The following is a 57,671-nucleotide window of genomic DNA, read 5'->3' on the forward strand; positions in this document are numbered from 1 at the left end:
TTGAATTCACTTGCTTTTTGAGTTATTTTCTCTCCGGCTTTTTTAGCGCTTTCTTTAGCATCGCCAATCATATCGTTAAGCTCGTCGCTTAAATCTTTATTATCGTCTGACATGGTTATGATTAATTTAAGTTAAGTTATAAAGTTAATAAAAATGTGATTATTTTTTCCCGAAAAGCTTACCAAAAAACCCTTTAGTTTTCTCCTTAGCCTCTGAAAACGATTCCTTTGCATCTTCAGCTAGGTCTTCGAGTTTGTCTTCCGCTACATCCGCAAATTCACTAAGTTTTTCACCAGCTTCAGTTGCAAATTCTTTGGCTTTAACCTTGGCCTCAGCATAAACTTCTTTGGCGTCTTCAGAAAATTCTTTTGCAGATGCCTTAGCATCCTCAGCAAATTCAGCCGCTTTTTCCTTGGTTTTATTATATATCTCCTTACCGTCTTCATTAATGAATTCAGTAGCCTTATCCTTAACGTTACCCAAAATTTCTTTGGCATCATCAAGGAGTTCGCCGGCTTTTTCTTTGGCCGTATCAAAAGCTTCAGAAGCATTTTCTTTGAATGTATTGATTTGCTCTTCAGCTGTATGTTCTGTTTCGTTCGAAACGTTTTCTACCTGATCCAGGTTGTCTCCTAAGTTATTGTTGTTTTCTTCTGTCATCACAATTGGGATTTAATAGTAATTATATGTAGAAGAAATCTTAAAATCGTTACACTTTTATTTGAAGGCCTGATCAACGGGTTCCCAGAGTTCTATTTTGTTACCGTCATTGTCGAGGATCCAGCCAAACTTTCCGTAATCGTATTCCTCCATTTCTCCTACTATTGTGACACCCTCTTCTTTTAAAGTCACTAATAATTCCTTTAAATTTTCAACTCTGTAATTGAACATAAAATCCTTTTTTGAAGGCTCATAGTACTTGGTGTCTTCAGCAAAAGGACTCCATTGTGTTGAGCAATCGTTGCCATCCTTATCCTTCCACCAGAATGTACATCCGTAAGCATCTGTATTGAAACCAAGATGTTTTTTATACCAATCCTTTGACGCCTGAGGATCTTTACTTTTGAAAAATAATCCTCCTATACCCGTTACTCGTTTTTTCATGTTATTTCTTATTTAAGGCGGTTTCATAAATATCGATCCATTCTTCGACAGTCATTTTTCCAAGTAGTTCTTTGATCAGATCATAAGGAATATCATCTACTTTTTTAAAGCGAACACAACTCTTCCCCATATCTAGTTTAAATTTTGAATGTTTAGGATATTCTGCCACAAACCAATCGTAAAGTTCCTTTTTTGCATATAATCCTGAATGATACAATGCGATAAAATTCTTTTGCGATGCGATATTTATAAAAGGTAAAGGCGGAAAAGGTTTGCAATGGTATCCCGGAGGATAAATGGATTTAGGAACAAAATAGGCCGGCATTCCATAGCCCATTCCAGATTCTAGGCCTTCTGGCATATTATCTTTTATAAGCTTATGAAGCTTTGTCATTGGTGCCTTGCGATCGTCAGGAAGTTGACTTATATATTCTTCGGGTGAATCTGCTTTATATTGCATGGTGTGATTGATTTAATTATTATTTGCGTTGTAAAATTAATGCTGAAATTATTGAGATTATGAGTCCTATAAGAAGAACCGTAAAAAACATTAGTGCAGCCATAAATCCAGAACCTCCGTAATCTTCCATTTGCTGTGTTAATTCGGCTTTTTTAGCAGCTAATTCTTCACCTGAATATAAACTCTCATAGGTTTCTAAAGTTTTAGCTAAATATTCATCTGCAAAATCTGGATTGATAACAGTTGTGTAGAGATAATCCATGATGCCTACGCCCAAACCAACAAAGGCCGAAATTAGTAATCCTATCAAAAGGGCTTTACCAAAAGAAACTTTACCGGCATTAACCTTATCTCTGTAATGTTTTATTCCGAAGAAGACAAAAGACAAGGAGGCAATCATAGACCCATAGCCAATGATTTCTTGAGCCGAATAACTTAGACTGCTTCCAAAAGTTAAGGCTAATCCAAAAATAACGGCTCCTAATATTAAACCGTAGGCTCCAAATTTTAATACTGTGTTTTTCATAATATTTGATGTTTTAGTTCACAGCAAAAGTAGTTTTAGAGGTAGTTTTAGGGGTCATACTAAAGTACCAACGGCATGGTACTTTAGTCTAAAAGTACTTATTTTTAGATGATTTTTAAGCTTTTCGCAATTTGAAGTGCTTGGGTTCTACGTTTCGCGTTTAGCTTTAATAATAAATTTGAAACATGAGTTTTTATGGTACTCTCAGATAAGAATAAACGCTCACCAATTTCTTTATTAGATAACCCTTCAGAAATACATTGCAGCACTTCATATTCTCTCGAAGTAATTTCAAGGTCTTTAATTTTATCGTGGTCAATTTCAACCGTTTCCGAAGGTAATTTATTCAGGCTTTTCTTATTGATGTAAATTCCAACAAAAAAGAATACGATGGCTATTACTGAAACTACAATTTCTGTGCTTACATCGCCCGAAGTGATGGTGTACTTACTAAACTGAAAAAGCAATATTAGTGCTAGAATGAGCAATCCAAAAACAAGGATGGTTTTCTTCATAATTTAAATTTAGCAAAATTTTGCTTTGATTTTATCAACCATGGTTTGTGCTAATTTCACATGACTTTCTATCGTCCAACCAGCAACATGAGGTGTTAATATCACATTGTCGGCATTGATAAGATACTCGAAAGCCTCGGGGAGATTCGATTTTTTGCCTTTACGCATCCATCTGAATTTAGGTTCTTCTTGTTTGAATAAATTCTCGAAAGATGATTTTTCATACTCTAAAACGTCTAAGCCAGCGCCAAGAATTTTGCCAGCTTCAAGTGCTTCAACCAGATCTTCGGTCACTACACTTTTACCACGTGCTGTATTTATTAACCAAAACGGGTTTTTAAAAGCATTGATGAATTCAGTATTCACCATATTGGTGGTTAAAGGTGTCTGTGGCGTATGTAAGCTCAATACATCTGCTCTCTCTTGGAGCTCTTCTAATTCTACTTGCTTACAATTGGTGTCTCCTACATGGGCTTTTATATCATGGCAAATGACATCAACATCAAATCCTTTGAGTTTCTTAGCAAATGCCTTACCCATATTTCCGTATCCTATTAGCCCAACGGTTTTTCCGTCGAGTTCTAAACCGCGATTAGCTTCACGTAGCCATTTGCCTTGTCGAACTTCACGATCGGCTTTGTTCAGTTTATTAAACAGTGATAATAATAGTCCAAGACTGTGTTCGCCTACAGCATTTCTGTTGCCTTCGGGAACAGATATAAGGTGAACGCCTTTATCTTCGGCATAGGCGCAATCTATGTTTTCTAGTCCGGCGCCAACACGACCAATAAATTTTAGGTTGGAAGCGGCATCTAAGAATTGTTGATCGATCGTAAATCGACTACGGATAATGATACCATCATAATCAGCGATTTTAGTTTCAATTTCTGATTTAGAAGACGAATAGTCTTCATGATTCTCAAATCCTAAGTCATTGAGTTGATTTAGGAGTAATGGGTGATTGCTATCTAAATGAAGGACCTTCAAATCTTTGGGTATTCAGTTTGTGTACGCTCGTGTTGCACATTACCGGTATGGGCTGTGTTTAGTTTTTCAAAAAGAAGCACATGTACTTCTTCATCATTTTTAGTACATGGATTGTGTTCTACACCTTTGGGAACTACGATGAATTCACCTTCGTTTATAACTTCAGTTCTGATGCCATCATCGCTTTCAGAGTCCTTTAATTGCATGTAGAGCGTTCCTTTAATTACTTGAAATAATTCGTCTTCATCATCATGACTATGCCATACGAATTCGCCTTTCAATTTAGCAAGAATCACTTGCATGTCGTCTACTACAGCAATTTGATGAGGATGCCAATTTTTGCTGAATTTTGAAAACTTGTCTTTGATGTTTATGGGTTTCATTGATCTAATTACTACGTTCAGTTATTATGCTTATTTCTAGAGGTCAACATCACAATCTACTTTAATACTACCCTTTTGATATTTTTTATATATCCTTCTTTTTGATTCAATTGTCATTCCTGCGTCCTCGTGTCGCTGAAGCTTTGGCGGAGGAACAAGGCAGGAATCCACTTTTTATCTCTACCTATAAAATTTACCAATGTTTTGATAAATCGCTCCAGTTTTTGTTTTCTTCTTCAATCAAATTTATTTTCCATTGCCTTTTCCATTTCTTCATATTCTTCTCTCTTCTTATTGCGTCAGTAATGTATTGAAAAGTTTCAAAATAAACCAATCTATTTAGTTTATACTTTTTAGAAAATCCGTCAATTAATTGATTTTTATGTTCGAACATTCTTCGTTCTAAATTGTTGGTAATGCCGATATAAAGTGTGCCGTTGTATTTGTTTGAAAGTATGTAAAGGTAATATTGGTGTGTTGTTTTGTACATGGTATTTATGACTTATTAGTGGATTCCTGCCTTCGCAGAAATGACAGCCGTTATTGTTTTGTGCATGGTATTTGTTACTTATTAGTGGATTCCTGCCTTGTTCCTCCGCCAAAGCTTCAGCGACACGAGGACGCAGGAATGACAACCGTTATTATTTTGTACATGGTATTTGTGACTTATTTGTGGATTCCTGCCTGCGCAGGAATGACAATACGCATTTTGATTTAGTTTTAATAGCTACTCCGCAAAAGCTCCAGCGACACAAGGGCGCAGGAATGACAAATATTCGAAATTAGTGTAGTGGGATTCTGATTTTTGGGGAAGGGAATGATCTAAATCCCCAAAATCAATTTGGCGATCAATAAATAGATCACAATACCAAAAATATCATTACTGGTTGTAATGAACGGACCAGTAGCAATCGCAGGATCTATGCCGCGTTTATCTAAAAATAGAGGGACAAAGGTGCCTATTAACCCGGCGACAATAATTACTACGATCAACGAAATGGAAATCGCTAAGGCGAGTTCGAAATTTTGAGTCCAGATCCAGACAAATAGAAATAAAAATACAGATAAAATTACTCCGTTTAAAGCTGCCAAAAGCATCTCTTTTATCAGGCGATTATTGATACTGCCCTTTACATCATCATTGGCCAAACCTTGTACAATAATTGCACTAGACTGCACACCAACATTACCAGCCATTGCCGCAATTAGTGGTGTAAATAAGAATAAGATTACAGCTTGTTCAGGAAGAAATCCTTCAAAATAATACATGATAATGAAGGCACCAACACCACCGATCAATCCGAGGAATAACCAAGGTAAGCGTGCTTTGGTGAGTTCGATAATACTGTCATCAGAATCGACATCTTGGGTAATACCAGCTGCTAGTTGGTAATCTTTGTCAGCTTCTTCTTTTAAGACATCAACAATATCATCGATAGTAATTCTCCCTAAAAGTGTCTGGTTATCATCAACGACAGGAATAGCTTCCAAATCGTATTTCGCCATAACTTTTGCAACATCTTCTGCATCATCCTTTACGTTAACATAATCTACATTATCTTTCGAAATATCTGCTATTTTCTGATCACTACGCGCTACAATGAGGTCTTTGAGTGATAATCGTCCGATCAGCTTTTCAGTCTTGTCAACAACATAAATAGAATGAACGCGGGTAACCTCTTTAGCTTGTCCTCTAATACGTCGAAGGCAACCAGCAACCGTCCAGGTTTCATAAACCTTAACAAGTTCCTTGGCCATTAATCCACCGGCGGAATTGTCATCATAAGCAAGAAGTTCTTGTATCTCGGCTTTGTGTTCCTCGTCTTCAATTTGAGAAATAACCGCTTCTTGTCTTGCTTCTGGAAGTTCAGCAATAATATCGGCAGCATCATCGGTATCTAATTCTTCAACCTCTTCGGCAATTTCTTTTGCTGATAGATTTTTGAGGACTTTCTCCCTGGTATCCTCATCCATCTCCGTTATAACATCAGAGGTGGTTTCAGAGTCTAGAAGTTTAATGACATAAATGGCATCATCGAGGTCGAGTTCGTCAAGAATTTCGGCAATATCAGCATAGTGAAACTCATTAAAAAGTTTTTTGAGTTCTTTGTCGTTTTGATTTTCGACAAGAATCTCCACCTTTTCAATAAGCTCATCGGTTAATTGAAATTGTATGTTATCTTGAAGTTCTTCCACCTTAGTTTTTGTCGCCCTCGATAAGTTTGGTTAGTTCAATAAATTCTGATACACTTAGTTGCTCTGGTCGCTGCCCAAAGATAGTATTTGCTTTTAAATTATCAGAAAGATTGAAGGCTTTTAAACTATTTCGTAATGTTTTTCGTCGTTGCTGAAATCCGGTTTTAACTACTTTAAAAAACAAGTTCTCGTTGCAAGGTAAAGTATAGTTAGATTTTCGTTTGAGTAACAACACTCCAGAATCTACCTTTGGCGGTGGATTAAATACCGTAGGTGGTACGGTAAAAAGATAGTCTGCATCATAGAAGGCCTGAGTTAAAACTGAAAGAATTCCGTATACTTTTGAGCCTTCTTTAGAACAAATGCGCTGTGCTACTTCCTTTTGAAACATACCAGAGAACTCAGGAATTTGTTGACGCATTTCGAGCGTTTTAAAGATAATCTGCGACGAAATATTATACGGAAAATTACCTATAATGGCGAAAGGCTGGTCCTTAAATATTTCAGTGAGATCGTATTTTAGAAAGTCCTTTTCATAAATTCTATCAGCAAGATTCAGGTAGTTATTTTTTAGATAGTCTACAGATTCTGTGTCGATCTCAATGACATGAGTTGTGATGTCCTTTTTGAGAAGATACTTCGTAAGAACTCCCATACCAGGGCCAATTTCTAAGACGTCATTATAGCCTTCAAGAGACAGCGTATCTGCTATCTTTTTGGCAATATTTTCATCCTTTAGAAAATGCTGTCCTAAATGTTTTTTAGCCCGAACTTGATTCTGGTTTGGCACTTGGAGATCGTTTTGATGACAAACTTAATTGAAATTCACCGAATACTCATCAATAACTTCTAATTCAGTTCTAAAGGCTAGCATTTTATCAGCGAAGCGTTTGGCACCATCACCTCTTAAACGTTCGGCATCTTCAGCATAGTAGGCATCTAGTGCTTCTCTAGAATGCGCTTTGTATTGTATAGAATAGGTGGTGCCGCCCATTTCTTCCTCAACTAAGACTTTAGTGAGTCTGGCATCGATAAACTTTCCTGTAGCTAAAACTTGAGGGATATGAACTCTGATCCAGTTTAGCCATTCGTCGTGTGCTGAGTCGTCGATGTTTACTGTGACGTTGTATATGATCATTGATTAGTAATTAGTGTAAAGTAAATAGTAATTAGTAGCAAAAATATGGAATTGAAAACAAGTTCGTCTTTTTCAATATAGCACCATTAGTTTATACTATCACCGCGCAGCATCCTAAATTTCTTTCGGGCCTCAATAAAATAGATACTGTCTTCAAAATCGAAAATGATCTTTTCATAAAGCTGTTTGGCTTCTTCTGGTTTTGCCAAATGTGTATTGTAGAGTTCAGCTAAATGATAGTGCGCATCATCAGCAAGTATATCTTCTTTCCAGTCGGTTATAATTTTCTGGTAATTGGCCTCCGCTTTATCGTATTGTTTTTTCTTTTCAAACAGCTTCGCTTGCTTAAAAAGGGTTTGGTCGATTATACTTTCGCCCTTATGTTCAACCAATATTTTATCTAATAAGGAAATAGCATCATCTGTTTTATTCTGAAAAGCAAATAAGTCGGCTTTTGCATAATGCTTAAGAGCGGTCTGCGTGCTGTCTTCATATTTGTTGTCTGAAATCAGTAATTTCAGATCTAAGGCGTCATTGGCAATGAGCTGCGAAGTTGAAGATTTTAATATTTTGAGTTGCGATTCGGCCCAATCAAAATCACCTTTGTAATAACTAGTTTTAGCCACTTTGAACCGTGCCTCTTGTGAAATCGTGCTATTCTTTAGACTTAATTGAATCTGAGAATAGAAAATTAAGGCTTCGTTAAAACGTTCTTGCAATACAAGGATATCGGCCAATAACAGTTTTACTCTAGCTTCTTGAAATTCTGAAATATTAAGCTTCATACTTTGTCTCAAAAAGGAGGTAGCACCTTCCGTGTCTTGCCTATAGAAGGCTAAAAACTCACCATAGGCAATTTGTAAGGACAACGTGAGATCTGATTTCCCGAACTGATCAAATAAAGCATTGTAAGCTTCGTCGATACGGTTGAGTTCTTTCTCAGTATCTGCATTATTAGAATCTATTTCCAAAATATACTGATGTGCAACTAAGGCTGTACTTGCATCTTGGGTAGTTTCTAATATATAATTGAAGATGGTCTTCGAAGTTTCGTCGTCATTATCATTTAGAGCCGTAATTGCTAATTCTATAATGCGGTCTAAACTTTCCGGATTTCGTTTGTAGAGGGCCTTTTCTTGTATAAAGGATTTGTTATAAGCTTTCTCTTGTACATACAGCCAACTCAATAATTCATACCAATACGGGCTGGGTTGTTGCTGTATTTTCTTCAGAAGTAGTCGTCGTAAATATATGTTGTTTTCGTTGGAATTATTTTCAGAAATAAAGTCGCTGACGGCTCTTTTGATGTTGTTTAGATAGTTTGGACGGTAAGCCACATATTCGATATAGTTCTCGAACATTTTTTCAATATTCCCCTGATCGCCATAAATACGCGCTAATTGAATGCTATAGTTTTTGTCTGGTGTTAAAATTTTACCCTTATTATAAACTTCAATGGCCTGATCTAAAAGTGAATGGTCTTCAAATTTTTTAGCGACACTATAAATGTAATTTGGATTTTCATCGATATAAGAAAGGGCTTCCTTATACAGTATATCTGCACGTTCCAAACTGTCTTTAAGTTGAAAGTTGTAGCCCAATTCTACAATTAAACTAGGATTTTCGCGTATCGCAAGGCGTTGAATGAGGATGTTTTCGGCCTCATCGAACTGCTCTAATTGTTGATGTGTATCAACTAATTTATAAAGGTATTTAAGGCTATATGGTTTTTCTCTGTTGAGGTTTTGATAGATGACCAAGGCTTTCTTGAACTCTCCTTTTTTATAATAGCTATCTGCAAGAACCTCGCTATTTTGAGCAAAGCCAAAACTGAGGCCTATAAAGAGAACTAGTATCGAAAGCGTTGTTTTCACTTGAGCATTTTTTGTAAATATAACAAATGCGCTATCTAGATATTGTAAATGTTTTTATAAAAAAATGCCTAAACGATTCGTTTAGGCATTTTAACCAGCAAAATAAATGTGCTATTAACCATTATTTGTTCTAAATATGATTCAATTACTTTGTCTTGGCGTTTTACTATTTATTATTTTTCTAATTATAGTTTAAAAAAACACTTTGCTTACCATAACTACAAGTGCAACAAGAAGTACAATGCGTTTAATATTTTTCATAATTAGGTTTTGTTCTAGATTGGGACTACTAACATCTCAAAAATAAATAAAAAAACCGAAGAAATACACGAAAAATCGATAAAAAACATATTTTTTTAACAAATATGTCAGAATTCAGCAAGAAGAATACATCTATGAGATCATATCAAAACCAGTGTATGGCACTAATACTTCAGGGATTTTAATACCATTTTCAGTTTGATAGTTTTCTAAGATACCAGCTAAAACACGAGGTAATGCCAAGGAGCTGCCATTTAGTGTGTGGCACAGTTCGTTTTTGCCCTCACTATTTTTGAAACGCAATTTTAGTCGATTGGCTTGAAAGGTTTCAAAATTAGATACCGAAGAAATCTCTAACCAACGGTCTTGTGCCGTAGAAAACACCTCAAAATCATAGGTCAATGCCGATGCAAAAGTGACATCGCCACCGCATAGCTTTAAAATACGGTAAGGAAGTTTAAGTTCGTTAAGAATATCTTTCACATGGTCGATCATACCCTCAAATGCATTATATGAATTGTTAGGATGTTCAACGCGTATGATTTCAACTTTATCAAATTGATGAAGGCGGTTAAGGCCTCTTACATGCGCACCATAACTTCCGGCTTCTCGTCTAAAACAAGGCGTATATCCTGTGACACTTATAGGAAAATCACTTTCGTTTAGGAGCGTATCTCTAAACAAATTGGTTCCTGGCACTTCAGCCGTGGGGATGAGGTATAAATTATCGGCAGTAACATGATACATTTGACCTTCTTTATCTGGTAACTGCCCTGTACCAAAACCAGAAGCCTCATTAACTAAGTGTGGTAACTGATATTCAGTGTAGCCGGCCGCAGTATTCTTATCTAAGAAATAGGTAATTAAAGCGCGTTGCAATTTGGCACCTTTGCCTTTATATACCGGAAAACCCGCCCCTGTGATTTTATTACCGAGTTCAAAATCGATAATGTCGTATTTCTTGGCCAATTCCCAATGAGGTAATGCGCCATCTGCGAGTTGAGGGATGTCACCAGCTCTAAAAATCTCTTCATTATCTTCGTCTGAATTTCCTTCAGGAACCGATTCATGTGGTACATTCGGAATTTTATAAAGTAATTCCTTTAATGCATCAGCCTTTTCATTAAGCTCTTGCTCGAGAGTCTTAGTGGTCTCCTTTAAAGTTGAAGTCTTTTCTTTAAGCGCATTCGCTTTCTGAACTTCGCCAGATTTAAACAAGTTGCCAATCTCCTTAGACAGAGTATTAGATTCAGCCTTTGTGCTATCTAATTTAGTCTGAAGTTGTCTTCGTTCTTCATCTAAACTGATGGCTTCATTAACCATTGTAGTAGCATCTATATTGCGCTTTGCCAAACCTTTGATAACGGCTTCTTTATGTTCTCTTATGTAAGCAACTTGTAACATATCTGTAATTTTGAAAATACACCGTTTAGGTGCTTTAAATCAAGCCACAAAAGTAAAAAGAATTTAGGCGTATAAAAACTATTTTGAAGGCAATATCCAATCGTGGTGTTTAAAATGATACCATTCTTCATTGGCCAAATCCACCTTTGAGTCGATCAGTGGTTTTGAAGGTTTACCATTTACACTAACATAGGCTCTTACATAGACCTTAACTGAGATGCCTTTTTCTGCAAAATGTTGTTTTAAATGCTGTGCAAATTGCCAGATAAAATCGGGTTTAGTGCTTGCCGATCGTTGTTGTTTCTTGGTTAGAAAATCTGAAAGTTTAATTGGGATGGCATTGTTTGTAGCTTCGTCAATAACCGTGTAAGTAGCACTACCATTTTTTGCACGAAGCATCATTCTCCATGATAATCGGTGTCCTTCCTCAGTCCATAAAACATTATCCTCAAAGTAATGAATACGCAATGGAAGGGCAATATGAATTAAAAAGTAGATCGAAAAAACGGCTATCAATAGTTTATTGTAAGTCGGTACTTTAACCTCGTTGGCGGTATACAATTTCTTTTTCTTCAGGAAAATATTTCGAACGGTTTTAGGTGAAAAGAAGAACAAGCTAAAAGCGAGTGATAAATACGGAAAAATTCCAATTTGAAAAACGATCGAATTGAACAGATGAAAAAATATCGATGCAAAGAATGCATATTTTCTCGTTGGTTTGAAAAGCAATAAAGGAATAATGAGTCCATCAAATAAAATGCCGCCGTAGGCGATAAAATAATGGATCCATTCTTGTTGTAATAAGTCGCCTATGATTGGGTAATAAGCTCTTCCTTTCATAAGTAATGCAACCACAGAAGTATCTAACCAATCAGGATATATTTTTGCAATGGAAGCATAGGTGTATAGAATAAATAATTGAATCACAAATATCCACTTGCACCAACTTGGCATTGAAATACGTTTCAATGATGGATTGAATTTTACATCTAAGGACGCATATCTGTTTGCGGGTAAAAACACCATTAAATAGCTCAAAATAAATAAGAGATAATAATGATTGTTATAAGATGATTTCTGCATTAAATAGGTGGCGGTCCACATGGTAGCAAACATAAACATGCTGAATCTGTATTTGTAACCCACCATTACGAGCAATCCAAATATTCCCATAAGGATATAGTAAGCATACATCCAATTTCCGGGAAGGGGTTGTAGCCATTCAAACCCAATAAAAGAGAAGGTAAATTCGGGTTCTATTAGTGTTCGCCTTACCCAACCCGTAAATACAGCGCCAACAGATTCTAAGAAACATAGCAATCCAAAGACGATCCTAAAAACGATAAGACCCGAATTGTCTATATGTTTGAATAGAAACTTATTCATTTAAATTTTTAATAACATTCTTGGCGGTTTTCATATCGGAATTTAGCTGGGATTTTAGAGCGTCGAGATTTTCAAATTTTTGTTCGCTTCTTATCCATTTCAGAAACTCAATTCGAAGCGTTTCTCCATAAATATCCTTATTAAAGTTGAAAAAATTCACTTCAATCGAACGCTTTTTACCATCTACTGTTGGATTAGTGCCAATATTCATCATGCCATAAATAATGGAACTTTCGAAGGTTGACTTCACCACATAAACACCATCAGCCGGAATGAGTTTATAAGTTTCTTTAATTTGAATATTTGCTGTTGGAAAATCTAATGTTCTTCCGAGGCCTCTGCCTTTTACAACTTCTCCGTTGATAAAATAGTTATACCCTAAATAGGAATTTGCAATACTCACTTTACCTGAATTTAAGGCGTTTCTAATTTTAGTTGAACTAACAGTTACATCTTCAATATCTTGCGCTGAAATTTCTTCAACCTTAAAATCGTATTTCTCTGCAAACCTTTTTAGATCCTTAATGTTGGCACTTCTGTTTTTGCCAAAATGGTGATCATAGCCAATAACGATCTGTTTAGTATTGAGCTCATCAACTAAAACTTTTTTCACATAGTCTTCTGCTGAAAGGTTTGCAAAATCCTTATTGAACTCTTTAACAATAACATCCTCAATGCCGCAATTCTTTAAAATTTCAATGCGTTCTTGAATTGTATTCAGTAACTTAATATCATCCGCCTTTTGAAGTACCATTCTCGGGTGTGGAAATAGCGTTAACACTGTTGGCGTAAGCTTATTCTTTTTAGCAAGACTAACCACACGATTAAGTATTTTTTTATGGCCGATATGAACGCCATCAAAAGTGCCTACAGTTATGGTTTTTGCTAAATTCTCAATCAATGACTCGTTATTTTGCGGATCCAATATTTTATGTGTAAAAAAAACTTATTTTTGTGAATTCTTAAAAAAAAACACCCATCGCTATGAAAACAAAATTACAGTTTGTTTTGTCAATTACCATGTTCTTTACCTTATTTTCTGCTGTAGCTCAACAGGGCTATTGGAGATCAACGGATGTAGACTTAACGAGTAACGACGGCAATTCAACATTAAATGAAAAGTTTTATGTAACGCACAATTTAGATTTAGATGCGTTTAAAGCTCAATTAGTAAATGCACCGTTGCGTTCTGCTGACACAAAAATTTCAAATACAAAGATCTACCTTCCTAATCACAAGGGTGAAATGGAGCAATTTTCTGTAGTTGAAGCACCTGTTCTGTCAGAAGAACTTTCACAGCAATATCCCAACATAAAAACGTATTTGGGTTATAGTTTAGACAAACCTGGAACAAGAGCTCGTTTTAGTGTTACACCTCAAGGGCTTCAAACCATGATCACTTCTGCTGATGAGCCTCTAACATTCACGGTTCCTACAAGTAGAACAGATAATACGTCTTATATTACTTACACTAGAGAGGTAAGAACGCAGAATTTTAAGGATTATTCATGTTTAACAGAGGACGAAATGATGCCTATGGATATGAATCGTTTTTCTAACAGAGATGCAGACGACCAACTCTTAAGAAATTTCAGAATTGCAATTTCAACCACGGCTGAGTATACTAACTTTTGGGATGATGGTAATGCCGGAAATGGAAATGCACAACAAGATGCTTTAGCACAGTTGGTGTCGACATTAAATAGAAACAACGAAGTTTTTGAAGTTGATATGGCGGTGACGTTTACATTAATTTCGGGGACGTCAATAATTTATACCAACCCAGCAACAGATCCCTATTCTGGGGCATTCAATTCGCAATTACAAACTACATTAACTGCAAATATTGGCGAGGCTAACTATGATATTGGGCATTTATTTCATTTTGGCGGTAATAATGGAAACGCAGGTTGTATAGGTTGTGTTTGCGTCAATAATCAAAAAGGAAGTGGTTTTTCGTCGCACTCATTTCAAGATAATGATGGCGGTCCTTACATGTCCGATTTCTTCGATATTGATTATGTACCTCACGAAATTGGTCACCAAATGGGCGCCAACCATACTTGGTCATTCAGTAGTGAAGGTACGGGTGTAAATGCAGAACCAGGAAGTGGTACAACCATCATGGGATATGCAGGTATTACAGGAGGTAATGATGTTCAAGATCATTCAGATCCATACTTCCATTACTACAGTATACTGCAAATTCTGAATAATTTACAGTCGCGTACTTGCTGGACAAGCACGCCAATCTCAAACAATCCTCCAAGCTCAGATGCTGGTCCAAATTATGTAATTCCTAATGGTACGGCCTTTGTTTTAAAGGGCGCTGCTACAGACACTGATGGTGGTGATGTTTTATATTACAACTGGGAACAGATAGATAATGGAGTAACGACAACGGGTAATTTTAATCCAGGAAAAACCTCTGGTGCTTTATGGAGATCTAGACCTCCGACCACATCACCAGATCGTTATATGCCTATAGTTGAACGCGTAATTTCTGGTCAGTTATTAGAGACAAGCCCAACGGAAACCATAGATAATTCATCTTGGGAAACGGTTTCAACCGTAAGTAGAAATTTAAACTTCGCTTTAATAGTTAGAGATCGTAGTGAAGCCAATGGCGTAGGGCAAACCCCTCAGAGTAGTTATGATACAATGACGGTAACTGTTGATGGTAGTATTGGACCATTTGAAGTAACCTCTCAGAGTACGAACGAAACCTGGGAAGAAGGTTCTATAGAAACGGTATCGTGGAATGTTGCCGGAACCGATGCAGGAGCTGTAAATACTCCAACTGTAAATATTCTACTCTCCATTGATGGTGGATTTACATATCCTTTTGTTTTAGCTTCAGATGTTCCTAATGATGGAACTCATGATATTGTTGTGCCTTCAACAGGAGCAGTAACTACTGCACGAGTTAAAGTAGAAGGTAATAACAACATATTCTATGCAATTAATGACACAAACTTTACAATTAATGCTTCAGAGTTTCTCTTGTCTGTTTCTGACCCAGAAATTGATGTTTGTTCACCAGATAACGCTGTGTTTAATTTTACTTACAATACCTTTTTAGGATTTACTGGCACGACAACATTTGGAGCTACTGGCTTGCCAGCCGGAACTTCAATAGTTTTTTCACCAGCGTCGGCAAGTGCTGATGGAACAAATGTTACGGCAACAATTTCTGGAATTGGAAGTTTAGCCTTAGGAAATTATCCTGTGACCTTAGAAGGAACTTCAGGCGGAACAGTAAAAGTGGCTAATGTTGAGTTTAATGTCTTTGATGCAAATTTAAGTACGCCAAGTATTTTATTACCGTTTAATGGTCAAACAGGAGTATCTACAGAAGACGCTCAGTTAGCGTGGACAGGAGAGGTTAATGCCAATGCCTACGAATTAGATGTTGCAACTGACGCGGCTTTTACAAATATCGTGTTGTCTGATGTGGTAACTGTTACTGATTATACCTTAAGTTCATTAGGTATATTGACACAATATTTTTGGAGAGTTAGAGGTGTTAATGATTGTGGTAACGGTAATTATGCCCAAGGAAATTTTACCACTGGCAATGTTTCATGTGCATTTTATACATCATCCGATACGCCGATAAATATTCCTGATGCAAATGCATCGGGTGTAAATTCTGTAATCAATGTACCAAGTTCAGAAGAAATAACGGATATCAATGTTACGGTAAATATTACCCATACTTTCAATGGTGATTTAAGATTAACCTTAATTGCACCAGACGGAACACCAATTTTATTATCGAATCGAAATGGTGGAAACGGTGATAATTTTGTAGATACTGTATTTGATCAGGAAGGGTCAAATTTAATAAGTAGTGGTACGGCACCATTTACTGGAACCTTTGTACCTGATGGAGATTTAAGCACGCTGTATGGAGGTTTCTCTGATGGTGATTGGACCTTAAACGTATCGGACAATGCAGGCTTAGATACTGGAACGATTGATGACTGGACCTTAGAGTTATGTACTATTGGAACATTATCTACCTCAGAATTTTCAGGAAACGATGGCTTTAGCATTTATCCAAATCCAAATAATGGTGAGTTTACAGTGAGTTTAAACAACCCATTATCTGATAAGATTGCTATTGAATTATTTGATATTAACGGCAGACGAATTTTTGAAAGAAGCTTTAATGCCATTCAAAATTTTAGAGGCATTATTAAGTTAGATAGTGTTCAATCTGGAGTTTACCTCGTTAGAGTAATTGATGGTACTAATAGTTCTGTTAAACGACTTATTATCAATTAATCTATAGAATTTATAAATGAAAAGAGGTGCAATAAGGACCTCTTTTTTATTTGCCGTTAAATTGGTTCATGGTATTATTTACACCAGCTAGCGCGAAAGATTTAATAACTTCAGCTGCCGTTTTTAAACGCTCATCTAGTTGAGACGTCTCTTCTTCATTCCATTCGCTCAACACATAATCCACTTGCTTTCCTTTGCTAAAGGCATCGCTAATACCAAACCTAAATCGGTTGTATTTTGTGGTCTGTAATTTATCTTGAATATCCTTCAAACCATTATGACCGCCATCGCTTCCTTTGGTTTTCAGGCGAAGTGTTCCGAAGGGAAGATTAAGATCATCGGTGATCACCAGTAAGTTCTCTAAAGGAATTTTCTCCTTGTCTAGCCAGTATTTCACAGCCTTACCGCTAAGATTCATGTAGGTGCTTGGCTTGATAAGCACAAGGGTTCGTCCTTTCACCTTTAAGGTAGACCGATCACCAAGTTTTACAGTTTCAAAAGAAACCTCTGCCTCGCTTGCCAAATGATCTAAGATCTTAAAGCCAATATTATGTCTGGTGTTGTGATATTTTTCACCAATATTTCCTAAGCCAACAATTAAAAATTTTTTCATGAGATCTTCTTCATTTTGTTCTGTAGTTATACCAAAACCGAGCCATTTTTTTAAACGTTCAAACATGCCATTCGCTTTGCGTAAAAATAAAAAAAGCATTCTGATATAGAATGCTTTTATAGTTCTGTAACGTGTTTTTGTTATTCCTGAGCTGCTTCAGCTGCTGGTGCTTCAGCTGCACCTTCAGTTGCTTCTGCTGCATCATCATCTTCTTCCTCTTCGTCTTCAACAGACATAGATGCTCTAGAACGTCTAACCTGACAAACAACAGTGTTATCTGGATGTAAGAATTTGTAATCTTCGTTTTCTAACTCTGTAATGTAAAGCTTGTTACCAATTTTAAGCGGCGTAATATCTACTTCGATAAAATCTGGTAATTTAGAAGGAATAGCCTTCACTCTTAGCTTACGGTAAGGTCTTCTAAGAACACCACCATTTAAAACACCCTTAGAAGTTCCTACAACTTGAACAGGAATTTCCATAGTGATTTCTTTGTTTTCGAAAATTTGATAGAAATCGATGTGTAAGATTCTATCGGTCACCGGATGAAACTGAATGTCTTGCATAATAGCATTGAAAGTTTCACCATTATCTAAGGCAATCACAACTGTATGCGCATTTGGAGTGTATACAAGTTTAGAGAATGCCAAATCTGGTGCAGAGAAATGTATTGGCTTGTCTCCTCCGTATAATACGCAAGGAATCTGACCAGCATTACGTAAGGCTTTCGTTGACGACTTGCCCACGCTTTCTCTTTGAGATCCATTGATTGTAATTGATTTCATTTTGAAATTGTTTATTTATTATTAATTACCTCATTTTGAGGGTTTGTCCTTTACGGCTGATTTTGCCGTTAAAGGGCTGCAAATTTAAGCATATAATAGAGAAATACTAGCCTTTTATGCTATTTTTTAGCATTTTTCAGAAATAATAAGGCCTTGATTGTAGATTGAAGGCTGATTTCAATCGTTTTACATCACAAATTTGTTACTAATCGACTTGTTATGGTGCACGTTAAACATCACTTCAGCAAACAAAGGTGCACAGCTTAACACGCGTAATTTATCGCTAGTCTGCTTTAACGGAATAGAGTTGGTAACGATCAGTTCTTCAAGTCTTGAATTCTCTAAACGTTCGTAAGCACTACCGGATAAAATCGGGTGTGTACATATAGCTCTAACACTAGCAGCACCGCGTTCCATCATAAGATCAGCAGCTTTTGTTAAGGTACCAGCAGTGTCTACCATATCGTCGACAAGGACCACGTTTTTTCCTGTTACGTCACCAATAAGTTCCATGTGTGAAATGACATTGGCCTTAGCGCGTTGCTTATAACAAATTACAACGTCACTTTTCAGTGCTTTTGAATAGGCATAAGCACGCTTAGAACCTCCCATATCTGGTGAGGCGATGGTGAGATTATCTAGATTTAAACTTCTCAAATACGGTAAAAAGATGGTTGATGCGAATAGATGGTCAACAGGCTTTTCAAAGAACCCTTGAATTTGATCCGCATGCAGATCCATGGTAATAATACGTGTTGCACCAGCCGCTTCGAGCATTTTGGCAATGAGTTTTGCCGCAATAGGAACTCTAGGTTTGTCTTTTCTATCTTGTCTTGCCCAACCAAAGTATGGCATTACTGCCGTAATATGCCTTGCCGAAGCGCGCTTGGCGGCATCGATCATAAGAAGCATTTCCATTAAATTCTTCGGGCCAGGATGTGTGGATCCAATAATAAAAATACGCGTACCTCTAATAGATTCTTCGTAGGAAGGTTGAAACTCGCCATCACTATAGGTTGAGGTAATAACGTTTCCTAATTTTACGCCATAGGCAGCTGCGATTTCTTCTGCCAGTTCTTTACTTTGAGAACATGTAAAAACCTTGGCTTCAGTAGTATTATTAGGCATTTGAGTAAGTAATTAAAAAGGGTTGTTAGTTGCGTTCTTAGCTGGGCCCAAAGTTAGGAAAATTATTTGCTCATTAAAGGACGATAAGCCCTAATTTTAGTTGTTTGACGAAAAATATTTTATATTTTTGCTGTCCGTTTTGCTCAAGTGGCGGAATTGGTAGACGCGCTGGATTCAAAATCCAGTTCCTTCGGGAGTGTGGGTTCGATTCCCACCTTGAGTACGAATAAATCAAAAGCAAGCTAAAACAATAAGCTTGCTTTTTTGGTTTAGTGAGGTTTTGATTTTCAAAGCGACGCTTTGTGGGAACTACTGCAGTAGAATCCCACCTTGAGTACAGATAAAACACCATTGAGGTGAAATGTGAGCGAGTTTCAAAAAAGAAGCTCGCTTTTTTGGTTTTGCGTGGGTTTGACATTCCCCTCCACCCAACACCAACCTCACCTTTGGTACATTTTTTGTGGCTTTTGAGATGTAACTAACTACAAATCAAATGCATCATGGTCAGAATTCCCATCCTCTTTTGTGCCGTTTTTTGCCTCAGTTTCGGACTCACACATGCGCAAGATTCTATTGAATGTCAAACCAAGCTTTCAAACTTTCATGAAGATGTAAAGGCGCAACGCTACGATAAAGCCTACGACAACTGGTATTTTGTAAAAACCAATTGCCCAGAATTGAGCTTGGCCATCTATTCCGACGGTGAAAAAATCCTAAAGCATAAAATAGACAATTCCGAAGGTGAAACCCAATTAGGGTTTGTCAACGATCTGCTGGGCTTATGGAAAGATCGCAGACAGTACTTTGAAAACAGAACACCAATAGGCGAGTTTGGAGCCAGTGCCTGCCAATTGCGTTACGATTACAGAGAAGAATTAGGCGAAGAACTATCAGATCTCTACAATTGCTTTGATGATGCCTTTAAGTCGGACAAGGAAAATTTCACTCATCCCAAGAGCTTATATGCCTATTTTTCACTGCTTGTAGAAATGTATCGTAAAGACCAAAAACAGGCGACGGAGTTATTTAATACTTATGATGAGATCAACGAAAAGATAGGGCTAGAAATTCAGAATTATTCAGAACTTTTAAATGCTTTGGTCCATAAGATCGATAATGGCGAAACGCTTTCTAGTAAAGAAATTAAGAAGCGCAGTGCCTATGAGAGTTACCTTAAAAATTATGCCCTTATCAATTCTAATATTGAAACCATTATCAATACAGAAGGGAATTGCTAGAATCTAATTCCCTTGTACACCAAGGATTTTGAAAGTCATAAAAACGATTCCATTTGGCTAAAACGTGCCGTAAGCAGGCTATATCTAAAGGACTGCTCTAGCGCTGATTTTTACGAAATGATCGTAAAGCAATACGATACGGTATCACCATCAGCAGACACCAAAGTTTTTATCGCCACCATGTTGTTCGCCAAGGGCAAGGATGAGGAGGCCTTTCGGTATTTAGAGGAAGCCTATAAACTTGAAACCAGACCGTATAAAAAATCGAATTTAGCGATCAGAATTGGTGTGATTTACAAGCAAAAGAACAGGTATGTCACCGCTAGAAATTATTTACTGGATGCGCTAAAATTGAATCCGTCTAATGGGAAACCACATCTCGTTATTGCTCAAATGTATTCCGATAGTGCTAAAGACACCAACTGTGGCAAGGACAACTTTCATCAAAGAGCGGTCTATTGGTTGGCAGCGGAGGAAGCAAAAAAAGCATCTCGTATCGACCCAACATTGCAAAAATATGTGAGGCAATCTCAAGACAATTATTTGGCTATGGCGCCTGGGAAGGATAAAATCTTTCTAAGTGGCTTGGGTGGCGAAACGATACAAATTAAGTGCTGGATTAACCGGTCGATCGTGGTGCCGAAGCCTTGAATTATTAGTCCTAAAATTTGCAATATAAATCGTAACTTTGATTCCGCCCAAATGAATTAATTATGTTAGAGAATTTCTGGTTTAATGTTAAGTATGGCATTAATCATGTACTTGACCCAAATGGTTACGACCATGTACTTTTTTTAATGGTTTTAGCCGTACCCTATGTTTTTAAAGATTGGAAACGTGTTTTACTTCTAGTTTCTATGTTCACATTAGGGCATACCTTATCCTTAGTATTAGCAGCCTACGATGTTGTTTCTGTAAACGGAAAACTGGTAGAATTTTTAATTCCGGTAACCATCTTAATTGCCGCAGTCTATAACGTCTTCACAGCAGGAAAAAATGAAAAAGGGAATAAAGTAAGTTTGTTATTTTTTACCACCTTGTTTTTTGGTCTCATCCACGGACTCGGTTTTGCTCGAGAGTTCAAAATGTTTGCCGGGCAGTCCGAAAACAAAGTAGAACTTCTAATAGAATTCGCACTAGGCATTGAAATTGCTCAGGTCATCATTGTTTTTGTAGTCTTGTTTTTAGGATTCTTATTTCAGACTATTTTCAGGTTTACACGCCGCGATTGGGTAATGGTATTATCAGCCATAGTTATAGGTTTAGTGATCCCAATGATAACTGGAAGTGATTTGTTAAACGCTTCCTAATTGGTAAAACTTTAACGGCGAGGACATTGCTATTACAATTCTATCCTTTTATATTCGTTAATAACATCGTACGTTTGTGCAATAAATAAGATGAATGTCAGATAGTAAACAGTTACGATACGATAAGGCTTATCTACGCATTGCACACGAATGGGGAAAGCTTTCACATTGCAAACGAAAGCAGGTAGGTGCCATCATTGTAAAAGACAGAATGATTATTTCTGATGGATACAATGGCACACCAACTGGTTTTGAAAACTATTGTGAAGACGATGAAGGCTATACCAAATGGTACGTCTTACATGCTGAAGCAAATGCTATTTTAAAGGTAGCTGCCTCAACACAATCATGTAAAGGTGCCACATTATATATAACCTTATCTCCATGCAAAGAATGTAGTAAATTGATACATCAGGCTGGCATCATCAGAGTGGTGTATTCAACAGCTTACAAAGATACTTCTGGTCTCGACTTTTTGGAAAAAGCAGGGATAGAATTAAAACTGATTGAAGACTTAAAAGCCTAATGGCCACAAAAAATAAATACATACCATTAATAATCGGCGTTGCAATTGCAACTGGTGTTATTATTGGTGGTAAACTCAATTTCACAGATACTTCAGATCGCTTGTTTACCACTAATAGTAAGAAGGACAAACTAAACCGCCTTATCGACTATATTGATTACGAATATGTCGATGAAGTGAATACAGATAGTATAGTCGATGTGACGGTGAATGGAATTCTAGATAATCTAGATCCGCATTCCACCTATATTCCGAAGGAAGATCTAAAGCGAATTACTGAAAACATGAAGGGTGATTTCGTTGGCATAGGAATTAACTATTATCCTTACAACGATACCATTGCAGTTATTAGGCCTTCAGAAGGCGGACCAAGTGAACGTGCCGGTATTATGGGAGGTGATCGTATTATAAAAGCAGATGGCGAAGATATTTTCGGACCTCAGTTATCTAACGACTATATTTCAGGCAAACTCAAAGGCGATAAGAATACCAAAGTAAAACTCACAGTTTACAGAAAAAGTGAAGACAAGACCTTCGAAGTCACCGTTAAGCGCAAGGATATTCCAATTAAAAGTGTTGATGCGGCCTATATGTTAACCGACGAGTTAGGTTACATCAAAATGAATCGCTTTGCAGAAACTAGTTTTAAAGAATTTAAATCGGCACTCGAAGAATTGCAAGAGCAAGGCGCTTCCAAGTTGGCACTAGATCTAAGAGATAATCCGGGTGGATTTTTAGGGATCGCAGAGCAAATCGCTGACGAATTCTTGGAGAACAAAAAGCTCATTTTGTTCACTCGAGATAAAAAGGGACGCGAAGAATATACCTATGCCACTAAGCGTGGTGATTTTGAAGATGGTGAGATCTATATTCTCATCAACGAAAACTCAGCCTCTGCTAGTGAGGTGATCGCTGGTGCGCTTCAAGATAACGATAAAGGGATAATTGTAGGGCGTAGATCTTATGGTAAAGGTTTGGTGCAGCGCGAGATGGCACTAGGAGATGGTAGCGCGGTCCGCTTAACAGTTTCTCGTTACTACACACCAACTGGTCGATCTATTCAACGGCCGTACACCAATGGTGATAGTCGTTCGTACTATAACGACTATTTTAAACGCTTACGAACAGGCGAACTGGCAGACGAAAGTAATATTAAGGTTGATGACTCTTTAAAGTTTAAAACACCAAAAGGTAAAGTTGTCTATGGCGGTGGCGGAATTATTCCAGATATTTTTGTACCTGTTGACAAGTCTTTCGATAACGAAACAATCAATTATTTAAGACGAAGAGGACACTTTGGCTACTTTGTTTTTGAAGAATTAGACAAAGATAGAAACGCTTATAAGCATGTGACCAAGTACGATTTTATCAATAATTTTGAAGTGAGCGACGATGTGGTTGTACGTTTTCAAGACTATGTTAATCTCCATGAAGGAACCAACATAACCTTCACTGTTTATCACGATGAAATCAGACGATTGATCAAAGCCACTTTAGCCCGTCAATTATTTGATGACAACGCCTTTGAAGAAATTCTGAATAAAGAAGACGTTATGATTCAGGAGGTGATACTTCTCAGTACAGAGTATCCAAACTTCAAGCAGTAATTTTATCGTGTACTTTGGTGTGTTTACCACCATTCCAAAGGGTTAATATATCCGTTGCTACATGGGCACCACTACCACTTGCTATTAAAAATTGGCTACGCCAACCAGCTAAAGTTCCGGCAACATAAAGATTTTCCGCAATTAAATGATCGGTATTTTTAAGCCAGATGCGATCTTTTTCGATCACAGCTCTAGGATGAGGTTCAATATAAGATTCTAAGCCTTTAATGGTCATTAAACTTGTGTAACCTACAGCAATAACCACTATTTTTGAAATGTACTCTTGCTTGTTGGTAATCACTTTATAGCCCTCTGTATGTTTTTCAACAGACTTCACTTTTTCTTTTTCAATTTGAACCACATGCGGATACAAATCCTGAAGCTGCTGTTTACCGCTTTCAAGTATATCACGTCCTAAAGTGCCAGGCGTTAACCCCAGAACATTATTGAACAGGGCATTTTGTAAATGAGACGTTTTTTGATGTGTAATGATGCCGATGTGTTTATCCTGAGCGAAAGCCTTATTTTTCGCAGAGCCTAAAACAAGCGCACAAGAAAGTCCAGCCGCACCACCACCAATAATTAGCGTGTCGAAATTCATTTACGATTCTTGCTAAGGGTTTCTATTTTTTTAGAAAGTCTAAGAATCTGAAGTAATATAATGGCACACAACGCCGCTATAATGGTTAGAATGGCTGTGTAACTTTCGCCTTCAAAAAGGGCATCGAAATTTAACTTGGTAGAATTAAATACAATTAAGGCAAGGGCCAAAATCGTTAGAATCCAAATAAAGATCTTCATAACAATAGTTTTTTTAGACAAACAAAGCCTTAATATTATGTGCAAATAATTTTACGGCTATGGCTAGCAAAATTACGCCAAAAACTTTTCTTATTATGTTAATTCCATTTTTTCCTATAGCGCGTTCAATTCTAGCTGAGGTTTTGAGCACCAAGTAGATGAAAATCACATTGAAGATCACAGCTACGATAATATTTTCAATTCTGAATTCGGCACGTAATGAGAGTAAAGTTGTTAAACTTCCTGGGCCTGCAATCAGCGGAAATGCCAAAGGAAACACAGATGCAGTTATGGCATCATCGCCATTATCTTTGTACAAGGTAATACCGAGGATCATTTCCAAAGCAATAAAAAACAATACAAAAGCACCAGCAACGGCGAACGAATTCACATCGATTCCGATCAATGACAACATGCTCTTACCCAAAAACAAGAATGCGATCATTATTATTCCGGCAATGAGCGAGGCTTTTTCACTTTGAATATGCCCTACCTTTTTTCGTAGATCAATAATAATAGGGATATTACCAATAATATCTATTACGGCAAATAAGACCATAAAAGCTGTAAATATTTCTTTAAAATTGAGTTGCATTTTATACCCTTTTAAAATTCGCCGCAAAGGTGCGATTTAATTACTGATTTACAATATTAAATTACCGTAAAGTTTAACTATTTTTGTCGCATGTTTCAGCTCGGAAAAACCATAGTTTCAGAAGATATTATTGAAAAGGATTTTGTTTGTAATCTTTCAGCTTGCAAGGGCGCATGTTGTGTAGATGGCGATGCGGGTGCACCTCTAAGTGAAGAGGAGGTAAAAATCCTTAATGACATTTATCCTAAGGTTAAACCATTTTTGCGTAAAGAAGGAATCGAAGTCATTGAAGCCCAAGGCACTTCGGTGAAAACGGTTTATGACGAACTTGAAACGCCATTGATTAATGGTGCCGAATGTGCCTATGTTACTTTTGACGATAAAGGCACTGCACTTTGCGGCATAGAAGAAGCCTACAACCAAGGTGAAATAGATTGGAAAAAACCTGTGTCCTGTCACCTTTATCCCATTCGTGTTAGAGATTACACTGAATTTTCTGGTGTGAATTACGAAAAGTGGGATATATGTGATCCGGCTTGTTCATTAGGTGCAGAATTACAAGTTCCGGTATACAAATTTGTAAAAGAAGCACTGATTAGAAAATTTGGTGAAGATTGGTACGAAGAACTCGAAAAAATCGCCGAAAAAAATTTCAAAAAATAATTTTGTTGTTTTTTTCTTTAAGGATTTTCAGGTCTTAAAATTTTCTTAATTTCAAAATTCGAATTCCCAATAAATACGCCTTGTAGCTTAAAATTTAATACGATTACGCCTACAAAATATTCAAGCGCTTAAAAATTTTTAAAGTATTGAAAAACAGATAATTAGACTTAAAATATGTCTTTTCTATATGTTTTGGGCGATTCAAGAGTTTGTTAAAAACTTGTTGACAATGTTTATAAGATTGTCTTTCATTTTCTTATACATTTTTAAATCTTTGTCAGTCCCGAATCGAAGCAAAATAAATCCAATTTAATCCTCAAAAAAAGTAAAAAACATGTCGCAAGCAGTAGAGCCAATTTTAGCAGAAAATAAAGATAGATTTGTAATTTTTCCGATTCAACACCATGATATTTGGGAATGGTATAAGAAATCTGAAGCTAGTTTTTGGACCGCAGAAGAAATTGATTTACACCAGGATTTAACCGATTGGTCAACAAAATTAAATGACGACGAACGTTATTTTATTAAGCATATTTTAGCCTTTTTTGCCGCAAGTGATGGAATTGTAAATGAAAATTTAGCAGAGAATTTTGTGAACGAAGTTCAGTATAGTGAAGCTAAGTTTTTCTACGGATTCCAAATTATGATGGAGAATATCCATAGTGAAACCTACTCGTTGTTAATCGATACTTATGTTAAGGATGAAGCTGAAAAAGATAAGCTCTTTAAAGCTATTGAAAACTTTCCAGCGATTAAGAAAAAAGCAGATTGGGCACTTAAGTGGATCGAATCACCAAGTTTCGCTGAGCGCTTAATTGCTTTTGCTGCTGTAGAAGGAATTTTCTTTTCAGGAGCTTTCTGTTCTATTTTCTGGTTGAAGAAAAGAGGTTTAATGCCAGGATTAACATTCTCTAATGAATTAATCTCTAGAGATGAAGGTGTTCACTGTGATTTTGCAGTGCACTTACACAACAATCACCTCATCAATAAAGTGCCGAAAGACCGTATCCGAGGTATAATTGTAGATGCATTAAATATTGAAAGAGAATTCATCACTGAGTCGCTTCCAGTAAGTCTTATCGGTATGAATGCGAAGTTAATGACACAATATTTAGAGTTCGTAACAGATCGTTTATTAGGTGAGTTGGGTTGCGAAAAAGAGTACAATGCATCAAATCCATTTGATTTTATGGATATGATCTCGCTTCAAGGAAAAACTAATTTCTTTGAAAAACGAGTTTCAGAATATCAAAAAGCAGGAGTGCTAAATAAAGAAGAGGAGAAAGATAAATTTTCTTTCGACGCTGACTTTTAATCAATTGAATTAGGTCAGCCTAAAGACCAAAAAATTCAATGCCAAATCTGTTTCTGTTAGTAACAGGAATAGTCCAAAAGTATAAATTAATCTAACTAAGTGGATTACATTTTAAGTGTAGCCCACCATAACTAACTGTCATTTTTCTGAACCTGTTCAGAGAAATCTAAAAACTAATTAATATATGTATGTTGTAAAAAGAGACGGTCGGAAAGAACCGATGATGTTCGACAAAATCACCGCTAGGGTGAGAAAATTGTGTTATGGATTAAACGAATTAGTTGATCCTGTAAAGGTAGCCATGCGAGTTATTGAAGGCTTGTACGATGGCGTAACTACTAGTGAACTCGATAATTTAGCTGCTGAGATTGCCGCTACAATGACCACAAGTCACCCCGACTATGCCAAACTAGCCGCACGTATTTCTGTCTCAAATTTACACAAGAATACCAAGAAGTCTTTCAGCGAAGTGATGGAAGATTTATACACATACATCAATCCTCGTACAGGTAAAAAAGCACCATTATTATCTGATGAGGTTTACAACGTCATTAAAGACAACAAAGACAAGTTAGATTCAGCCATTATCTACAACCGTGATTTTGGTTACGATTATTTCGGGTTTAAAACCCTTGAGCGTTCTTACCTATTAAAACTGAACGGTAAGATTGCCGAACGTCCACAACATATGTTAATGCGTGTTTCTGTTGGGATCCACTTAAATGATTTGGATGCTGCATTAGAAACTTATGAGTTAATGTCGAAAAAATACTTTACGCACGCAACACCAACGCTTTTCAATTCAGGAACTCCAAAACCTCAGATGTCGTCTTGCTTCTTATTAACTATGAAAGATGACAGCATCGATGGAATTTATGACACCCTGAAGCAAACAGCAAAAATTTCGCAATCAGCAGGTGGAATTGGGTTATCTATCCATAACATCAGAGCAACGGGTAGCTACATTGCAGGAACCAATGGAACTTCAAACGGAATTGTACCAATGCTACGTGTATTCAATGATACGGCACGTTACGTTGATCAAGGAGGAGGAAAACGTAAAGGAAGTTTCGCTATTTATCTTGAAACCTGGCATGCCGATATCTTCGATTTCTTAGACTTAAAGAAGAATCACGGTAAGGAAGAAATGCGTGCAAGAGATTTATTTTACGCGATGTGGATCTCAGATCTTTTCATGAAGCGCGTACAAGAAGATGGTGAATGGACTTTAATGTGTCCTAACGAATGTCCAGGTTTAGCAGATACACATAGTGAGGAGTTTGAAGCTTTATACACAAAGTATGAAGCCGAAGGTAAAGGTAGAAGAACCATTAAGGCACGTGAGCTTTGGGAGAAAATACTAGAATCTCAAATCGAAACGGGAACACCTTATATGTTGTACAAAGATGCAGCCAACCGTAAATCGAATCAGAAGAATTTAGGAACGATCAAGTCTTCAAATTTATGTACTGAGATCTTAGAGTACACTTCACCAGATGAAGTAGCCGTATGTAACTTGGCATCTATCGCTTTACCAATGTTTGTGAAGAATGGTCAGTTTGATCACAAGGAATTATTCAGAATTACGAAGCGCGTAACAAAGAACTTAAACCGTGTGATCGATAGAAATTACTATCCGGTGCCAGAAGCTAAGAATTCTAACATGCGTCATAGACCAATTGGACTTGGAGTACAAGGATTAGCGGATACATTCATCAAATTGAGATTACCATTCACAAGTGACGAAGCCAAAGCTTTAAACCAAGATATTTTTGAAACGCTTTACTACGCTGCAGTTACTGCATCTATGGAAGAAGCGAAAGCTGATGGACCATACGAAACTTATAAAGGATCACCAATAAGTAATGGTGAATTCCAACACAACCTTTGGAATATCAAAGATGAAGAATTAAGTGGTCGTTGGGATTGGGCGAAGTTGCGTAAGCAAGTGGCTAAAAATGGTGTACGTAACTCACTATTAGTTGCGCCAATGCCAACGGCATCGACATCTCAGATCCTTGGAAACAATGAGTGTTTTGAACCTTACACATCTAACATTTATACAAGACGTGTGCTTTCAGGTGAATTCATCGTGGTGAATAAGCACCTGTTAGAAGACCTTGTAGAATTAGGACTTTGGAACGAATCTGTGAAGCAAGATATAATGAGAGCCAACGGTTCAATTCAAAATATCGATATTATTCCTGAAGACATCAAGGAACTTTATAAAACGGTTTGGGAACTTAGTATGAAAGACATTATCGATATGTCGCGTCAACGCGGTTACTTTATTGACCAGTCGCAGTCACTTAACCTATTTATGGAAGGTGCAACGATGGCGAAATTAACATCTATGCATTTCTACGCTTGGAAGAGCGGCCTAAAAACAGGTATGTACTACTTAAGAACGAAGAGTGCAGTAGATGCGATTAAGTTTACCTTAACCAATAAGAAGAAAGAAGAACCAGTAGCAGAAGCTGTACAAGTATCTGAAGAAACAGTAGTGGCTAAGCAAAAAGCAAAAGCAGCTAAAACAGCGGCTAAGTTTGCTCAAGAAACTACTGAAGTAGAACCAATGACGGCAGAGGAGATGAAAGCCTTAATTGCACAAGCTAAGGAAAGCGAAGGCGATGATTGTTTAATGTGTGGTTCGTAAATTAAATTAATTTATGGTTTTGATTGCCCACCGCAGTTGAAGCAAAGTGTTATGAAAAGCACCTCAGAAATGAGGTGCTTTTTTAGTTTCCAACCAAAGTATCAGTCTACGCTTCCACGTGTTTTTTTGAATTGAACCAATAACCATAATCCATTATTTCAAAAAAATTTCCACTAATTACTTTATCACCACCGGTTATTTAACTATTGGCAAATGAACCGTCAATAGAAACTAAATTTAATATATGTTACCGCACGAATCCTTTCGTGTGGTCCCCAAGCTACCTCACGAATCCTTTCGTGTGGTCTGCTACCTTACGAATCCATTCGTGTGGCCTAGCTGAATTGTGGTCGAAACGTATGTAATTGCTATTAAGTAAAGGAACTGATATGAGCAGAAACTATAAATTTCCACGCTACCTCACGAATCCATTCGTGTGGCCTAGCTGAATTGTGGTCAAAACTTATGTAATTGCTATTAAGTAAAAGAACTGAAATGAGCAGAAACTATAAATTTCACAATCCAGAAGGCTTATACTTTGTGAGTTTCGCGGTAGTGTATTGGTTAGATGTTTTTACAAGAAACACCTATAAAAACATCCTAATTGACAGCTTAAGATTTTGTCAAAAAGAGAAAGGTATGGAATTGGTTGCCTGGTGTATCATGACCAATCATGTGCATTTGATATTTAGAAGTGTACAAGGAGAAAAACCTGAGCAGTTGTTAGGAGACTTTAAAAGATTTACGAGTAACAATATCGTAAAAGCTATTAAGGAGCATCCACAAGAAAGTAGGAAAGAGTTTTTGTTAAAACATTTCAAAAAAGCAGCAAATGGAAGCTCAAATGTAAAACACAATCAATTTTGGAGACATGATAATAGACCAATTGAGTTATGGAGCAACAAGGTAATCGAACAGAAAATTAAATATATACATAATAATCCTGTTGAGGCTGGACTAGTTTTCAAAGCAGAGGAATATGTATACAGTAGTGCTATAGATTATGCTGGTGGTCAAGGATTAATTTTAGATTTGGTCTTATTTGAATATTACGGGTAGGTCTTTAAAACACGCGAAGGGATTCGCGCGGGAGCGGAGGAAAAAGATTCAATAATATGAAAATAATCGGAAATAATTTATATAATAAATCTGTTTACGATAGTGAAAATTCTAAAAAGAATAAAGTGAAAATTGTCTTGAGTAATGAAATTCTCAAGATTAATTATAATAAAATAATTGATACATTTTTCACCCAAGGCAATATCGAAGACGAATCGTTAAAACAAGATTTATTAAATTTATTTAGTCTTGGCAAATACTCCAAAGCACCTTGCGGTGGTTTTGTCAACTTTTTTGAGGTTTTGAGCAATAATGCTAATAAGTATGCTATATATTCTGGAATAAGGGAAGTTTCAAACTCTTATTTCAAAGTTGAAATTCATGAAATCATCAAAATATGAAAAGATTAATGAAGAAGATTTTTTCTTTTTTAAAGCGGTATTAGAAAAAACTAATTATAGTTTTATGGTTGATGATTTAAATAGAGAATTATTTGCATCAAAAATAAATTCTGAAGAAAAATATCTAATTTTTTTCCTGCACTAAAGAAATACCCCGCTCCTGCACGAATCCTTGCGCGAAGGGATTCGCGCGGGAGCGTGGGCACTAATCTGTCTTACAAAATGGGCTTAAAAAAATTAAATTAAAATGAAATTGATAATATATAGAATATTAATAGTCGCAATTGGATTGATTTTAATAATTTACCCGTTAAGCTATTACTTGAAAAGAAGCAGAGTTAATAATTTTATAGAGTCATTTAATAGTTGCATTTATGATATAAATAAATATTCGCATGAGTACTTCGAAAGACGGCTAATGACCAACTTTCAAAAACCACAAAAACTATCTTACTTTTTAGATTCCTTAAGAAGTAAACAGAACTTTTCAAGACTACTAGATTATGGTATTGGATATAAATATGATTCAATTTTAGGTAAAGTTTATATATATTCTTATGGTCCTAATAAGAAGGATGATTCCTTAAAAAGGATCATTTTCAATCATTGGACGCATACCAATTTTAAAATTCAAAATAACTCCTTTTCTTTGAGTGATTATGAAGGAGACATTATCATAGAAGCTTTTGATTTTTTAGAAGAAAATTTTTTATGTGAATTAAAAAAGCAATATGTAGATTATGAAAATAGTTTTCTCAGAAAAAATATATATTTCAAAAATAACAAAGAGGTGAAGTTAACTGAAAAATTAGAGAATGATATTTTTCATTATCAACTTGTTCTTAATTCAGAGTATAAAAATCTAGAAAAAGGACTTGTCTTTTTTAAATTTGAGAACAAAGAATTAGATTATTTGTGTTATGAAGATAAGGTTCCTGTTAAATTGTTTAATGACTTGAGTAATACTTTGAGTGAGCAAACAGAATTTGATTTTGCGATATTTCAATTAAAACGATTTTGAATAATCTCTGTTCCCCCAGCTCCCGCACGAATCCCAAGCTACCTCACGAATCCTTTCGTGTGGTTTGGCTCCTGCCCACGCTCCCTTACGAATCCTTTCGTGTGGCCTAGCTGAATTGTGGTCGAAACGTATGTAATTGCTGTTAAGTAAAGGAACTGAAATGAGTAGAAACTATAAATTTCACAATCCAGATGGGTTATACTTTGTGAGTTTCGCGGTAGTGTATTGGTTAGATGTTTTTACAAGAAATACCTATAAGGACATCTTAATCGACAGCTTAAGGTTTTGTCAAAAAGAGAAAGGTATGGAATTGGTTGCCTGGTGCATCATGACCAATCATGTGCATTTGATATTTAGAAGTGTACAAGGAGAAAAACCTGAGCAGTTGTTAGGAGACTTTAAAAGATTTACGAGTAACAACATCGTAAAAGCTATTAAGGAGCATCCACAAGAAAGTAGAAAAGAGTTTTTGTTAGAACATTTCAAAAAAGCAGCAAATGGAAGTTCAAACGTAATGCATTACCAATTTTGGAGACACGATAATAGACCGATTGAGTTATGGAGTAATAAGGTAATCGAACAGAAAATTAAATATATACATAATAATCCTGTTGAAGCTGGGCTAGTTTTCAAAGCAGAGGAATACATATACAGTAGTGCCATAGATTATGCTGGTGGTGAAGGATTAATTTCAGATTTGGTCTTATTTGAATATTATGGGTAGGTCTTTAAAACACGCGAAGGGATTCGCGCGGGAGCGTGGGTTATGATTTACCTGATTGGTTAGTGAACAATAGGATTAATTTAAAAAGGACAACTAGTTTAGAACATGCAAAAAGAGACCCATTCAGAGCACGATTCGCACCTAAATGGGCTAAAGATGTGTATAATTTAAAATGGAGATAATAAAATGTTTAAACTTTTTAGAAAAAAAAATAAAAATTTGCTTTCAGAAATTGATTTTCTGTTTTTAGAAGCGATATCCAATAAATTAGAAAACCATAATTTTCTACCTGCAATTAATAAGAGTTTTATTGTTGGAAAAAGGAAAGGTATACCGTCTGAAGGGGAAGATTCTTTTACTTATATATTTAATAAAAGAGAGGAGCATAAATATATAAAAAAGGAATATCCTAATTTCTTTATTATCAAAAATATCAACGCATTTGAAAAGGGATCAAAAAAACTTTGCCAAATTGAAATTTGTATCCTAACAGGCTATATTATTAACTATTTATCTGATATTCCTATTGAAAATATTGATTTATCCTCAATAGATACATCAAAAAGCTATGAAAAGCATTTTGATACTTCAGATTCAAATGAATTAAAACTAATATTAGGTAAAGTACCAGAGCAAATAAATGAGCTTTTAGATATTAATGAAACATTTAAAATAGAAATAGTAGAAGGTGAATTTTATGTGATTAAAGATTTAGAAGATGGGAATTATTTATCTATGAATAGCAAAGGAGAAGTCTTTGGTATGATTCATGATCCCTACGAAATCGAAAAATTATTTGATAATAAAGATGATTTCTTTGATGCATTAAAACGTAACGAATTTAATATCGATGAATACTATGATAAAAAAATGCTTTGATAATATCTCTATCAAATTAACCAAGCTACCTCACGAATCCTTTCGTGTGGTCTGCTAGCTCCTGCACAAATCGTATAGTGAGAGAGACTTCTCAGTTCCCAGCTACCTTACGAATCCTTTCGTGTGGCCTAGCTAAATTGTGGTCGAAACTTATGTAATAGCTATTAAGTAAAGGAACTGAAATGAGTAGAAACTATAAATTTCACAATCCAGAAGGGTTATACTTTGTGAGTTTCGCGGTAGTGCATTGGTTAGATGTTTTTACAAGAAACACCTATAAGGACATCTTAATTGACAGCTTAAGATTTTGTCAAAAAGAGAAAGGTATGGAATTGGTTGCCTGGTGCATCATGACCAATCATGTGCATTTGATATTTAGAAGTGTACAAGGAGAAAAACCTGAGCAGTTGTTAGGAGACTTTAAAAGATTTACGAGTAACAACATCGTAAAAGCTATTAAGGAGCATCCACAAGAAAGTAGAAAAGAGTTTTTGTTAGAATATTTCAAAAAAGCAGCAAATGGAAGCTCGAATGTAAAACACAATCAATTTTGGAGACATGATAATAGACCAATTGAGTTATGGAGTAATAAGGTAATCGAACAGAAAATTAAATATATACATAATAATCCAGTTGAAGCTGGGCTAGTTTTCAAAGCAGAGGAATATGTATACAGTAGTGCCATAGATTATGCTGGTGGTCAAGGATAAATTTCAGATTTGGTCTTATTTGAATATTATCGTAGGTTTTTAAAACACGCGAAGGGATTCGCGCGGGAGCGGAGTTGAACTATATAATAGTTTTGTTAAAGAAATAAAAATAGGACTAAAAAACTATCAAAATTGAATATTTAAATTATGCGAAAAGTAATACTTACACTATTGATATTTCAATTCTTTTGCTGCTCAGATAATATAAAAGAATACGATTTGATAGGAAATTGGAGTTCAATAAAAAATGATTCGATTTATTTTGAAGTCAAAGTTGATTCTAATTATATGCTATTTTATAATTATGATTATTCCTTTTTACCTTTAAGACCTTACTATTTAAACGGTGATAGTTTGTTTATGAAATATTCTGAACATGAAAGTAATTACATAGGATTCTCAATAAGTTCAGAAGATAATGTTATTGCCCTCAAAAATAGCAAAAATAGTACTACAATGAAATTTATAAAAATCGACTCGTCAGAGTTTACTTTTGATGAAATAACGAACAAAGATGATGAACTCTTTAAGTTCGAAGTCAAACATTTGAATAGACGAAATAAACTTTTAGGGATTGATAACAATTACAACCTAGATAGCATCAACAAAGTTTTTAAAAACTTAGGTTTGCGAGAAACGGGAAAGTAAAATTTTAATAAAGATTAATTAATGATAAAAAAATAAGTATCCCAGCTCCCGCACGAATCCTTTCGTGTGGTCTGTTCCCGCACGAATCTTTCGTGTGGTCTGCTAGCTCCTGCACAAATCGTATAGTGAGAGAGACTTCTCAGTTCCCAACCAAAGTATCAGTACCCAAATACTTATCATCTTTATTGTAATACCAGGCACGTACTTTAGGCATTTTAATACCACTTACTGTGGCTTCCTCAGTCAATAAAATGTATTCGCCAGTATCGGGTTTTTCGTTACCATCTTCATCCGATCTAAAGAACTGATATACTTCCATAGCATAGGTTTTAGGATCAAAATAAAAATACCAAACATCACTGCCTACAGCTTCATCATAAGAAACTTTAAGTACCAAGTAGTCCTTACCTTTAAAGGTTTTGGTTTCAACAGTTTCTGAAATATTGGTGCCGGGATCTTTAAGTTTCATAGGTAAACCGTAGAGATAGGTGTAATAATTTTTATAGAGTTCTGCTCTTTCGCAAGACATCTTCTTTTCAACGGCCTGAAGGCTGTCTAGTGCAACACCATTATAAGCCATTTTACATTCACCTTTGTCAACAGTATAATTAGTTGTAATTGTATCTCTTTTCGCATTTACCGAAAAGAATTCACCTTTTAAATTTATGGTAATATCACTTCGACGTACTGGAGCATTTGGCGTTGTCATTTCAACAACGAAAGAATCATTGAAAGATGTCCACTTACCTTCAGGATCGTGATAGGCAATGGTTTTTTCTAGTAATTGATCGGCAGTAATTTTTTGGGCTAGGCTTATGCTTGAAAAACATAAGCAGAGGAAAGCGAAGACTAATTTCATTTTAAAAGATTTTATACAAATCTAATAAAACAAAAAGCACTCAATGCCGAACTATACGGGAGAGTGCTTTTTCACCTCTATAAAATAATGGATTTATTAATTTGCTTCCATCAAAGCAAAGAACTTATCAATGTTAGGCATTAAAATAATGCGTGTTCTTCTGTTTTTAGATCTGTTCTCACGTGTATTATTTTCTACCAATGGTTGGTAGCTACTACGACCAGAAGCGATCAATTTTGCTGGGTCAACATTATATTTATTCTGTAATTTTCTAACTACCGAAGTTGCTCTTAATACACTAAGATCCCAGTTATCTTTGATCTTTTCGGTATTGATACTTCTAGAATCTGTATGGCCTTCAACCATCACATCGATGCTCTCTTCAGAATTAATTACATCTGCTAATTTTTGTAAAATATCGTCTGCTTTATTGCTAATTTTATAACTTCCGGTGTTGAATAACATCTTATCAGAAATAGAGATCATTACCACAGTTTCGTTGATGTTTACCGCGATATCTTCATCTTCATTTAATTCTGTAGTGTCTAAGCTTTTTTCAAGATTATACTGAACAGCTAAATTCATAGAATCTTTCAAGGTTTTGGCTTCAGCCAATTTTGCCTGATCTACATTTTGAAGTGTTGCAAACATTTTACGCTTGCTCTCTCCAGACATTACTGTACCGTCTGAATTCACTTCTAGTTTAATGTCGTTTTCAATTTTGAGACCTTCAACATCTTCGCTTAAGGTTTTAATTTTCTCATTGTAGCGATCTACACGCTCCTGAATTTTGGCAAACTTAGTTTCAAGGTCTTCCTTTTCAACCTGAGTTTTAGTCAGCTGACTTTTAATTTCACCATTTTCTTGTTCTAAGGCCATGTATTTTTTCTTCGAAACGCAAGAAGTTAACACAGCAACCACCATAAGTAGTATTGAAATTTTTTTCATGTTTTAAGTTTTAGGTTAGTTAATCTAATACAAATACATATACGACCAAATACGTTTTTTGGATGTCGTAATACAAATTTTCGTAAAAATTTATGTGTCAATTAAAATTTTATTAGCTTCATATGGTCTTGAGACAATCTATGAATTACGGTTTCACAAATATTTTACAGCTATTAGGTTCTTTAGGAGTTTTCCTTTTTGGAATGAAAGTAATGAGCGATGCGCTGTTACTTCTGGCCGGAAATAAAATGCGTAGCATTTTAGCGAGAATGACCTCGAATAGAGTCTACGGAATAACTACGGGGTTTTTAATTACTTCGGTTATACAGTCTTCTTCTGCTACAACATTAATGGTGGTAAGTTTTGCCAATGCGGGCTTATTAACCTTAGTTGAGTCCGTCGGCGTTATAATGGGTGCTAACATTGGCACAACGATTACGGCTTGGCTGATCACTATTCTTGGTTTTAAGGTCAGTATGAGTGCCATTGCCCTACCTTTAGTCGGATTGGGTTTTGCGCTTACATTCCTCAAAAAGGAACAGATCAAAAATTTGGGAAATTTTATTGTAGGGTTTGCACTTTTATTCATTGGATTGCAATTTCTTAAAGAAGCCATGCCCGATATCAATAGCAACCCAGAGATGTTGGAATTTTTATCCAAATACACAGATTTAGGCTATCTATCCATTCTTTTGTTCTTGCTTATTGGTACGGTTTTGACTGTTGTTGTTCAATCATCTAGCGCAACTATGGCCCTCACATTGATAATGACGGCCCAGGGCTGGATTCCGTTTGAAATGGCTGCAGCAATGGTGCTTGGTGAAAATGTTGGTACAACCATCACAGCCAATTTAGCCGCAATCATAGGCAACTTTAGAGCAAAGCAAACGGCAAGAGCACATTTAATTTTTAATATTATTGGTGTATTATGGATGCTGGTGTTATTCTATCCATTTCTACGAATGATAAGCTGGTTGGCCATAGAAACTGGGTCCGAATCACCTTATGTTTCGGCTGCCGCAATTCCGGTAGCGATTTCATTGTTCCATACGGTTTTTAATATTACAAATACGTTTTTATTAGCGTGGTTTATGCATCCAATTGCTCGTCTTGTTCAGCGACTTGTTCCTGAAAAAGTTAGTCTGGAAAAAGAAATAGACGAACCAAAATTTTTAAGTAAAGATGCGCTTAGTTATCCTGAAACACTGATTTCAGCCTTAACAAACGAAACAAAATATCTTTTTAAAAATGCAATTTTTGAAATCGTCTCACATGCCTTGAATATTCATCGTGAGGATATTAAATCTCAGGAAAAGGTAAAGAGCGTAGTAAAGCGATCTACCACTAAGTTTGAAACTGACGTAAGACAACTATATACGATCAAGGTAAAATCAATTTATGGTGAAATAATTAGATATGCTACCAAAGCGCAAACCGAACTAAAGCTTACGGAGGACGAAAACAACAGAATATTAGAATTAAAAGTTGCTAATAGGAAAATGGTTGAAATTCTTAAATACGTCCTTGAGCTTAGCCGTAACCTCAGACTTTATTTAGATTCTGATAATGAGCTAATTCAGAAGGAGTATAATAAACTACGGAATAAAATGGTGAAGGTTCTTCGGATGATTTATTTGTTCAGAACGGAGTATGACAATATATCTTATCACAATAAACTTGTGAAACTCAAGAAACAATCTAAAGACAGCATAATAGTCAGTAATAAAAAAATAGATGAGTTAATAAGAAATGACCTCATTACCGTTGATATGGCATCTTCACTTTTCAACGATCAGAATAATGTAAATAAGATCATTGAGAATTTTATTGAAGTTGCTGACCTAATTTATGGCCAATACGATCCGCTATTACTTATGGATAATAATGGTCAAAATGGAGCTAAATAATTATAGCGACTCGTCGTTTTCTAAAGGTTCAGAAGTCGATGGCTGGGCCGGTTTGATAGAACTGTCATGTGAATGAAAATATTCTTCTAACAGATTCATCATAGCAGTTAACAAGTCTTTGGTTTCGAGCAATAAACTAAAATAAAGCGTCGTATTTTTCGGACTCGATTCTTCGTTTCTGGTGCGTTCTACCTGCTTTTGAATTTTTTCTCTAACCAGATCATAGATTTTTGCTTTGTCGCTAAGAACAGAACCGATCATTTCAAACGAACGCGTTTCAAATGCCTTTTGTGTTGTCTGGAATAAGGTTTCTAGATTAGCATCTAATTCTTTAAGTTCTTTTACCTGACTAAAAGTTAATTTCTTATGATTGTTATTGATGTGTTTATGACTCGCCTTTGAAATATAATCTAATGACTGAGTCATATCTTGTAAATGAGCAAGTATATTGATATAGAAGTTACTTGCTGCCACACTTGGTTCTTCAAGATTACGGATGAAATAGAAAATATTGTCCTTAAGATCATCAATTTCATTTGAAAGCTTATCAACCTGCTGGCGGTTCTTTCTTAGGCGTTTCAAATCCTGAATAGCCAAACCATTAATAGCAGATGTATAGATTCGGTTACCGCGCTTAATCACATTAGCAATATTCGCTGCACTCTCCTGAATAACACCTTGCGTAGAACTGCTTTCGGCACGTTCAAGATGATCCTCTTCCTTCATAATTTTTGTGCTCTTACGATGCGATAAATAACTCCTTACCAATAAGACAATAGCAAGTGTTATTAATCCAATTAGAGCGTAGCCTTCACCATGATATAAAATATAGGCCATAATTGCAGCAGCAACAAAGGCACTGAATGCTGTGAAGAACCAACCTCCAATAACATTTAAAACACCAGCAACTCTATAAACAGCACTTTCTGTACCCCAAGCTCTATCTGCTAATGAAGTACCCATCGCTACCATAAAAGTAACATAGGTGGTTGATAATGGTAGTTTCATTGATGTAGCTATAGAGATCAAAACACTTGCTACCATTAAATTAACGGCCGCTCTTACCAAATCGAATGCCGGTCTATCACTGCCTTTAACAATTACATTTGGTTCAACAAATTGTTTGTTCGACCAGTTTTTAAAAGACTCTGGGAGCACGCGATTAATACTTTCGTTAAGACCAATCGTTAAACGAACAATATTTCTTGAAAGGAAATTAGGCTCGAAACGCTCTGTACCTTCATCTTGTCGAGATAGATCAACAGAAGTTTTTACAACGGCTTTTGCTTTACTTGAAAACCAAAGGGTAAATACCATGATTAAACCTGCAATAAGTAATAAGTAAGGTTCAGTTTGAACAGGTTCCCCTAGGGCGGTCATAGCATAAGTCGTTGGATCGGCGCCAGTTAATGACCAATCTTCGTATGAATTATAAGCAGCAATTGGAACGCCAATAAAGTTTACCAGATCATTCCCAGCAAAGGCAACAGCCAAGGCAAAAGTTCCGATGATAATAATTATGGTGTAGATCTTCGCATTAAATAATTTTATGGCCAAATATGAAAAGAGGGTAAAGACTGCGAAGCTTAAACCAACAAAAGTAAATGGGTTTGTGCTCAAAAATTCTTTTACAGACGGTGCCATAAATGCAGCATTTTTCAGACCCTTCACAATAATGAAATACATTATTGAAGTTATAGCAAATCCACTAAAAATAGCGCTATACCATGATGGCTTATCATTAAAATTAAATGATAATAAAAGGCGAGATATATATTGTACCAATGCACCAACAGTAAAAGCAACCACAACGGAGAGTAGAATACCCAGTATAATGACTATGGCTTTTTCATTATTGATGTAATTCCCTAAGTCAATAATAGATTGGTCTTGATCTTTAGCGATTTTAATTAAAGCTACTGCCACGGAGGCACCTAATAATTCAAAAACAATGGAAACCGTAGTAGATGTAGGTAGGCCCATGGTATTAAAGAAATCTAAGAGTAGGATATCAGTGAGCATCACCGCCATAAATATGACCATGATCTCATTAAACATAAACTCACCAGGATTGAAAATACCTTTCCGGGCTACTTCCATCATACCACTTGAGGTCATTGCACCAACAGCCACACCTAAACTGGCTACAATCATAATGGTTTTGAAAGAAACAGCTTTAGAACCTATTGCAGAGTTTAAGAAATTTACTGCATCATTACTTACACCAACCACTAGGTCTGCAACGGCCAAGAATGCCAATGCAACTAGCATATAGACATAAAGGTTTTCCATGAAAAAGTATAGCTATAATTGTAGGCAAATGTCTTCTTTTAATTTGAACGCAATGTTACCAAAATGTTATGTTCTTTAGCTAGCGAATAAAAAGTCCATATTACCAATTCCTAATAGTATTGAGACAATTGATGTTAGATTCTTCTGTGTTAAGATTAATAATATATAAATAGTTGAAAAACAGTATATTGAACACCCAATGTTAAATTAATGTTATCAAAAAGTTGCTTATAAGTAAATTTAATGTTAAGTTTGTAATATAATTATTAATAGAACCCCAACGGATATGAAAAAATTAGCAGTATTATTTTTAATGATGTGTGTGAGTTTTGTTTACTCACAAGATACAAAGGAGCCTAAATTAGAAAAGATTGGTGACCAAACATTTATAACATATTATCACGATAATGGTGAGATTAGTCAGACGGGGATGTTTAATGCCGACGGTAAGGTCCATGGTGAATGGAAAAGTTTCGATGCTGAAGGTAATAAGTTGGCCTTAGGAAATTATGACAATGGAAAGAAGGTAGGTAAGTGGTTTTTCTGGCAAGGTAATTCTTTGAAAGAGGTTGACTACATCGATTCTAAAATCGTTAGTGTTAATCAATGGGATAACAAAACTAAAGTGGCTCTAAATAATAGATAATTTGACATAAATAGAAAAAAAAGGCTCTCAATATTGAGAGCCTTTTTTTATGATATAAAATTGTATTCTTAAAATTTATAGGTATAACCTAAAGAAAATTCAGTACCTGGTTGTCTCAACGAAAATACTGCATTGCTAGTTCCGAAAGACACATACTCGCTTAGGCGCTCAGCACCTAGAATGTTATTTACTTTAATGTCTATTGCAGAACGACCATCTTCACCAAATGCTTTGTTCAGTGTAAAGTTTAAACTGTTGAATGGTTGTGTAAATACATCCGGTACTAAGCCAATACCAACCACTTCTAAAGTTTCACCTTGCACGTTAAAGAATAATCCGGTTTGTAATCCTATGTCTGAATTATTATAATCAAGCCCCGCATTAATTACATAAGGAGCTTGTCCTTGCATATCTCTTTCACGCTCAATGGTTTCACCATCTCTAGCAGCAAGTTGTCTACTACTAAATTCGTCATCACCCATAGTTAATCGTGATTCTGTAACGGTAATATTTGTGATTATTCTAAGGTTATTTAAGCCTTCAGAAATAAAACCTAGACGTTGACGTAATTCAAATTCAGCACCAAATACTTCTGCATTACCTAAGTTTCCAAATGTAATTTGAGTAGGAGCTTGCTGAAAGAATACCTGCTCAATTGGATCAGTAAAATCTTTATAGAAACCACTAACAGCAAACATTTGTCCGTTTTCACCAAAGAACTCATAACGAAGGTCAAAGTTGTTCACGTAAGTTGGAACTAAGTCTAATGTTCCTAAGAATAATCTATTGGTAATCGGATCGAAGATCTGTGCTAAAGAGGCCTCTCTAAATGAAGGACGCGCTGTAGTACGAGAAAAAGATGATCTTAAATTAGATTTGTCGTTAAGCGCATAAATTAAATTCGCCGAAGGGAAAAAGTCAAATTCATCTAATATATTTTCTCTGTCAAAAACGAAATCATTATCCTGACCCGTATAGAAAGATTTGAACGATTCAACTCTTAGCCCTAAAACTGATTTTAATTTTTCAGTAACATTAAATTCGGCAGATGCATAGGTTGCAGCAATATGATGTTCACCTTCGTAAGCATCATTCGGATTAAAGGTATCAATTGATATGAGATATGTACCGTTATCCGAATCTGGATTCCAAATGTTATTTGGGTTTAATAACTGATTGACATCACCACTTGCAATAAACGAATCATCACCTTGGATATTAAAGGTATAGTCATCAGTACTAAAATCTCTAAACTTATAGGTGTAAGCCCCACCAAATTTTATCTTAGCTGGTCTGCCAAAAAGCTCAATAGTTTTATCAAAATCGATCTTACCGGCCCAGTTTTCTTCAATTAGGTTTCTCCATAACTGAATAGGGAATGTTGCAGCAGATGGACTAACAAAGAATTCACCATTATCAGCTCTTTGTAGCGGTGTAATTCTGTGCGCTTTATCCATTACTTTAGAAAAAGTAGGCGCTAATTTCCACTCCATATTGAAGGCATTATCCTCATCAAAGCTATTCAGTCTGTGTTTACCTGTAAATAGAACATTGGTAATAGAACGCTCAGTATAGGTAACTGAGTTTTTTGTTAATGGTTCTAATCCTCCACCAACACCATCCTGAGATATGGTTTGATTGAAGAAACCTGCCGCAGACTCACCATTTTGAATATGCAATAAGTTCACCTTGTACTTTGAACGATCGGTTTTGTAGGTTAACCCTAGCATACCGTTTAATATAACGTTGTTAATACCTTCAGAACCACTCGAAGCCAAAGTAAAGTTTAGATCATTGTCTGACGGGTCTGCATTGTTTTTTACAAAAGCGCCGTCTTGTCTGTTCTCATAGAAGGTAGTTTCATTCTTATAAGAGAATGATGCTTGATAACCAATTCTATTACTATCTCCAATTTCATACTGATTTCCTAAAGTGAATCCAAGGCCAAAGTTCATGCCACTGGTTGCTTGTTCACCAGCAAGTTCACTTAAGAATCTGCTTGTTAGGGTTGTCAATAATAGTTTATTTTCGAATGTACCTGGAATTCTCTGATATCTGTTGATCGGTAAATTTCGTGTACCGTCATCATAACCAAAGAAATCGGTATCACTACCTTCAGATCGTAAGTAGTTATCGTTAAAGTGCATGTCTGGATTATAACCACTTCCTAAAGAAATAGAGTATTCTGCTTTTGAAGGGAAGTCTTTAGTTACAATATCAACAATACCTCCTGTAAAATCTGCTGGATATTCAGCAGCAGCAGACTTTAATACGATAACATTTTCGATGATACTCGTTGGAAATAGATCCATCTGAATTGTATTTCTATCGGGATCTAAACCTGGAATATCCATACCATTTAAAGTTGTCTTTGTATAACGGTCACCAAGACCACGAACAAACACATATTTATCGCCCTGAATCGAAACACCAGGAACACTTTTAACAGCAGAAGCTACATTACTAGCTCCAGTACTTTTGATAGCTTGAGATGAAAGACCATCTAAAACAACCGCTGCTTTTTTCTGAATATTTAATACTGCAGTTTCTGTATTACGTCTACTAGTTGTGGTAATAACAACGGTGTCTAAAGAATTCGTTTCCATAACGACATCTAGAGTCACCACTTCATCATCCTTAACAACTACATCAGTAATTTCTTTGGTGGCATATCCTACGAAAGAGAACACCAAAGTGTATGTACCTGCTTCAAGCTCTAGAACATATTTCCCGTCAAAATCGGACGTTACACCTATAGAGGTGCCTTTTACTAAGATATTAGCGAAGGCCAATGGCTCATTAAATTCTCCATCAATAACAGTACCTGAAACCTTTCCTTGCGAGAAGGCCATTGACACGGTAAGAAATAAAACAAAAGCTAAAACGTTTTGTAATTTTTTCATATAAAATTAAATTAATCCAACACCTACCTTGTAGGTGCTGGATTTATGAATGAAAAGTGATTATTTAGAATCCTAAACCACCTGCTACATTAGAGTAGGTCCAGCTTAGGTTAGAAGTTGTAGCTCCAACTGTTTGAGCACCTTCTGTTACTTGAGAAGCCCAGTTTGCAGCTCTTTCAGTAAATGACGGGCTTAAGATGATTTGCATTTCATCAACATCATTATCATCATTATCGTCATCACAGTTTTCGATACATCCTACTTTCTCTACGAAAATTGAATTGTCAAATCCTACGATCTCCCAAGTTCCGAAGTTTAATAAACCATCTAAGAAATTCTGAGCAACATTGTTTCTATCTAACTCAACATCTTTACCATCAGGAAATCCGAAGGCATATACGTTTTCAGTTAAACCACGAGCTCTAGATCTGTAATCAGCGTACTCACCGTTTGAAGTAACAGAGTTCCCTATGATAGTAGCATTACGTAAAATGAAAGAACCTTCGCTGCCTGCAGGAGTTGATCCTTCTGGACCATCAATTTCGAAAGCATGATCAGAAATATCACCTAATACAACAACAGCGTTGTCAATGGTTCCTGAGTAGGCTTGGTCGATATCGATAGCGTCGTCACCTTGTGCCCATACTAATAAATTAGTAGCATCTACAGTACCGCCAAAAAACTCGATTCCATCGTCAACGTTTGCAACAACCTCGATATTGTCGATAATTGTACCGTTACCAACACCACCTAAAGTAAGACCGTTGATCTCATTACCTTCACCGATTAATGCACCACCATGACGGATAGAAATATATCTCATTGTACCAGAGTTGTCATTGGCATCTGTACCACCATAAAGACCAAAAGTGTCATCAGCAGGAATACCTTCAATTTGTGCTTCAGGAATATCACCAGAGAAAGAACATGGTGCGTTACCTAAAACGATTAAACCACCCCAAAGACCTCTATCGTCTTGGTCAAGGTTAGTTCCAGCAGTTTGACCACAAGTAATGTTATCAGCTGTAGATGTAAAAATAATTGGCTGATCTGAAGTTCCGTTTGCATTAAGTGTACCACCTCTTGCAACAATTAAAGCAGAAGCTAAAGATCCTGTTCCTGAAGATCCCTTAATGATCGTACCAGGATTAATAGTTAAAGTTGCTCCAGCAGGGATTACAACTTTTTGATTTAATTGATAGATATTATCGTTAGTCCAAATAGTTCCGTCGGCTATCTCACCTGTTACAGCAACAACAGGGCATTCATCTCCACCGTTTCCTGGATCATTTACAATAATTGTAGTTTCTTCGATAATGATTGGTGTATCGTCATCTTTAAAACAACCAGTTAATACTAGTGTTGAAGCTACTAACGCGATTAAAAGTAATTTTTTCATTGAGTAAAATTTTAATAAACAATTTTTAGTTATCATTGTGGTGCAAAGAAACTGTGATATTCCCTTCTTTAGGTTAGACAATGATTAAACATTTGTAATGAAAAAGTTAGTTCAGCGTTAGCTTAATATTAAGCCAGTTATACTTATGGATACAATTTGTTAACATTGAAACTTCTTCAATTTCAGAATCTTTTTTTACACGTTTCAGACACTAATTACATATCTTGCAGGGCATTAATTTTATACTATGAATTGGGAACAATTATTGTCTCTTAGGCGTTACGGAGATACTAATAAAAGATTGAGAAAAGAGCAAGATGAAACCCGTGTTGGTTTCGAAGTTGACTACGACAGAATTATTTTTTCATCTGAATTCAGAGGCTTACAAGATAAGACCCAAGTTGTTCCTTTATCTAAAACCGATTTTGTACACACCAGATTAACACACAGTCTGGAAGTAAGCGTAGTAGGTAGGTCATTAGGTCGAAAAGTAGGTAAACTACTTTTAGATAAACATCCGCATTTATCGAGTGTTCATGGATATAAGATCAATGATTTCGGAGCCATTGTTGCTGCGGCTGCATTAGCGCACGATATTGGTAATCCACCTTTCGGGCATTCTGGAGAGAAAGCGATTGGATCTTATTTTGTCAACGGAAAAGGGAATACCTTCAAGAGCATGATGACGGCTAAAGAATATCAAGATCTTTGTGATTTTGAAGGTAATGCAAATGGGTTCAAAATATTAACCGAAAGCCGACCAGGTAGAGAAGGCGGTCTTCGTCTCAGTTATGCGACTCTTGGGGCTTTTATGAAGTACCCGAAAGAATCGCTTCCTAAGAAACCAACGCAACACATCGTCGATAAAAAGTATGGGTTTTTCCAAAGTGAAAAGACCATGTTCGAGGAGGTTGCGTCAGAGTTAGGATTGATTAAAAGAAGTGAGGAGCATTTAAACTACAATCGACATCCATTGGCTTATTTGGTAGAAGCTGCAGATGATATTTGCTATACGATTATCGATTTTGAAGATGGCATAAATCTCGGATTGATCGAAGAAGATTATGCCCTCGAATACCTCATTAAGCTTGTTAAAGGTCGAATAATTACAGAAAATTATAATGCCCTAAAAACGACAGAAGATAGGGTGAGTTATTTGAGAGCTTTAGCTATTAGCACTTTAATTGATGAGGCGGCGGCAATTTTCATGAAACATGAAGAGTCTATCTTGAAGGGTAACTTTGAAACGGCACTTTTAGACGCAAGTCAATACAAAGCCCAGATCAAGGATATTATCGATCTGAGTGTGAAAAATGTTTACCGTTCAAAAGAGGTCATCAATAAGGAAATTGCAGGTTATGAGATTTTGAATCAGCTTTTAGAAGTTCATGGAGCACTGGCTTTCAATTTTTATTCTAATAAGCTTACGCATTACGATCGCCTGTTATTGAACCTCTTGCCAGAAACAGTAAATCTAGGGAATACTTCAGTATATAATAACCTTATGGCGGTATGTCTGTATATTTCTAAATTGTCTGATACAAACGCATTGTTATTGCATCAAAAGTTAAAAGGGCAAATTTTATAGTATGCATTTCATCGATTAATTTTGTTTTTAACCGATATATTTATTTTATTTATCTCATAATCAGTCCCAAAAAAACCTACTTATGAGAAATAATATAGCCGGAGGCTTAGTCATTTTTATGGTAGTCCTCACTTGTTTATTGATGCTCGATGATATTTCTAACGAGAAAGATCAAGTAGTAATTAAAGAAACCGCAGACATAGAGCAAATTGAGAATCAAAAGGATCTAGCTATTGTTGAGAACGAAGAGTAATTCTTTAATACATTGTTTAATAGCTTCTGAATCAATTTTCAAAAGTTGATGCAATTCGTTTACCGATCCATGCTCAACAAATGTATCAGGCACACCCAATACTTCAATGGTTTGCTTGTAACCATTTCTATTGGCAAATGCTAAAATAGCACTGCCAAAACCACCTACTACAGTGCCATCTTCTAAAGTTAATATGGCGTCGTGCGAATTAAAAATGTCGTGTAATAGATCTTCATCCAAAGGTTTCACAAATTGCATATCATAATGCGAAACATCAAAGTCTGAAATTGCTTGTTCTACTGTATTTGCCATAGTTCCGATAGAAAGTACAGCAACGTTTTTACCAGCTTTTAAACGCTCGCCTTTACCAATTTCTAGTGCTTTAAAAGGTGTTTTCCAATCGAGGAGATGTCCTCTTCCTCTCGGATAACGAATCGCAATTGGGAAATTTATACCCAACTGCACCGTGTACATAATATTACGCAAGGCAATAGCATCTCTAGGGGCAAAAATGACAAGATTTGGAATGCACTGCAAGTAAGCCAAATCAAAAACACCATGATGCGTTGCACCGTCTTCGCCAACAATGCCTGCGCGGTCTAAGCAAAATACAACTGGTAAATTTTGAATGGCCACATCATGAATAACCTGATCGTAAGCACGCTGTAAAAAGGTAGAGTATATATTACAAAACGGAATTAATCCTTGAGTTGCCATACCAGCCGCTAAAGTTACAGCATGCTGCTCGGCAATGCCCACATCAAAAGCGCGCTCTGGGATTTGCTCCATCATGTATTTGAGGGAACTGCCAGTAGGCATCGCCGGGGTAATCCCGATGATTTTTTCATTTTCTTTAGCAAGCTCTACAATGGTTTCTCCGAAAACATCCTGATATTTTGGTGGCTGGCTGGTTGGCGACTTGGCTATTAATTCTCCAGTTTTAGCATCAAATTTTCCTGGTGCATGATATTTTACCTGATCATTTTCAGCTTGCTTTAAACCTTTACCTTTTGTAGTTATGACATGCAAAAACTTAGGCCCTTTAACTGTTTTAAGTCGATTTAATTCTGAAATTAATTGAGAGAGATCGTGGCCATCAACCGGACCAGAGTAATCAAAATTTAAGGCTTCAAAAATATTGTCTTGCTTTTGCGTGCCTTTTTTCACATTAGTGAGGTATTGCTTTAGAGCACCAACACTAGGATCGATCCCTATGGCATTATCATTTAGAATAACCAAAAGATTGGTGTTTGTTACTCCAGCATGATTAAGACCTTCGAAGGCCATACCACTAGCAATAGATGCATCACCTATAACGGCCACATGTTGGCGGTCTTCACCTTTTAATTGAGAGGCAATGGCCATACCCAAAGCCGCCGAGATCGAGGTGGAAGAATGACCAACTCCAAAAGTGTCATAAATACTTTCACTGCGCTTTGGAAATCCGCTCAATCCATCAAGTTGCCTGTTGGTTTCAAATTGATCTTTCCTGCCAGTTAAAATTTTATGCCCATAAGCCTGATGACCAACATCCCAGATTACTAGATCTTCCGGAGTGTTAAAAACGTAGTGCAAGGCAATCGTCAATTCTACAACGCCTAAGCTTGCACCTAAATGGCCCTCTTTTACCGCTACAATGTTGATGATAAACTCACGTAATTCTTTGGCAAGTTGAGGCAGTTCTTCAGCCTTGAGTTGGCGAAGATCTTCAGGTAAATTAATATGATCTAACAGTGATTTTTGCACCATGCAAAAATACGAGATTTTATTAGTCTTTATTCAGGAATGTTATCGGCAAGTTATAGGTCATCGAAACGTTCATATCACCTTGCTTTGCAGGAATAAACTCAGGCAATAATTTCAAAACTCTAAGGACTTCCTTTTCAAAATAGGGATGTGGTCCTCTAACATTAATATCAGTGACTTTACCAGTCTGATCTATTGTGAATTGTGAATAAATCTTTTGCTTGCCACTCAGATTGAACTCTCCCTGACTTATTCTGAAGTGGTCAATAACAAAGGCATTAATTCTATCGTTAAAATAGGTTTTTCTCTCCTTTTGAGTCAATCCTCCAGGAGTATCCTTAAATTGTGCTTCATCTTTTTTAGCATGTATTGGTAGAGGAAGTTCTCCCATAATAATTAGGCCGTCAACAATCGGTGGTTCAATAACCTTAGGTTTAGGTATTGAGTCTTTTTGTTTTTGAAGTGATACTAAAGGTTGCTCCTCCGCAGATTCTTTACATTGAATTGAATCTGAAACTACCTGTTGAGTTTCAATTATCTCAATACTTTCAATTTTTTTAATATTTCCCTGATCATCCTTACAACTAAATAAGGTTAAACCCATAGAAAGTAGTAGTGCCAAGAGAAACAAGCGATTAAAACTCATTTTTTGATCAAATATTCTCTTTGGAATTCTCAGATTCAAGGTATCTAATTGACTTTGTTTTATATGACCACATATCCTCTGATCTCTATGATTATGAATATAGTCTTGAATTTCTTCAATATTCATTGTTGTAAAATCAATGACCGTTTTTGAACAGGATTGGCAATAGCGCCCGCGGTCATTTGGTGTCATTTTCGACCAATCTTCATGGCAAGGTTCTGGTATTGAAAGCGAAAAGTATGACTTCATGATTATAGACTTTCTATCAGAACCTCAAAATTCTTGCCGAATCCGCATTTTTGACACTTAGGTTTTAGTAATTATTAATGATTTCTTATTTTTGGCGGAAAAATTGCAAAGGTTGTACACCTTTTACGACCTACTTATTCTAAACTATGATTATGAAAAAAATTACACTAACCATTATTTTATTCATCACATTAATTTTTAATTCAAATTTATCCTCTGCGCAAAACACACTTCAGTCCAATGAATATGGTGCGCTTATTAGTAATTATTTGGAGGATAATAAGATCAGTCTAGGGATATTGGATGCAGATATGGAGTCTATACTGGTGACCGATTCTTATAAGTCGCAAGCTTCAGAAATTAATCATGTGTATATCCAGCAAGCGTATGAAGGTATAAAGATCTACAATGCTATTTCTAGTGTAGCGATTAAAGATAATGTGGTATTCTACTTTAGTAATAGAATGCTTAGTAATATCGATTCAAAAATAAATACCGTCACACCATCAGTGGCACCTTCAAGTTCAGTTGCGACGGTGGTGAATGAGTTTCAGTTAGGCCAACTTCAAAATCTTGAGGAGATCGACCATCAGAATCACAAGTATATTTTTTCAAACGGATCAATTTCAAATCGAAATATAACAGCAGAGTTAGTGTTTTTTAATACGGGTGAAAACTTAAGGTTAGCCTGGGATGTTATGATCTACGCAAAGGATGATTCGCATTGGCATAGTGTACGCATGGATGCTTTAACGAATGAAGTGCTAGATACGAACGATCTTATTCTTAATTGTTCTTTTGGTGAACACAACCATAAGGAGTCTAATAAAGATGCATCTTTCGATCTTTTCAAATCAGAAAATGCTACAGTAGCAGCTCTTGTAGATGGTGCATCTTACAATGTATTTGCGCTGCCAATAGAGAGTCCTAACCACGGGCCACGCCAATTGGTAACCAATCCTGCAAGTCCTGTAGCATCGCCTTTTGGATGGCATGATACGGACGGTGTCGCCGGTCCAGAATTCACCATTACACGAGGTAATAATGTTTACGCGCGCGAAGATAGAGATGGTTCAATCTTTACAATAGGTTTTGCACCAGATGGTGGCGCTGCATTGAATTTTGATTTTCCTTTAGACATTGATCAACCGCCGAGTGGTTATCAGGATGTTGCCATAACCAATCTTTTCTATGCCAATAATATGATGCACGATATCTGGTATCTTCATGGTTTTGATGAGGCGTCGGGGAATTTTCAGTTGAATAATTATGGGAATCCAGGTTTAGGAAATGATTATGTAAACGCTGATGCTCAAGACGGAAGTGGATTAAATAATGCAACCTTCGGAACACCTCCAGATGGCTCAAATCCTGTAATGACTATGTTCTTATGGTCTCCAGCTGGCGGTTTAGACGAACCTTTGACTATAGATAATGGAACTGTTGCAGGGAGTTATGATGGTTCGCCAGCAGGTTTCGGTGCTGAATTAACCCCTACACCAATTGCAGGTAATTTAGCACTAGCTGAAGATAATACACCAGATATTTATGATGCCTGTGATGCTTTTGTAAATGCAGCTGACCTTAATGGAAATATTGCAGTATTACGAAGAGGATCATGTGAATTTGGATTCAAAGTTCTAGCCGCTGAAAACGCTGGAGCAATTGCTGTAATTGTGGTAAATAATCAACCAGGTGCCACCATTACAATGGGCGCTGGTGCTGTTGGTGGATTGGTAACAATTCCTTCCATAATGGTTAATCAGGCTGATGGTGAAGCCATCATAGCAGCGCTTTTAAATGGTGAAGATTTAAGTGCAACATTGGTTAATAACGGACCATTCCTGGTAGATGGTGATTTTGATAATGGTATAATCGCACACGAATTTGGTCATGGTATTTCAAATCGATTGAATAGTGGGCCATCAAACGTGGGCTGCCTATTTAATGATGAACAAATGGGTGAAGGTTGGTCAGATTGGTTTGGTCTAATGGTAACAATGGAACCAGGAGATCAGCCTGAAGATATTAGAGGCATTGGAACCTTTGCCGTAAGTCAGCCAACTGATGGTGGCGGAATTAGACCTGCGCCTTACAGTACTGATTTTTCAATAAATCCATTTACCTATGGAGCAACTAACAATACCGGGCTTAGTCAGCCTCACGGCATTGGATTTGTTTGGTCTACGATGTTATGGGACCTTACCTGGGCTTATATCGAAAAGTATGGTTTTGATCCTGATCTTTATAATGGTAACGGTGGAAATAATAAGGTAATGCGATTGGTGCTAGACGGACTTAAACTACAGCCTTGTCAGCCAGGATTTATCGATGGGCGTGATGCACTGTTAGCTGCTGACCAGGCGACTACTGGTGGCGTTGATCAGTGTTTAATCTGGGAAGTATTCGCAAAACGAGGCTTAGGTTTTAATGCTTCGCAAGGCTTATCGACTTCAAGAACCGATCAAATTGAAGACTTCAGTACACCGCCAATTGGGAGTCCATCACTCGCTAATTGTACAACTTTAAGTACGGATGAATTTAGTATTGAAGACGTATTAACGGTATATCCAAACCCTGTTCAGGATCAATTATTTATTGATTCTCGAAATAATTTCGATAATGTAACCGTAAGTTTGGTAGACATTAACGGAAGAGTTGTATTAAATACTAAATTAGATATCAGAGGAAAAGTGGCCTTGGATATGGGACCATTGGAAACCGGAATATATATTTTAAATTTGAAAGGTGATAACGTAAATTACAATACGAGGATCATTAAAAATTAAACCTTTCTATGATAGCACCTTTTGACGACACCTATTTCATGAAGAAAGCACTTCAGGAAGCTGAGGTGGCATATGAAAAAGGGGAAATTCCGGTAGGAGCTGTCATTGTGATCGAGGATCGAATAATTGCCAGAGCACATAACCTCACGGAGCAACTAAATGATGTCACAGCACACGCCGAAATGCAAGCCATTACGGCTGCGGCTAATTTTCTCGGTGGAAAGTATTTAACCAACTGTACCTTATATGTAACCCTAGAACCTTGCCAAATGTGTGCTGGTGCATTGTATTGGAGTCAGATTGCTAAGATTGTGTATGCGGCTACCGACGAGAAACGTGGTTATAAGGCATTGGGCACACAACTTCATCCAAAAACAAAAGTGGTCGGTGGGATTTTGGCAGATGAGGCCTCAGACTTAATGAAACGTTTCTTTATTGAAAAACGTAATCTAAATTAATCCCGAATTGTATGTATAAATTCTGCTTTTTACTTTTTTTATTAATTCCCTCTAATTGTAATAATAAAACCAACTCATCTCAAAAGAAAATGTCAGAAACAGTTACAATCATTGCCAGCGGTGAATTATATGGTGCAGGTGAAGAAGGTATAGAACAGCAAAATACTATTATTACTAATCAAAAAGATTGGGATAGTTTAGTGGAGAAAATGAGTTTGGTAAATCCGCTTCCTGATGACTTTTCAGATGCTGAAATCGATTTTTCTAAGTATCAAGTTATTGCACTGTTCGATGATCTGAAATCAACCGGAGGTCATTCAATAGCTGCAAAAATTACAGAAGAACCTAATCGTTTTGTAGTTAAAATTGAAAGAAATTCACCTTCAGGAATGGCAACTACCGTAGTGACTCAGCCTTACTTCATTGCGAAAATAAAAAGTAAATCTCCAATTGTTATTCAATAAAAAACGCCCAACCAAAGGTTAGGCGTTGAAAAATTATAAGAATATTGTCTTATAGTACCTGCACATTTGCAGCTACTTTTCCTTTTCTTCCTTCTTCTTCCGTGTACTCTACATTGTCACCTTCGCGTAATTCTACACCATTAAGGTTTGATACATGCACGAAGATATCTCTTCCTGTTTCATCGTTGGTAATGAACCCATAGCCTTTGGAATCATTGAAAAATTTAACTGTTCCAGTCATTATAAATAAATAAAAATTAAAGTGTAAAGGTAGTTAATTAATAACGCGGCAAGGTTAATAAATCGTTTTATTTTAAAAATTTGAGATTTAAGTAGTTAGCTTAATACTTATTTTTCTTTTGGTTTTCGCGCATTTTCTCTAGGTTTTCTTTGGTAAGCATGTAGTCTTTAACGTCTTTTCCTTTCCAACGGTAATAGGAAAAAAGAGGAAAAACTACCAAGAAAAGCCCCAAAACACCGAAACCAACAAGTTTCTTTGAATACTCCAAATCTAAGATCAATCCACAAGCAATGCTCCCGATGGAAGCGATAAAAGCAATTAATGTAATGATATGAATAGGTTTCATTTATTCTAGGTTTCGAGATTTTTTTTTGAATTTAAAATTGAACAAAATTTCAGGAAGTAAAGTTAATCAATTCGCGACGATAAGCGGTTAACAGTTTCGATTTTGAAACAAATCCGAAGTACTTCTTATCCTTAATTACAGGTAAGTTCCAAGCACTAGAATTTTGGAATTTTATCATCACATCTTGCATAGAATCGGTTTCATAATATATGACCTCAGGAGGTTTCTGCATAAAGGTTTCAACCGTGGTTGAGTCGTACAGCGTTGGGTCGAACATTACCGACCTGATATTATCTAACAAAATTATTCCCATGAAATTCCGCTCTTCGTCGATAACAGGGAATAAATTTCTATTCGATTTCGAAACTCCTTTTTTCAGCATGTCCCCGAGGGTCATTTCAGGAGTGAGCGTTACAAAATCTTGTTCAATAACCGAATCGAGTTTCATTAAAGTCAAAACACTTTTATCCTTATTTTGGGTAAGAAGCGCACCTTTTTCTATCAGTTCCTTGGTGTAAATCGTATGATCGAGACCATTTTTATTTATAATGAATGACATTGATGAGGTGATCATTAGCGGAACAAACAACTCATAACCACCCGTAATTTCAGCAATTAAGAAAATTGCGGTCAATGGCGCATGTAGCACTCCGGCAATAAGACCAGCCATGCCAATTAATGTGAAATTAGCTTCAGACACTGAAAAGCCTAATCCGCAATTATTGATCACTTTGGCGACTACATTTCCTAATGCACTTCCCATTACTAACGAAGGAATTATAATTCCGCCAGTACCACCAGCGGCAAATGTGGTGGTCATAGCAATCGCCTTGAAAATGGTAATACCAAATAGCAATCCGATGACGATCCAAATGTTATCTAAATGATCATCAAAAGGGGTGTTTCCTAGCGCTTCAATATCATTGCCGATCATTAAATTATTGATGAAGCCAAAACCTTCCCCGTAGAGTGGTGGGATAAAAAACAGCATCACACCAATTAAAAGGCCGCCGATAATTAAACGTTGCCTTGCTGATTTAAGCCGATTAAAAATTGAGGTAACCCCGAAGTAAATTTTTGAAAAATAAATAGAAGCTACTCCAGTTCCAATACCAAGTAAAATATAAAATAGCGTGTCTTTAATTGCAAACTTATCAGTAACGTTAAAATCGAAAAGAACGCTATCTCCTAAAAAGAAATACGAAGTAATTACTGAAGACACTGAAGCGATCAATAGCGGTAATAAAGAAGCAAAGGTTAGATCTAAACTAAAAACTTCTATGGCAAAAATGATGGCAGCAATTGGTGATTTGAAAATGGAAGCAATAGCTCCAGCTGCAGCACAGGCAATCAATAAGCTTCTGGTTTTTCGATCAATATGCAGAAGTCTACTGAGATTAGAACTCATTGCAGACGCAGACGCAATGGCTGGTCCTAACAAACCAACAGAACCACCAAAACCAACTGTGAGGGGTGCAGTAATCAAAGGCAAATAAATGTTGCGTTTATCAATGATGCCATCGCGCTTTGATAAAGCAAATAATATAGACGGAATGGCGTGTTTGCTCGGGCGTTTTGAAATGTATTTCACAAAGAGATACACTAAAAACAAACCCACAATAGGTAGAATAAAGTAGATGCTATTTTCTGAACGAATAACACCTTTCTCAAATATTGCTTCGATGGCAAAGGTGATGTTTTTTATAAACACCGAAACTAATCCTGCTAGCAATCCAATGATTAAACTCAATAAAAACAAGAAGTTTTTTTCTGAGACATATTTATATCTCCAGATGTGTAAGCGTTTAAAAAATTTGGAATAGCTAGACATAGCTTAAAGCTAATAAAAAATCCTGCGAGATGCAGGATTTAATATTTAGGATTTTAAGTTGAGTTTTAAATTAAGTTCCTGCAGTTGCTCCTCATCAATTGGCGCAGGTGCATCGATCATTACATCGCGTCCCGAATTATTTTTTGGGAAGGCAATAAAATCTCTAATGGTTTCTTGCCCACCAAGAATAGCAACTAATCTATCAAGTCCGAATGCTATTCCACCATGTGGTGGTGCACCATATTCAAAGGCATCCATTAAGAACCCGAATTGAGCTCTGGCTTCTTCATCAGAAAAACCTAAGTGCTTCAACATTACAGCCTGTGTAGGTTTATCGTGAATACGTATTGAACCTCCACCAATCTCGTTACCATTCAGAACTAAATCATAAGCGTTTGCTTTTACGTCACTAGGATTAGAATCTAACATCTCCAATTGTCCTGGCTTTGGTGAGGTAAATGGATGGTGCATCGCATGGTAGCGTTCTGTTTCCTCATCCCACTCTAAAAGTGGAAAGTCCATTACCCAAAGTGGTGCAAACTCGTCTGGTTTACGTAGCCCCAAACGTTCTGCAAGTTCCATTCGTAAGGCACTTAACTGTGCCCTTACTTTATTTGTATCTCCTGAAAGCACACAGATAAGATCACCAGCTTTAGCACCAGTTACTTCGGCCCATTTTGCTAGGTCTTCTTGATCGTAGAATTTATCTACAGATGATTTGAATGTACCGTCTTCATTGCAACGGCAATAGACCATACCTAAGGCACCAACTTGAGGTCGTTTTACCCAATCAATAAGTTTATCGATCTCTTTTCTGGTATAAGAATTTCCGCCAGGAACAGCTATTCCAACGACTAATTCAGCTGAGTTAAATACCTTAAAATCTTTATGTTGTGCAACAGC

Annotated in this window: 57 protein-coding genes and 1 tRNA gene (2 of these 58 cut by a window edge); 25 read left to right on the forward strand and 33 right to left on the reverse strand. The window is 36.3% G+C overall.

Features of this window, described 5'->3' with window-relative positions; all coding sequences use genetic code 11:
* The 16 genes from DDY94_RS13170 to DDY94_RS13245 form a co-directional block, all read right to left on the reverse strand.
* Window positions 1-113 carry the beginning of a YtxH domain-containing protein gene (locus tag DDY94_RS13170; protein WP_111684746.1) on the reverse strand. The gene continues 367 nt to the left of window position 1, outside the view, so the window shows 113 of its 480 coding nt (coding positions 1-113); it begins with the start codon at window positions 111-113; its stop codon lies beyond the left edge, outside the window.
* 46 nt (window positions 114-159) lie between these two features.
* A complete protein-coding gene (locus DDY94_RS16250; protein ID WP_198658958.1) occupies window positions 160-660 on the reverse strand; it encodes a hypothetical protein in 501 nt (166 codons plus the stop codon).
* A gap of 57 nt (window positions 661-717) precedes the next feature.
* Entirely contained in the window at window positions 718-1,104 is a 387-nt protein-coding gene (locus DDY94_RS13180) for a VOC family protein (protein ID WP_111684748.1), read from the reverse strand.
* A 1-nt stretch (window position 1,105) separates the two neighbouring features.
* On the reverse strand, window positions 1,106-1,564 hold the full coding sequence (locus DDY94_RS13185; protein ID WP_111684750.1) for a DUF1801 domain-containing protein: 459 nt from the start codon (window positions 1,562-1,564) through the stop codon (window positions 1,106-1,108).
* A gap of 19 nt (window positions 1,565-1,583) precedes the next feature.
* Window positions 1,584-2,090 (reverse strand): DUF4199 domain-containing protein, encoded by a 507-nt coding sequence (locus tag DDY94_RS13190; RefSeq protein WP_111684752.1) that lies wholly within the window; start codon window positions 2,088-2,090, stop codon window positions 1,584-1,586.
* Between the two features lie 104 nt (window positions 2,091-2,194).
* A complete protein-coding gene (locus tag DDY94_RS13195) occupies window positions 2,195-2,605 on the reverse strand; it encodes a response regulator transcription factor (protein WP_111684754.1) in 411 nt (136 codons plus the stop codon).
* A 9-nt stretch (window positions 2,606-2,614) separates the two neighbouring features.
* Window positions 2,615-3,592: a 2-hydroxyacid dehydrogenase gene (locus DDY94_RS13200; protein ID WP_111684756.1), complete on the reverse strand. Its 978-nt coding sequence runs from the start codon at window positions 3,590-3,592 to the stop codon at window positions 2,615-2,617.
* A complete protein-coding gene (locus DDY94_RS13205; protein WP_111684758.1) occupies window positions 3,589-3,975 on the reverse strand; it encodes a cupin domain-containing protein in 387 nt (128 codons plus the stop codon). Before DDY94_RS13205 ends, DDY94_RS13200 begins: the two co-directional genes overlap by 4 nt.
* A gap of 193 nt (window positions 3,976-4,168) precedes the next feature.
* Entirely contained in the window at window positions 4,169-4,465 is a 297-nt protein-coding gene (locus DDY94_RS13210) for a GIY-YIG nuclease family protein (RefSeq protein WP_111684760.1), read from the reverse strand.
* 332 nt (window positions 4,466-4,797) lie between these two features.
* The gene (mgtE, locus tag DDY94_RS13215; RefSeq protein ID WP_198658959.1) at window positions 4,798-6,171 is read right to left on the reverse strand and encodes a magnesium transporter; all 1,374 of its coding nucleotides are present in this window, start codon (window positions 6,169-6,171) and stop codon (window positions 4,798-4,800) included.
* 1 nt (window position 6,172) lies between these two features.
* The gene (rsmA, locus tag DDY94_RS13220) at window positions 6,173-6,961 is read right to left on the reverse strand and encodes a 16S rRNA (adenine(1518)-N(6)/adenine(1519)-N(6))-dimethyltransferase RsmA (protein WP_111684762.1); all 789 of its coding nucleotides are present in this window, start codon (window positions 6,959-6,961) and stop codon (window positions 6,173-6,175) included.
* 24 nt (window positions 6,962-6,985) lie between these two features.
* Window positions 6,986-7,309 (reverse strand): DUF4286 family protein, encoded by a 324-nt coding sequence (locus DDY94_RS13225; protein WP_111684764.1) that lies wholly within the window; start codon window positions 7,307-7,309, stop codon window positions 6,986-6,988.
* Between the two features lie 86 nt (window positions 7,310-7,395).
* On the reverse strand, window positions 7,396-9,183 hold the full coding sequence (locus tag DDY94_RS13230) for a tetratricopeptide repeat protein (protein WP_111684766.1): 1,788 nt from the start codon (window positions 9,181-9,183) through the stop codon (window positions 7,396-7,398).
* 393 nt (window positions 9,184-9,576) lie between these two features.
* Window positions 9,577-10,848, reverse strand: a complete 1,272-nt coding sequence (gene serS / locus DDY94_RS13235; RefSeq protein ID WP_111684769.1) for a serine--tRNA ligase — start codon at window positions 10,846-10,848, stop codon at window positions 9,577-9,579.
* 78 nt (window positions 10,849-10,926) lie between these two features.
* Window positions 10,927-12,234 (reverse strand): HTTM domain-containing protein, encoded by a 1,308-nt coding sequence (locus DDY94_RS13240; RefSeq protein ID WP_111684771.1) that lies wholly within the window; start codon window positions 12,232-12,234, stop codon window positions 10,927-10,929.
* On the reverse strand, window positions 12,227-13,135 hold the full coding sequence (locus tag DDY94_RS13245) for a bifunctional riboflavin kinase/FAD synthetase (protein WP_232817872.1): 909 nt from the start codon (window positions 13,133-13,135) through the stop codon (window positions 12,227-12,229). The genes DDY94_RS13240 and DDY94_RS13245 overlap by 8 nt, the downstream gene beginning before the upstream one ends.
* 83 nt (window positions 13,136-13,218) lie before the next feature.
* Here DDY94_RS13245 and DDY94_RS13250 point away from each other — a divergent pair, with 83 nt between their 5' ends.
* A complete protein-coding gene (locus tag DDY94_RS13250; RefSeq protein WP_111684775.1) occupies window positions 13,219-16,524 on the forward strand; it encodes a zinc-dependent metalloprotease in 3,306 nt (1,101 codons plus the stop codon).
* Window positions 16,525-16,570: 46 nt separating this feature from the next.
* On the opposite strand, the gene pth is transcribed toward DDY94_RS13250, so the two are convergent.
* The 3 genes from pth to DDY94_RS13265 all read right to left on the reverse strand — a co-directional run bounded on the left by pth (window position 16,571) and on the right by DDY94_RS13265 (window position 19,050).
* Window positions 16,571-17,203, reverse strand: a complete 633-nt coding sequence (pth, locus tag DDY94_RS13255; protein WP_232817873.1) for an aminoacyl-tRNA hydrolase — start codon at window positions 17,201-17,203, stop codon at window positions 16,571-16,573.
* Window positions 17,204-17,277: 74 nt separating this feature from the next.
* On the reverse strand, window positions 17,278-17,922 hold the full coding sequence (locus DDY94_RS13260; protein WP_111684777.1) for a 50S ribosomal protein L25/general stress protein Ctc: 645 nt from the start codon (window positions 17,920-17,922) through the stop codon (window positions 17,278-17,280).
* Window positions 17,923-18,108: 186 nt separating this feature from the next.
* Window positions 18,109-19,050: a ribose-phosphate pyrophosphokinase gene (locus DDY94_RS13265; RefSeq protein ID WP_111684779.1), complete on the reverse strand. Its 942-nt coding sequence runs from the start codon at window positions 19,048-19,050 to the stop codon at window positions 18,109-18,111.
* 141 nt (window positions 19,051-19,191) lie between these two features.
* Between DDY94_RS13265 and DDY94_RS13270 the strand changes: the two genes are divergently transcribed.
* From DDY94_RS13270 to DDY94_RS13295, 6 genes are all read left to right on the forward strand, one after another.
* Window positions 19,192-19,273: transfer RNA gene (locus DDY94_RS13270), tRNA-Leu, on the forward strand.
* Between the two features lie 277 nt (window positions 19,274-19,550).
* Window positions 19,551-20,288 carry a hypothetical protein gene (locus DDY94_RS13275; RefSeq protein ID WP_111684781.1) on the forward strand — a complete coding sequence of 246 codons (738 nt, stop codon included), beginning with the start codon at window positions 19,551-19,553 and terminating at the stop codon, window positions 20,286-20,288.
* Between the two features lie 12 nt (window positions 20,289-20,300).
* Window positions 20,301-20,939: a tetratricopeptide repeat protein gene (locus tag DDY94_RS13280; RefSeq protein ID WP_157957328.1), complete on the forward strand. Its 639-nt coding sequence runs from the start codon at window positions 20,301-20,303 to the stop codon at window positions 20,937-20,939.
* Between the two features lie 62 nt (window positions 20,940-21,001).
* Window positions 21,002-21,598: a HupE/UreJ family protein gene (locus DDY94_RS13285; protein ID WP_111684785.1), complete on the forward strand. Its 597-nt coding sequence runs from the start codon at window positions 21,002-21,004 to the stop codon at window positions 21,596-21,598.
* A gap of 94 nt (window positions 21,599-21,692) precedes the next feature.
* Window positions 21,693-22,124 (forward strand): deoxycytidylate deaminase, encoded by a 432-nt coding sequence (locus tag DDY94_RS13290; protein ID WP_111684787.1) that lies wholly within the window; start codon window positions 21,693-21,695, stop codon window positions 22,122-22,124.
* Entirely contained in the window at window positions 22,124-23,731 is a 1,608-nt protein-coding gene (locus DDY94_RS13295; RefSeq protein ID WP_111684789.1) for a S41 family peptidase, read from the forward strand. The genes DDY94_RS13290 and DDY94_RS13295 overlap by 1 nt, the downstream gene beginning before the upstream one ends.
* On the opposite strand, the gene DDY94_RS13300 is transcribed toward DDY94_RS13295, so the two are convergent.
* From DDY94_RS13300 to DDY94_RS13310, 3 genes are read right to left on the reverse strand one after another with little or no spacing between them, the layout of a single operon-like run.
* Window positions 23,721-24,332 carry an FAD-dependent oxidoreductase gene (locus tag DDY94_RS13300; RefSeq protein WP_111684791.1) on the reverse strand — a complete coding sequence of 204 codons (612 nt, stop codon included), beginning with the start codon at window positions 24,330-24,332 and terminating at the stop codon, window positions 23,721-23,723. The two genes, DDY94_RS13295 and DDY94_RS13300, sit on opposite strands and share 11 nt — an antisense overlap.
* Window positions 24,329-24,532, reverse strand: coding sequence for a hypothetical protein (locus tag DDY94_RS13305; RefSeq protein WP_111685025.1), 204 nt, complete (start codon window positions 24,530-24,532; stop codon window positions 24,329-24,331). The genes DDY94_RS13300 and DDY94_RS13305 overlap by 4 nt, the downstream gene beginning before the upstream one ends.
* Window positions 24,533-24,545: 13 nt before the next feature.
* Window positions 24,546-25,127: a MarC family protein gene (locus tag DDY94_RS13310; RefSeq protein ID WP_111684793.1), complete on the reverse strand. Its 582-nt coding sequence runs from the start codon at window positions 25,125-25,127 to the stop codon at window positions 24,546-24,548.
* Between the two features lie 90 nt (window positions 25,128-25,217).
* Between DDY94_RS13310 and DDY94_RS13315 the strand changes: the two genes are divergently transcribed.
* From DDY94_RS13315 to DDY94_RS13360, 11 genes are all read left to right on the forward strand, one after another.
* Window positions 25,218-25,790 (forward strand): DUF3109 family protein, encoded by a 573-nt coding sequence (locus DDY94_RS13315; RefSeq protein WP_111684795.1) that lies wholly within the window; start codon window positions 25,218-25,220, stop codon window positions 25,788-25,790.
* A gap of 334 nt (window positions 25,791-26,124) precedes the next feature.
* A complete protein-coding gene (locus DDY94_RS13320; protein WP_111684798.1) occupies window positions 26,125-27,105 on the forward strand; it encodes a ribonucleotide-diphosphate reductase subunit beta in 981 nt (326 codons plus the stop codon).
* A gap of 184 nt (window positions 27,106-27,289) precedes the next feature.
* Complete coding sequence (locus DDY94_RS13325; protein WP_111684800.1) at window positions 27,290-29,761, forward strand: ribonucleoside-diphosphate reductase subunit alpha; 2,472 nt, start codon at window positions 27,290-27,292, stop codon at window positions 29,759-29,761.
* A gap of 495 nt (window positions 29,762-30,256) precedes the next feature.
* The gene (locus tag DDY94_RS13330; protein WP_111684802.1) at window positions 30,257-30,820 is read left to right on the forward strand and encodes an REP-associated tyrosine transposase; all 564 of its coding nucleotides are present in this window, start codon (window positions 30,257-30,259) and stop codon (window positions 30,818-30,820) included.
* Between the two features lie 56 nt (window positions 30,821-30,876).
* Window positions 30,877-31,221 carry a hypothetical protein gene (locus tag DDY94_RS13335; RefSeq protein WP_111684804.1) on the forward strand — a complete coding sequence of 115 codons (345 nt, stop codon included), beginning with the start codon at window positions 30,877-30,879 and terminating at the stop codon, window positions 31,219-31,221.
* Window positions 31,202-31,366: a hypothetical protein gene (locus DDY94_RS16145; protein WP_157957329.1), complete on the forward strand. Its 165-nt coding sequence runs from the start codon at window positions 31,202-31,204 to the stop codon at window positions 31,364-31,366. The genes DDY94_RS13335 and DDY94_RS16145 overlap by 20 nt, the downstream gene beginning before the upstream one ends.
* Window positions 31,367-31,639: 273 nt before the next feature.
* On the forward strand, window positions 31,640-32,242 hold the full coding sequence (locus DDY94_RS13340; RefSeq protein ID WP_111684806.1) for a hypothetical protein: 603 nt from the start codon (window positions 31,640-31,642) through the stop codon (window positions 32,240-32,242).
* Between the two features lie 160 nt (window positions 32,243-32,402).
* Window positions 32,403-32,966, forward strand: a complete 564-nt coding sequence (locus tag DDY94_RS13345) for an REP-associated tyrosine transposase (RefSeq protein ID WP_111685027.1) — start codon at window positions 32,403-32,405, stop codon at window positions 32,964-32,966.
* A gap of 186 nt (window positions 32,967-33,152) precedes the next feature.
* Window positions 33,153-33,845, forward strand: a complete 693-nt coding sequence (locus DDY94_RS13350; protein WP_111684809.1) for a hypothetical protein — start codon at window positions 33,153-33,155, stop codon at window positions 33,843-33,845.
* 182 nt (window positions 33,846-34,027) lie between these two features.
* Window positions 34,028-34,555 (forward strand): REP-associated tyrosine transposase, encoded by a 528-nt coding sequence (locus DDY94_RS13355; RefSeq protein ID WP_111684810.1) that lies wholly within the window; start codon window positions 34,028-34,030, stop codon window positions 34,553-34,555.
* A 147-nt stretch (window positions 34,556-34,702) separates the two neighbouring features.
* Complete coding sequence (locus DDY94_RS13360; protein ID WP_111684812.1) at window positions 34,703-35,203, forward strand: hypothetical protein; 501 nt, start codon at window positions 34,703-34,705, stop codon at window positions 35,201-35,203.
* Between the two features lie 139 nt (window positions 35,204-35,342).
* Here the strand turns inward: DDY94_RS13360 and DDY94_RS13365 are convergent, their stop codons facing one another.
* Together DDY94_RS13365 and DDY94_RS13370 are read right to left on the reverse strand one after the other, a co-directional pair.
* On the reverse strand, window positions 35,343-36,062 hold the full coding sequence (locus tag DDY94_RS13365; RefSeq protein WP_111684815.1) for a DUF6503 family protein: 720 nt from the start codon (window positions 36,060-36,062) through the stop codon (window positions 35,343-35,345).
* A 96-nt stretch (window positions 36,063-36,158) separates the two neighbouring features.
* Window positions 36,159-37,010: an OmpA/MotB family protein gene (locus DDY94_RS13370; protein WP_111684817.1), complete on the reverse strand. Its 852-nt coding sequence runs from the start codon at window positions 37,008-37,010 to the stop codon at window positions 36,159-36,161.
* Between the two features lie 140 nt (window positions 37,011-37,150).
* On the opposite strand from DDY94_RS13370, the gene DDY94_RS13375 reads away from it, so the two are divergent.
* Window positions 37,151-38,917, forward strand: coding sequence for a Na/Pi cotransporter family protein (locus tag DDY94_RS13375; RefSeq protein WP_111684819.1), 1,767 nt, complete (start codon window positions 37,151-37,153; stop codon window positions 38,915-38,917).
* Here DDY94_RS13375 and DDY94_RS13380 read toward each other — a convergent pair whose 3' ends face one another.
* Entirely contained in the window at window positions 38,918-41,209 is a 2,292-nt protein-coding gene (locus tag DDY94_RS13380; protein WP_111684821.1) for an inorganic phosphate transporter, read from the reverse strand. It lies immediately after the preceding gene.
* A gap of 286 nt (window positions 41,210-41,495) precedes the next feature.
* Here DDY94_RS13380 and DDY94_RS13385 point away from each other — a divergent pair, with 286 nt between their 5' ends.
* Window positions 41,496-41,855, forward strand: coding sequence for a toxin-antitoxin system YwqK family antitoxin (locus DDY94_RS13385; RefSeq protein WP_111684823.1), 360 nt, complete (start codon window positions 41,496-41,498; stop codon window positions 41,853-41,855).
* A 68-nt stretch (window positions 41,856-41,923) separates the two neighbouring features.
* Here the strand turns inward: DDY94_RS13385 and DDY94_RS13390 are convergent, their stop codons facing one another.
* Window positions 41,924-44,758: a TonB-dependent receptor gene (locus DDY94_RS13390; protein ID WP_111684825.1), complete on the reverse strand. Its 2,835-nt coding sequence runs from the start codon at window positions 44,756-44,758 to the stop codon at window positions 41,924-41,926.
* A gap of 64 nt (window positions 44,759-44,822) precedes the next feature.
* A complete protein-coding gene (locus DDY94_RS13395) occupies window positions 44,823-46,157 on the reverse strand; it encodes a hypothetical protein (RefSeq protein WP_111685029.1) in 1,335 nt (444 codons plus the stop codon).
* A 247-nt stretch (window positions 46,158-46,404) separates the two neighbouring features.
* Between DDY94_RS13395 and DDY94_RS13400 the strand changes: the two genes are divergently transcribed.
* Window positions 46,405-47,745: a deoxyguanosinetriphosphate triphosphohydrolase gene (locus DDY94_RS13400; RefSeq protein WP_111684827.1), complete on the forward strand. Its 1,341-nt coding sequence runs from the start codon at window positions 46,405-46,407 to the stop codon at window positions 47,743-47,745.
* Window positions 47,746-47,827: 82 nt separating this feature from the next.
* Entirely contained in the window at window positions 47,828-47,998 is a 171-nt protein-coding gene (locus tag DDY94_RS16150) for a hypothetical protein (protein ID WP_157957330.1), read from the forward strand.
* Here DDY94_RS16150 and dxs read toward each other — a convergent pair.
* Both dxs and DDY94_RS13410 read right to left on the reverse strand, forming a co-directional pair.
* Window positions 47,972-49,747 (reverse strand): 1-deoxy-D-xylulose-5-phosphate synthase, encoded by a 1,776-nt coding sequence (gene dxs, locus DDY94_RS13405; protein WP_111684829.1) that lies wholly within the window; start codon window positions 49,745-49,747, stop codon window positions 47,972-47,974. The two genes, DDY94_RS16150 and dxs, sit on opposite strands and share 27 nt — an antisense overlap.
* A gap of 19 nt (window positions 49,748-49,766) precedes the next feature.
* Entirely contained in the window at window positions 49,767-50,639 is an 873-nt protein-coding gene (locus DDY94_RS13410; RefSeq protein WP_111684831.1) for an energy transducer TonB, read from the reverse strand.
* A 152-nt stretch (window positions 50,640-50,791) separates the two neighbouring features.
* Here DDY94_RS13410 and DDY94_RS13415 point away from each other — a divergent pair, with 152 nt between their 5' ends.
* From DDY94_RS13415 to DDY94_RS13425, 3 genes are all read left to right on the forward strand, one after another.
* Complete coding sequence (locus DDY94_RS13415; protein WP_111685031.1) at window positions 50,792-53,428, forward strand: T9SS-dependent M36 family metallopeptidase; 2,637 nt, start codon at window positions 50,792-50,794, stop codon at window positions 53,426-53,428.
* Between the two features lie 8 nt (window positions 53,429-53,436).
* On the forward strand, window positions 53,437-53,886 hold the full coding sequence (locus DDY94_RS13420) for a nucleoside deaminase (RefSeq protein ID WP_111684833.1): 450 nt from the start codon (window positions 53,437-53,439) through the stop codon (window positions 53,884-53,886).
* 89 nt (window positions 53,887-53,975) lie between these two features.
* Window positions 53,976-54,350: a protease complex subunit PrcB family protein gene (locus DDY94_RS13425; protein WP_111684835.1), complete on the forward strand. Its 375-nt coding sequence runs from the start codon at window positions 53,976-53,978 to the stop codon at window positions 54,348-54,350.
* 49 nt (window positions 54,351-54,399) lie between these two features.
* On the opposite strand, the gene DDY94_RS13430 is transcribed toward DDY94_RS13425, so the two are convergent.
* From DDY94_RS13430 to aspS, 4 genes are all read right to left on the reverse strand, one after another.
* Window positions 54,400-54,591 carry a cold-shock protein gene (locus DDY94_RS13430; RefSeq protein WP_111684837.1) on the reverse strand — a complete coding sequence of 64 codons (192 nt, stop codon included), beginning with the start codon at window positions 54,589-54,591 and terminating at the stop codon, window positions 54,400-54,402.
* A 100-nt stretch (window positions 54,592-54,691) separates the two neighbouring features.
* On the reverse strand, window positions 54,692-54,937 hold the full coding sequence (locus DDY94_RS13435) for a hypothetical protein (RefSeq protein WP_111684839.1): 246 nt from the start codon (window positions 54,935-54,937) through the stop codon (window positions 54,692-54,694).
* Window positions 54,938-54,986: 49 nt separating this feature from the next.
* Window positions 54,987-56,768: a chloride channel protein gene (locus DDY94_RS13440; protein ID WP_111684841.1), complete on the reverse strand. Its 1,782-nt coding sequence runs from the start codon at window positions 56,766-56,768 to the stop codon at window positions 54,987-54,989.
* A 45-nt stretch (window positions 56,769-56,813) separates the two neighbouring features.
* Window positions 56,814-57,671, reverse strand: partial view of an aspartate--tRNA ligase gene (gene aspS / locus DDY94_RS13445; RefSeq protein ID WP_111684843.1) — the 3' portion only. It continues 897 nt past the right edge of the window; only the last 858 of its 1,755 coding nucleotides appear in the window; its start codon lies beyond the right edge, outside the window; it ends in the stop codon at window positions 56,814-56,816.

This window comes from Winogradskyella tangerina (assembly GCF_003260205.1).
In the GTDB taxonomy this organism is placed as follows: domain Bacteria; phylum Bacteroidota; class Bacteroidia; order Flavobacteriales; family Flavobacteriaceae; genus Winogradskyella; species Winogradskyella tangerina.

Coding starts and splice junctions, on each gene's coding strand:
- DDY94_RS16250 (WP_198658958.1), bottom strand. CDS start 660: ATGACAGAAGAAAACAACAATAACTTAGGAGACAACCTGGATCAGGTA.
- DDY94_RS13180 (WP_111684748.1), bottom strand. CDS start 1,104: ATGAAAAAACGAGTAACGGGTATAGGAGGATTATTTTTCAAAAGTAAA.
- DDY94_RS13185 (WP_111684750.1), bottom strand. CDS start 1,564: ATGCAATATAAAGCAGATTCACCCGAAGAATATATAAGTCAACTTCCT.
- DDY94_RS13190 (WP_111684752.1), bottom strand. CDS start 2,090: ATGAAAAACACAGTATTAAAATTTGGAGCCTACGGTTTAATATTAGGA.
- DDY94_RS13195 (WP_111684754.1), bottom strand. CDS start 2,605: ATGAAGAAAACCATCCTTGTTTTTGGATTGCTCATTCTAGCACTAATA.
- DDY94_RS13205 (WP_111684758.1), bottom strand. CDS start 3,975: ATGAAACCCATAAACATCAAAGACAAGTTTTCAAAATTCAGCAAAAAT.
- DDY94_RS13210 (WP_111684760.1), bottom strand. CDS start 4,465: ATGTACAAAACAACACACCAATATTACCTTTACATACTTTCAAACAAA.
- DDY94_RS13225 (WP_111684764.1), bottom strand. CDS start 7,309: ATGATCATATACAACGTCACAGTAAACATCGACGACTCAGCACACGAC.
- serS (WP_111684769.1), bottom strand. CDS start 10,848: ATGTTACAAGTTGCTTACATAAGAGAACATAAAGAAGCCGTTATCAAA.
- DDY94_RS13240 (WP_111684771.1), bottom strand. CDS start 12,234: ATGAATAAGTTTCTATTCAAACATATAGACAATTCGGGTCTTATCGTT.
- DDY94_RS13250 (WP_111684775.1), top strand. CDS start 13,219: ATGAAAACAAAATTACAGTTTGTTTTGTCAATTACCATGTTCTTTACC.
- pth (WP_232817873.1), bottom strand. CDS start 17,203: ATGTTTGAACGTTTAAAAAAATGGCTCGGTTTTGGTATAACTACAGAA.
- DDY94_RS13260 (WP_111684777.1), bottom strand. CDS start 17,922: ATGAAATCAATTACAATCAATGGATCTCAAAGAGAAAGCGTGGGCAAG.
- DDY94_RS13265 (WP_111684779.1), bottom strand. CDS start 19,050: ATGCCTAATAATACTACTGAAGCCAAGGTTTTTACATGTTCTCAAAGT.
- DDY94_RS13275 (WP_111684781.1), top strand. CDS start 19,551: ATGGTCAGAATTCCCATCCTCTTTTGTGCCGTTTTTTGCCTCAGTTTC.
- DDY94_RS13285 (WP_111684785.1), top strand. CDS start 21,002: ATGTTAGAGAATTTCTGGTTTAATGTTAAGTATGGCATTAATCATGTA.
- DDY94_RS13290 (WP_111684787.1), top strand. CDS start 21,693: ATGTCAGATAGTAAACAGTTACGATACGATAAGGCTTATCTACGCATT.
- DDY94_RS13295 (WP_111684789.1), top strand. CDS start 22,124: ATGGCCACAAAAAATAAATACATACCATTAATAATCGGCGTTGCAATT.
- DDY94_RS13300 (WP_111684791.1), bottom strand. CDS start 24,332: ATGAATTTCGACACGCTAATTATTGGTGGTGGTGCGGCTGGACTTTCT.
- DDY94_RS13305 (WP_111685025.1), bottom strand. CDS start 24,532: ATGAAGATCTTTATTTGGATTCTAACGATTTTGGCCCTTGCCTTAATT.
- DDY94_RS13310 (WP_111684793.1), bottom strand. CDS start 25,127: ATGCAACTCAATTTTAAAGAAATATTTACAGCTTTTATGGTCTTATTT.
- DDY94_RS13315 (WP_111684795.1), top strand. CDS start 25,218: ATGTTTCAGCTCGGAAAAACCATAGTTTCAGAAGATATTATTGAAAAG.
- DDY94_RS13320 (WP_111684798.1), top strand. CDS start 26,125: ATGTCGCAAGCAGTAGAGCCAATTTTAGCAGAAAATAAAGATAGATTT.
- DDY94_RS13325 (WP_111684800.1), top strand. CDS start 27,290: ATGTATGTTGTAAAAAGAGACGGTCGGAAAGAACCGATGATGTTCGAC.
- DDY94_RS13330 (WP_111684802.1), top strand. CDS start 30,257: ATGAGCAGAAACTATAAATTTCACAATCCAGAAGGCTTATACTTTGTG.
- DDY94_RS13335 (WP_111684804.1), top strand. CDS start 30,877: ATGAAAATAATCGGAAATAATTTATATAATAAATCTGTTTACGATAGT.
- DDY94_RS16145 (WP_157957329.1), top strand. CDS start 31,202: ATGAAATCATCAAAATATGAAAAGATTAATGAAGAAGATTTTTTCTTT.
- DDY94_RS13340 (WP_111684806.1), top strand. CDS start 31,640: ATGACCAACTTTCAAAAACCACAAAAACTATCTTACTTTTTAGATTCC.
- DDY94_RS13345 (WP_111685027.1), top strand. CDS start 32,403: ATGAGTAGAAACTATAAATTTCACAATCCAGATGGGTTATACTTTGTG.
- DDY94_RS13350 (WP_111684809.1), top strand. CDS start 33,153: ATGTTTAAACTTTTTAGAAAAAAAAATAAAAATTTGCTTTCAGAAATT.
- DDY94_RS13355 (WP_111684810.1), top strand. CDS start 34,028: ATGAGTAGAAACTATAAATTTCACAATCCAGAAGGGTTATACTTTGTG.
- DDY94_RS13360 (WP_111684812.1), top strand. CDS start 34,703: ATGCGAAAAGTAATACTTACACTATTGATATTTCAATTCTTTTGCTGC.
- DDY94_RS13365 (WP_111684815.1), bottom strand. CDS start 36,062: ATGAAATTAGTCTTCGCTTTCCTCTGCTTATGTTTTTCAAGCATAAGC.
- DDY94_RS13370 (WP_111684817.1), bottom strand. CDS start 37,010: ATGAAAAAAATTTCAATACTACTTATGGTGGTTGCTGTGTTAACTTCT.
- DDY94_RS13375 (WP_111684819.1), top strand. CDS start 37,151: ATGAATTACGGTTTCACAAATATTTTACAGCTATTAGGTTCTTTAGGA.
- DDY94_RS13380 (WP_111684821.1), bottom strand. CDS start 41,209: ATGGAAAACCTTTATGTCTATATGCTAGTTGCATTGGCATTCTTGGCC.
- DDY94_RS13385 (WP_111684823.1), top strand. CDS start 41,496: ATGAAAAAATTAGCAGTATTATTTTTAATGATGTGTGTGAGTTTTGTT.
- DDY94_RS13390 (WP_111684825.1), bottom strand. CDS start 44,758: ATGAAAAAATTACAAAACGTTTTAGCTTTTGTTTTATTTCTTACCGTG.
- DDY94_RS13395 (WP_111685029.1), bottom strand. CDS start 46,157: ATGAAAAAATTACTTTTAATCGCGTTAGTAGCTTCAACACTAGTATTA.
- DDY94_RS13400 (WP_111684827.1), top strand. CDS start 46,405: ATGAATTGGGAACAATTATTGTCTCTTAGGCGTTACGGAGATACTAAT.
- DDY94_RS16150 (WP_157957330.1), top strand. CDS start 47,828: ATGAGAAATAATATAGCCGGAGGCTTAGTCATTTTTATGGTAGTCCTC.
- dxs (WP_111684829.1), bottom strand. CDS start 49,747: ATGGTGCAAAAATCACTGTTAGATCATATTAATTTACCTGAAGATCTT.
- DDY94_RS13410 (WP_111684831.1), bottom strand. CDS start 50,639: ATGAAGTCATACTTTTCGCTTTCAATACCAGAACCTTGCCATGAAGAT.
- DDY94_RS13415 (WP_111685031.1), top strand. CDS start 50,792: ATGAAAAAAATTACACTAACCATTATTTTATTCATCACATTAATTTTT.
- DDY94_RS13420 (WP_111684833.1), top strand. CDS start 53,437: ATGATAGCACCTTTTGACGACACCTATTTCATGAAGAAAGCACTTCAG.
- DDY94_RS13425 (WP_111684835.1), top strand. CDS start 53,976: ATGTCAGAAACAGTTACAATCATTGCCAGCGGTGAATTATATGGTGCA.
- DDY94_RS13430 (WP_111684837.1), bottom strand. CDS start 54,591: ATGACTGGAACAGTTAAATTTTTCAATGATTCCAAAGGCTATGGGTTC.
- DDY94_RS13435 (WP_111684839.1), bottom strand. CDS start 54,937: ATGAAACCTATTCATATCATTACATTAATTGCTTTTATCGCTTCCATC.
- DDY94_RS13440 (WP_111684841.1), bottom strand. CDS start 56,768: ATGTCTAGCTATTCCAAATTTTTTAAACGCTTACACATCTGGAGATAT.